At 64.5% G+C, this 56,820-nt stretch carries 51 protein-coding genes and 2 pseudogenes (2 of these 53 cut by a window edge); 34 read left to right on the top strand and 19 right to left on the bottom strand.

Annotated elements, in window-relative coordinates; translation table 11 throughout:
* A protein-coding gene (locus VSR82_RS28750) for a YncE family protein (RefSeq protein ID WP_429455590.1) crosses the window boundary here: on the top strand, positions 1-48 show its 3' end. Its footprint begins 963 nt before the window's first position; the window shows 48 of its 1,011 coding nt (coding positions 964-1,011); its start codon lies off the left edge, out of view; it ends in the stop codon at positions 46-48.
* 20 nt (positions 49-68) lie between these two features.
* Entirely contained in the window at positions 69-1,073 is a 1,005-nt protein-coding gene (locus tag VSR82_RS28745; protein WP_498858271.1) for a sterol desaturase family protein, read from the top strand.
* Positions 1,074-1,149: 76 nt separating this feature from the next.
* On the opposite strand, the gene VSR82_RS28740 is transcribed toward VSR82_RS28745, so the two are convergent.
* The 3 genes from VSR82_RS28740 to VSR82_RS28730 all read right to left on the bottom strand — a co-directional run bounded on the left by VSR82_RS28740 (position 1,150) and on the right by VSR82_RS28730 (position 4,603).
* Complete coding sequence (locus VSR82_RS28740; protein ID WP_429455588.1) at positions 1,150-2,487, bottom strand: ABC transporter ATP-binding protein; 1,338 nt, start codon at positions 2,485-2,487, stop codon at positions 1,150-1,152.
* 4 nt (positions 2,488-2,491) lie between these two features.
* The gene (locus VSR82_RS28735) at positions 2,492-4,249 is read right to left on the bottom strand and encodes an ABC transporter permease (RefSeq protein ID WP_429455587.1); all 1,758 of its coding nucleotides are present in this window, start codon (positions 4,247-4,249) and stop codon (positions 2,492-2,494) included.
* A gap of 213 nt (positions 4,250-4,462) precedes the next feature.
* Positions 4,463-4,603 (bottom strand): hypothetical protein, encoded by a 141-nt coding sequence (locus VSR82_RS28730; protein ID WP_368583737.1) that lies wholly within the window; start codon positions 4,601-4,603, stop codon positions 4,463-4,465.
* Positions 4,604-5,613: 1,010 nt separating this feature from the next.
* On the opposite strand from VSR82_RS28730, the gene VSR82_RS28725 reads away from it, so the two are divergent.
* Positions 5,614-7,110: a carbohydrate porin gene (locus VSR82_RS28725; protein WP_429455586.1), complete on the top strand. Its 1,497-nt coding sequence runs from the start codon at positions 5,614-5,616 to the stop codon at positions 7,108-7,110.
* Positions 7,111-7,253: 143 nt separating this feature from the next.
* On the opposite strand, the gene VSR82_RS28720 is transcribed toward VSR82_RS28725, so the two are convergent.
* Entirely contained in the window at positions 7,254-7,595 is a 342-nt protein-coding gene (locus VSR82_RS28720) for a carboxymuconolactone decarboxylase family protein (protein WP_429455585.1), read from the bottom strand.
* 116 nt (positions 7,596-7,711) lie between these two features.
* Between VSR82_RS28720 and VSR82_RS28715 the strand changes: the two genes are divergently transcribed.
* Complete coding sequence (locus tag VSR82_RS28715) at positions 7,712-8,689, top strand: cupin domain-containing protein (protein WP_498858270.1); 978 nt, start codon at positions 7,712-7,714, stop codon at positions 8,687-8,689.
* A 27-nt stretch (positions 8,690-8,716) separates the two neighbouring features.
* On the opposite strand, the gene VSR82_RS28710 is transcribed toward VSR82_RS28715, so the two are convergent.
* Both VSR82_RS28710 and VSR82_RS28705 read right to left on the bottom strand, forming a co-directional pair.
* Positions 8,717-9,289 (bottom strand): FUSC family protein, encoded by a 573-nt coding sequence (locus VSR82_RS28710; protein WP_410849343.1) that lies wholly within the window; start codon positions 9,287-9,289, stop codon positions 8,717-8,719.
* A 73-nt stretch (positions 9,290-9,362) separates the two neighbouring features.
* On the bottom strand, positions 9,363-10,790 hold the full coding sequence (locus tag VSR82_RS28705) for an aminotransferase-like domain-containing protein (RefSeq protein ID WP_410849342.1): 1,428 nt from the start codon (positions 10,788-10,790) through the stop codon (positions 9,363-9,365).
* Between the two features lie 343 nt (positions 10,791-11,133).
* Between VSR82_RS28705 and VSR82_RS28700 the strand changes: the two genes are divergently transcribed.
* A complete protein-coding gene (locus VSR82_RS28700) occupies positions 11,134-12,366 on the top strand; it encodes an NAD(P)/FAD-dependent oxidoreductase (protein ID WP_429455583.1) in 1,233 nt (410 codons plus the stop codon).
* Between the two features lie 35 nt (positions 12,367-12,401).
* Positions 12,402-13,550 carry a branched-chain amino acid ABC transporter substrate-binding protein gene (locus tag VSR82_RS28695; RefSeq protein WP_429455582.1) on the top strand — a complete coding sequence of 383 codons (1,149 nt, stop codon included), beginning with the start codon at positions 12,402-12,404 and terminating at the stop codon, positions 13,548-13,550.
* Between the two features lie 2 nt (positions 13,551-13,552).
* Here the strand turns inward: VSR82_RS28695 and VSR82_RS28690 are convergent, their stop codons facing one another.
* Positions 13,553-13,903: an EAL domain-containing protein gene (locus tag VSR82_RS28690; RefSeq protein WP_429455581.1), complete on the bottom strand. Its 351-nt coding sequence runs from the start codon at positions 13,901-13,903 to the stop codon at positions 13,553-13,555.
* A gap of 32 nt (positions 13,904-13,935) precedes the next feature.
* Between VSR82_RS28690 and VSR82_RS28685 the strand changes: the two are divergent.
* The 3 genes and pseudogenes from VSR82_RS28685 to VSR82_RS28675 all read left to right on the top strand — a co-directional run.
* Positions 13,936-14,153, top strand: a pseudogene (locus tag VSR82_RS28685) (YadA C-terminal domain-containing protein); the annotation flags it as partial.
* Between the two features lie 317 nt (positions 14,154-14,470).
* A complete protein-coding gene (locus VSR82_RS28680) occupies positions 14,471-15,256 on the top strand; it encodes a response regulator transcription factor (protein WP_429455579.1) in 786 nt (261 codons plus the stop codon).
* A gap of 158 nt (positions 15,257-15,414) precedes the next feature.
* Positions 15,415-18,180: a winged helix-turn-helix domain-containing protein gene (locus VSR82_RS28675; RefSeq protein ID WP_498858269.1), complete on the top strand. Its 2,766-nt coding sequence runs from the start codon at positions 15,415-15,417 to the stop codon at positions 18,178-18,180.
* Between the two features lie 38 nt (positions 18,181-18,218).
* On the opposite strand, the gene VSR82_RS28670 is transcribed toward VSR82_RS28675, so the two are convergent.
* The gene (locus tag VSR82_RS28670) at positions 18,219-18,632 is read right to left on the bottom strand and encodes a DUF3175 domain-containing protein (RefSeq protein ID WP_368583746.1); all 414 of its coding nucleotides are present in this window, start codon (positions 18,630-18,632) and stop codon (positions 18,219-18,221) included.
* A 62-nt stretch (positions 18,633-18,694) separates the two neighbouring features.
* Positions 18,695-19,201 carry a PRC-barrel domain-containing protein gene (locus VSR82_RS28665; RefSeq protein WP_018438199.1) on the bottom strand — a complete coding sequence of 169 codons (507 nt, stop codon included), beginning with the start codon at positions 19,199-19,201 and terminating at the stop codon, positions 18,695-18,697.
* A gap of 325 nt (positions 19,202-19,526) precedes the next feature.
* On the opposite strand from VSR82_RS28665, the gene VSR82_RS28660 reads away from it, so the two are divergent.
* Positions 19,527-19,838: a hypothetical protein gene (locus VSR82_RS28660; RefSeq protein ID WP_368583747.1), complete on the top strand. Its 312-nt coding sequence runs from the start codon at positions 19,527-19,529 to the stop codon at positions 19,836-19,838.
* Positions 19,839-19,923: 85 nt separating this feature from the next.
* A complete protein-coding gene (locus tag VSR82_RS28655; RefSeq protein ID WP_368583748.1) occupies positions 19,924-20,220 on the top strand; it encodes a hypothetical protein in 297 nt (98 codons plus the stop codon).
* A gap of 27 nt (positions 20,221-20,247) precedes the next feature.
* Here the strand turns inward: VSR82_RS28655 and VSR82_RS28650 are convergent, their stop codons facing one another.
* Complete coding sequence (locus VSR82_RS28650) at positions 20,248-21,528, bottom strand: DNA topoisomerase IB (protein ID WP_498858268.1); 1,281 nt, start codon at positions 21,526-21,528, stop codon at positions 20,248-20,250.
* A 121-nt stretch (positions 21,529-21,649) separates the two neighbouring features.
* Between VSR82_RS28650 and VSR82_RS28645 the strand changes: the two genes are divergently transcribed.
* The 6 genes from VSR82_RS28645 to VSR82_RS28620 all read left to right on the top strand — a co-directional run bounded on the left by VSR82_RS28645 (position 21,650) and on the right by VSR82_RS28620 (position 25,378).
* Positions 21,650-21,994, top strand: coding sequence for a chemotaxis protein (locus VSR82_RS28645; protein WP_368583750.1), 345 nt, complete (start codon positions 21,650-21,652; stop codon positions 21,992-21,994).
* Positions 21,995-22,144: 150 nt separating this feature from the next.
* Positions 22,145-22,696 (top strand): type 1 glutamine amidotransferase domain-containing protein, encoded by a 552-nt coding sequence (locus tag VSR82_RS28640; protein ID WP_368583751.1) that lies wholly within the window; start codon positions 22,145-22,147, stop codon positions 22,694-22,696.
* An 81-nt stretch (positions 22,697-22,777) separates the two neighbouring features.
* Positions 22,778-23,350, top strand: coding sequence for a DUF4142 domain-containing protein (locus tag VSR82_RS28635; RefSeq protein ID WP_429455576.1), 573 nt, complete (start codon positions 22,778-22,780; stop codon positions 23,348-23,350).
* Positions 23,347-23,694, top strand: a complete 348-nt coding sequence (locus tag VSR82_RS28630; protein ID WP_429455575.1) for a DUF1488 family protein — start codon at positions 23,347-23,349, stop codon at positions 23,692-23,694. The genes VSR82_RS28635 and VSR82_RS28630 overlap by 4 nt, the downstream gene beginning before the upstream one ends.
* A gap of 101 nt (positions 23,695-23,795) precedes the next feature.
* A complete protein-coding gene (locus VSR82_RS28625; protein WP_429455574.1) occupies positions 23,796-24,377 on the top strand; it encodes a hypothetical protein in 582 nt (193 codons plus the stop codon).
* Between the two features lie 548 nt (positions 24,378-24,925).
* A complete protein-coding gene (locus tag VSR82_RS28620) occupies positions 24,926-25,378 on the top strand; it encodes a PA2169 family four-helix-bundle protein (RefSeq protein WP_176106061.1) in 453 nt (150 codons plus the stop codon).
* Positions 25,379-25,470: 92 nt separating this feature from the next.
* On the opposite strand, the gene VSR82_RS28615 is transcribed toward VSR82_RS28620, so the two are convergent.
* Complete coding sequence (locus VSR82_RS28615; RefSeq protein WP_429455572.1) at positions 25,471-25,809, bottom strand: BON domain-containing protein; 339 nt, start codon at positions 25,807-25,809, stop codon at positions 25,471-25,473.
* Between the two features lie 506 nt (positions 25,810-26,315).
* Here VSR82_RS28615 and VSR82_RS28610 point away from each other — a divergent pair.
* Together VSR82_RS28610 and VSR82_RS28605 are read left to right on the top strand one after the other, a co-directional pair.
* A complete protein-coding gene (locus VSR82_RS28610) occupies positions 26,316-27,800 on the top strand; it encodes an RNA polymerase factor sigma-54 (protein ID WP_429455571.1) in 1,485 nt (494 codons plus the stop codon).
* Positions 27,801-27,970: 170 nt separating this feature from the next.
* Positions 27,971-29,146, top strand: a complete 1,176-nt coding sequence (locus VSR82_RS28605) for a pyridoxal phosphate-dependent aminotransferase (protein WP_498858267.1) — start codon at positions 27,971-27,973, stop codon at positions 29,144-29,146.
* Positions 29,147-29,165: 19 nt separating this feature from the next.
* Here VSR82_RS28605 and VSR82_RS28600 read toward each other — a convergent pair whose 3' ends face one another.
* Complete coding sequence (locus VSR82_RS28600) at positions 29,166-29,963, bottom strand: sulfotransferase family protein (protein ID WP_429455569.1); 798 nt, start codon at positions 29,961-29,963, stop codon at positions 29,166-29,168.
* Positions 29,964-30,156: 193 nt separating this feature from the next.
* On the bottom strand, positions 30,157-31,146 hold the full coding sequence (locus tag VSR82_RS28595) for a ferritin-like domain-containing protein (RefSeq protein ID WP_368583758.1): 990 nt from the start codon (positions 31,144-31,146) through the stop codon (positions 30,157-30,159).
* Between the two features lie 216 nt (positions 31,147-31,362).
* On the opposite strand from VSR82_RS28595, the gene VSR82_RS28590 reads away from it, so the two are divergent.
* Together VSR82_RS28590 and VSR82_RS28585 are read left to right on the top strand one after the other, a co-directional pair.
* Positions 31,363-33,069, top strand: a complete 1,707-nt coding sequence (locus VSR82_RS28590) for a S10 family peptidase (RefSeq protein ID WP_429455568.1) — start codon at positions 31,363-31,365, stop codon at positions 33,067-33,069.
* Between the two features lie 95 nt (positions 33,070-33,164).
* Complete coding sequence (locus tag VSR82_RS28585) at positions 33,165-33,911, top strand: FadR/GntR family transcriptional regulator (RefSeq protein WP_429455567.1); 747 nt, start codon at positions 33,165-33,167, stop codon at positions 33,909-33,911.
* Between the two features lie 44 nt (positions 33,912-33,955).
* On the opposite strand, the gene VSR82_RS28580 is transcribed toward VSR82_RS28585, so the two are convergent.
* Together VSR82_RS28580 and VSR82_RS28575 are read right to left on the bottom strand one after the other, a co-directional pair.
* Positions 33,956-35,095, bottom strand: coding sequence for a Gfo/Idh/MocA family protein (locus VSR82_RS28580; RefSeq protein ID WP_429455566.1), 1,140 nt, complete (start codon positions 35,093-35,095; stop codon positions 33,956-33,958).
* Positions 35,096-35,098: 3 nt separating this feature from the next.
* Positions 35,099-35,866, bottom strand: a complete 768-nt coding sequence (locus VSR82_RS28575) for a sugar phosphate isomerase/epimerase family protein (RefSeq protein ID WP_368583762.1) — start codon at positions 35,864-35,866, stop codon at positions 35,099-35,101.
* Between the two features lie 234 nt (positions 35,867-36,100).
* On the opposite strand from VSR82_RS28575, the gene VSR82_RS28570 reads away from it, so the two are divergent.
* The 6 genes from VSR82_RS28570 to VSR82_RS28545 all read left to right on the top strand — a co-directional run bounded on the left by VSR82_RS28570 (position 36,101) and on the right by VSR82_RS28545 (position 44,107).
* Entirely contained in the window at positions 36,101-37,093 is a 993-nt protein-coding gene (locus VSR82_RS28570; RefSeq protein WP_176123748.1) for a LacI family DNA-binding transcriptional regulator, read from the top strand.
* A gap of 202 nt (positions 37,094-37,295) precedes the next feature.
* Complete coding sequence (locus VSR82_RS28565; RefSeq protein WP_429455565.1) at positions 37,296-38,039, top strand: (Fe-S)-binding protein; 744 nt, start codon at positions 37,296-37,298, stop codon at positions 38,037-38,039.
* Positions 38,036-39,439, top strand: a complete 1,404-nt coding sequence (locus tag VSR82_RS28560) for a lactate utilization protein B (protein ID WP_429455564.1) — start codon at positions 38,036-38,038, stop codon at positions 39,437-39,439. Before VSR82_RS28565 ends, VSR82_RS28560 begins: the two co-directional genes overlap by 4 nt.
* Positions 39,426-40,010 (top strand): LutC/YkgG family protein, encoded by a 585-nt coding sequence (locus VSR82_RS28555; protein ID WP_429455563.1) that lies wholly within the window; start codon positions 39,426-39,428, stop codon positions 40,008-40,010. The genes VSR82_RS28560 and VSR82_RS28555 overlap by 14 nt, the downstream gene beginning before the upstream one ends.
* A 69-nt stretch (positions 40,011-40,079) precedes the next feature.
* Positions 40,080-41,849: a VRR-NUC domain-containing protein gene (locus VSR82_RS28550; RefSeq protein WP_429455562.1), complete on the top strand. Its 1,770-nt coding sequence runs from the start codon at positions 40,080-40,082 to the stop codon at positions 41,847-41,849.
* Positions 41,846-44,107, top strand: coding sequence for an ATP-dependent DNA helicase (locus VSR82_RS28545; protein WP_429455561.1), 2,262 nt, complete (start codon positions 41,846-41,848; stop codon positions 44,105-44,107). Before VSR82_RS28550 ends, VSR82_RS28545 begins: the two co-directional genes overlap by 4 nt.
* A 51-nt stretch (positions 44,108-44,158) precedes the next feature.
* Here the strand turns inward: VSR82_RS28545 and VSR82_RS28540 are convergent, their stop codons facing one another.
* Together VSR82_RS28540 and VSR82_RS28535 are read right to left on the bottom strand one after the other, a co-directional pair.
* Entirely contained in the window at positions 44,159-46,795 is a 2,637-nt protein-coding gene (locus VSR82_RS28540; RefSeq protein WP_429455560.1) for a mechanosensitive ion channel domain-containing protein, read from the bottom strand.
* A 406-nt stretch (positions 46,796-47,201) separates the two neighbouring features.
* Entirely contained in the window at positions 47,202-48,641 is a 1,440-nt protein-coding gene (locus VSR82_RS28535) for a sigma 54-interacting transcriptional regulator (RefSeq protein WP_429455559.1), read from the bottom strand.
* Positions 48,642-49,967: 1,326 nt separating this feature from the next.
* Between VSR82_RS28535 and VSR82_RS28530 the strand changes: the two genes are divergently transcribed.
* From VSR82_RS28530 to VSR82_RS28500, 7 genes and pseudogenes are all read left to right on the top strand, one after another.
* Positions 49,968-50,237: a hypothetical protein gene (locus tag VSR82_RS28530; protein ID WP_410849320.1), complete on the top strand. Its 270-nt coding sequence runs from the start codon at positions 49,968-49,970 to the stop codon at positions 50,235-50,237.
* 183 nt (positions 50,238-50,420) lie between these two features.
* Complete coding sequence (locus tag VSR82_RS28525) at positions 50,421-51,623, top strand: CpaE/TadZ family protein (protein ID WP_498858266.1); 1,203 nt, start codon at positions 50,421-50,423, stop codon at positions 51,621-51,623.
* Between the two features lie 166 nt (positions 51,624-51,789).
* Positions 51,790-53,229: a nicotinate phosphoribosyltransferase gene (locus VSR82_RS28520; protein WP_429455557.1), complete on the top strand. Its 1,440-nt coding sequence runs from the start codon at positions 51,790-51,792 to the stop codon at positions 53,227-53,229.
* Positions 53,230-53,232: 3 nt separating this feature from the next.
* Positions 53,233-53,507 (top strand): annotated as a pseudogene (locus tag VSR82_RS28515) (nitrogen fixation protein NifQ); the annotation flags it as partial.
* 38 nt (positions 53,508-53,545) lie between these two features.
* Entirely contained in the window at positions 53,546-53,965 is a 420-nt protein-coding gene (locus VSR82_RS28510) for a winged helix-turn-helix domain-containing protein (protein ID WP_429455556.1), read from the top strand.
* 663 nt (positions 53,966-54,628) lie between these two features.
* Positions 54,629-55,114: a nuclear transport factor 2 family protein gene (locus VSR82_RS28505; protein ID WP_429455555.1), complete on the top strand. Its 486-nt coding sequence runs from the start codon at positions 54,629-54,631 to the stop codon at positions 55,112-55,114.
* A gap of 90 nt (positions 55,115-55,204) precedes the next feature.
* Positions 55,205-56,065, top strand: coding sequence for a 2OG-Fe(II) oxygenase (locus tag VSR82_RS28500; protein ID WP_429455554.1), 861 nt, complete (start codon positions 55,205-55,207; stop codon positions 56,063-56,065).
* An 8-nt stretch (positions 56,066-56,073) separates the two neighbouring features.
* On the opposite strand, the gene VSR82_RS28495 is transcribed toward VSR82_RS28500, so the two are convergent.
* Both VSR82_RS28495 and VSR82_RS28490 read right to left on the bottom strand, forming a co-directional pair.
* A complete protein-coding gene (locus tag VSR82_RS28495) occupies positions 56,074-56,511 on the bottom strand; it encodes a GNAT family N-acetyltransferase (protein ID WP_429455553.1) in 438 nt (145 codons plus the stop codon).
* Between the two features lie 38 nt (positions 56,512-56,549).
* On the bottom strand, positions 56,550-56,820 hold the 3' end of the coding sequence (locus VSR82_RS28490; RefSeq protein WP_429455552.1) for an MFS transporter. Its footprint extends 1,169 nt past the window's final position; 271 of the gene's 1,440 nt are visible here — the last part of the coding sequence; its start codon lies beyond the right edge, outside the window — the gene reads right to left on this strand; it ends in the stop codon at positions 56,550-56,552.

Raw genomic sequence — 56,820 nt, 5'->3', positions numbered from 1 at the left:
CTGTATTTCGCCAACCGCGCGCCGGTCTACGCACCCAATCCCGACTGAGGCAACCCGAAAGGCTTTACATGTTTCACGAACTCGCCGCTCAACTCGACAACGGCATCTCAGCCCTGCAGACGCTGCTGTACGTCGACGTGGTCCAGCCGATCTTCTACCGCTTCAATCTGATGGGCTACGACGAAGAATCTTACGACGCGCTCTACTGGGTGATCGTCGGCGCGTTGCAGATAGTCGTGTCGTATCTGCTGTTGCGCCCGCTCGAAGCGCTGCGCCCGGTAGAGACTTGGGCGGACCGCAGGGCGCTGCGCGCGGACGTGATCTACACGTGGATCGCCAAGCTCGGCATCATCAATCTTGCATTCTTCTTTCTGCTGCAGCCGTTCTTCAACCATTGGCAGAGCCTGATGGCGATCCACGACGTGCCCAACATCGAGGTCGATGATTTGTGGCCGGGCGTCACCGATCAGCCGCTCGTGTCGTTTCTGATCTACCTGATCGCGCTCGATTTCGCCGGCTACTGGTATCACCGCTGGCAACATCGGTTCGGCGTGTGGTGGGAACTGCATGCGGTTCATCACAGCCAGCGGCAGATGTCGCTGTGGGCCGACGACCGCAATCACTTTTTAGACGACATCTTACAAGCGGCGTTTTTTGCGGCCATTGCGCTATTCATCGGCGTGCAGCCAAACCAGTTCGTCGTGCTCGTCGCGCTCGGCAATTTCATGCAGAGCGTGCAGCACGTGAATGCGCGCCTCGCGTATGGATGGCTGCTCGAACGGCTGATCGTGAGCCCGGCGTTTCATCGGCGGCATCATGCAATTGGCTATGGCCACGAAGGCACCCGCTACGGCTGCAACTTCGGCGTGCTGTTCCCGTGGTGGGACATGCTGTTCGGCACCGCGTCGTGGGCGCGCGCCGTCGAGCCGACCGGCATCCGCGATCAGTTGCCCGCGCCGCATGGCGCCGCGCGCTCGTATGGGGATGGGCTGATCGCGCAGCAGTGGTACGCGTTCGGCCGCATCGCCGCGCGGCTGCGTGGCCGGCACGGTGCGGGCGAGATCAATCCGTGAAGGTCGGTGCGAACCGAAAAATGGCCGCGGAGCACCTCCGTCAGGTTATCCGCGGCCATTTCGTTTCGGTCCCCGCTCAGGTCTCGACGTCCGCGAGACTGAAGGTTTCCGTCTTGTCGTTGTACGAGAAGATTTCCGCGTAACGGCCCCAGTCGATCACCGCATCGAGGGTTTCCTGCGCCGCGCTGTCGGACAGCAGGTCCTCGAGTTCCTGCTCGAAGCGCACGCGCGGCGCGCGATGTCCGGGCCGTTCGTTGAGCACCTTCCTGATTCGCGCGGCGAGCGGCACGCATTGCAACAGATGATCGGCGAACATGATCTTGCGCTCCTGCGTGCTGCCCTCGGCGAATCGGTGCGCGGGCGGCGTGAGAAACACGTCGCCCTCGCTGACTTCGGCAAAGCCGAGGTACTGCAGCATCTCCGCGATCGGGAACAGGTCGTCGACTTCCAGCTGCAGCGTGCGCGCAATCTCGGGCATGTCGGCGCGGCCGTTATAGGGCGCTGCCGCAAGGGTTTCGATCAGACCAGCCATCAGGTTCGTCGACACGTTCGGCAACCAGCTGCCGGGTTCGAGTTCGCGCCTGGCCGCGGCTCCAGTGGGGCGCGCGGTCATCTTCGCGTAGATTTCGTCGACGAGCGCGCGAAAATCCGGGTCGAGCCGGTTGCGCGGATGCGCGAACGGCACCATGGTCTCGCCCACCACGCGCCCGGGGTTCGACGACAGTACGAGAATGCGATCGCACATGAACACGGCTTCCTCGATGTTGTGCGTGACGATCAGCACCGACCTGATCGGCATGCGGTCCTGGTTCCACAGGTCGAGCAGGTCGGTACGCAGCGTTTCGGCGGTCAGCACGTCGAGCGCGGAGAACGGCTCGTCCATCAGCAGGATGGTCGGATCGACGACGAGCGCGCGTGCGAAGCCGACGCGCTGGCGCATGCCGCCCGACAGTTCGCGCGGATACGCGTTTTCGAAGCCGTCGAGACCGATCAGATCGATCGCCGCGAGCGCGCGCGTGCGCCGCTCCTCGACGCCGACGCCGAGCGCCTCCAGCCCCGCTTCGACGTTCTGCAGCACGGTCAGCCACGGAAACAACGCGAAGGTCTGGAACACCATCGCGACGCCCTCGGCTGGACCGTCGAGCGGCTTGCCCAGATAGGTCACATTGCCGCTCGTCGGCCGGATCAAACCGGCGATGATGCGCAGCAGCGTCGACTTGCCCGAGCCCGAGCGGCCGAGCAGTCCGACGATCTCGCCCTCGCGCAGCGTCAGATTCACGTCGTCGAGCACCAGCAGCTCGCTCTGATTTTTATGGAAGCCGCGGCTCACGTGCTCGATGTTCAGCACTTGCGCGCCCAGGCGCGGCGACGACTGTGGCAGGTCGGCGGGAATGGCTTGAATGACGTTTTGCATGGGTTCACTCCTGGTCGAGTCGGAGCCTTGATTCGGCGAAGGCATACAGGGGGCGCCACAGCGCGCGGTTGAACAGCGTGACGAATAGCGCCATCACGGCGACGCCAAGGATGATTTTCGGAAAGTCGCCGGCGGCGGTCGTCTCGGCGATATAGGCGCCGAGGCCGTGTGCGACCACATTGGTATCGCCCCACTGGACGAACTCGGACACGATGCTCGCGTTCCACGCGCCGCCCGATGCGGTGATCGCGCCGGTCACGTAGTAAGGGAACACGCCCGGCAGCATCACCTGGCGCCACCATTGCCAGCCGCGGATGCGGAAATTGGTGGCCGCCTCGCGGTAGTCGTTCGGATAGGCGGTCGCGCCCGCGATCACGTTGAACAGGATGTACCACTGCGTGCCGAGCACGATCAGCGGCGACAGCCAGATATCCGGATTCAGATGAAAGCGCACGATCACGATCACGAATACCGGGAACAGCAGATTCGCGGGAAACGCGGCGAGAAATTGCGCGAGCGGCTGGACCTTCTCGGCGAGCGCCGGACGCAGGCCGATCAACACGCCGATCGGCACCCAGATCAGCGACGAGATCGCGATCAGCACGGCGACGCGCAGCAGCGTGATGAGCCCGAGCAGGAACACGTGACCGACCTCGTCGAGCGTCACGCCGGTACGCACATAGGCGACGACGCGATAGATCACATAGACCGTCAGCACGAATACGAGCAAGGCCCACACGATGTCTGCGACGCGTGTCGACGTGTCGCTGCGCGCTCGGCTGGCACGCCGGACGCTCGCGAAAGGCACACGCAAAGGGATGCGCGCGGTGCTCGCGAGCATCACGCCCGCCGGCGTCAGCAACTGGTGAATCAGACGTGTGCGCCGCATCATGTCGAGCAGCCAGGACTGCGGCGCGTTGCCCGAACTCGTGGTCTCCATGCGGAACTTGTCGGCCCACGCGACGAGCGGACGGAACAGCAGCTGGTCATAGGCGAGGATCACGACCGTCATCGCGAGGATGACCCAGCCGATCGCGTGCAGGTTCTTGTCGCTGATCGCCTGCGCGAGGTAGGCGCCGATGCCCGGCAGCGTAATCGTGTTGTTGCCGACCGTAATCGCTTCGGAAGCCACCACGAAGAACCAGCCGCCCGACATCGACATCATCATGTTCCAGATCAGGCCCGGCATCGAGAACGGCACTTCGAGCTTCCAGAAGCGCTGCCACGAGGTCAGGTGAAAGCCGCGCGACACTTCATCGAGGTCGCGCGGCACCGTGCGCAGCGACTGGTAGAAGCTGAACGTCATGTTCCACGCCTGGCTCGTGAAGATCGCGAAGATCGCGGCGAGCTCGGCGCCGAGCACACGGCCCGGGAACATCGCGAGGAAGAAGGTCACCGTAAACGAGATGTAGCCGAGCACCGGCACCGACTGCAGGATGTCGAGAATCGGCACCAGCACGAGGCCGGCGCGGCGGCTCCTGGCGGCCAGCGTGCCGTAGACCAGCGTGAAGATCAGCGAGGCGACCATCGCCGCGAGCATGCGCAGCGTGGTGCGCATCGCGTACTCGGGCAGGTTGGCCGGATCGAGCGAGATCGCCTGGGTCTTTAGCGTCGACATCGGCGCGAGCGTCTCGTGAAAGCCGATCGACGCCATCGCGATCAGGCAGATGATCAGCGGAAAGGCAACGAAGTCCCAGCCGTTTGGAAGCAGCCGCCGGGCGGATGCATTGGCGGTGCGGTTCAGATTGAAACCGAACTCCATCAATCACCTCCGTGGCCGTGAGTATTTGTGAGCAGCGAAGTCGTGACGCCGTACAGGGTGGTGGCCTGCGCATCGATTCGCGACGGATCGTTGAGTTGGAACATGACGAATTGCAAGTTGATAAAAGGACTGTTCAGCAAACAACGGTCACGACGAGGCAACGCCACAATCTTTCGATGATGGCGTTGATTCGTGACACCAGCTTGGCAGAACTTAAGAGAACAGCGAGCCGATGCGGCGCCAGAGCGTGGCGAGCCGATTCGATCGGACTGGAGCGAGCGATAGAAGCGACTCGTAGTGAGCACGCGACTCGTTGCGATAAGGCAGATGCGGCAAAAGCAGAGCGAAATTCATGACGTTTCTCCGCGCGTCGTGTGCGACGCGGCAAGCGGAAAGCGGGCAGACGGTCCAACGTCGCACGCTTGGCGCGGCGTCAGGGTGCTAGCTGCTTTCCTTCTGTAAGGCTGAAGGCAAGGGGCATAAACAACAACAACTGTCACCGTCGGGCATGTCGGCTCCTCGTCGGGTTGAACTGCGCGCAGGCGCGCAGCGTGGTTCTGCCGGACTCGCCCGAACCCGTGAGCAGGCGCGGGTATGGGCGAGCGTCGGCCGCAAACCAGAAGGCTTGCGAGGGCGTGCCAATGCGGACGAGCGAAGGCCGCGTCCACATGGCGCTAATGATCGAGGTGCACGAAGGAGCTTTGCTACGGCGCGCACCGTTCTGCCTGCTGGCGGAACGGCGGCGCGAGGACGAGGGCGCGGACGTTCTGCCGGTCAGGCAGTGAAACTGTTCGAAGATTGACTACTGCAGGTGTCCAAGGCATCAGCCTCATTCGGGAAGACGGGCGAATTCTAGACGCGGTAAAAACCCGGAGTCAACCTGGTTCTGTAAGCAGAGCCAACATTTTTCAACGAAGGCTTGCTCGACGAGTTTGAGAATCATTGCGCGAGCCCCCAAGAACCCGATGTCGTCTTTGCGCGATTTTTACTTGCGCTTTTGCGGAGCATGTCAATACAATCCGCCCCAACGTATCGAAGGAGTCGTCCATGGACCCTTGTCCAGAAAGTGGAAGTCCGATGCCGGCCAGCGCCGGCAGCACCACCGCGAGATAGTCGCCGCAGGTTCACTCCTTCGCCGCTAACTCGCCCCAAGTCGGGTTAGCGCGCTTCAATTCCAAGCGGCCTTGCTGCCGGTTTTCTGTAGCACGCCTGCTCTTTTTTGATCGTCGTCTGCGAGCCTGCCTGCTCAGGCGGTTGCGCTTTCGCATTTGCGCTTGCTGTTTGCCGGATCTTTCGCACACCTCGGTGCGCATGTGCGAATCACGACGGAGCGATCCGCCCATAACTCCAATCCCCAATAACCGATGAAAAATATCGACAAGCGCAGACTACTGGGCTCCGGCGGTTCCATCGCGGTGACTGCGGTCCTTTCTCTCGGCCTCGTTCCTTGCGGGTTCGCGCAGACACCCGGCGAAGCCACGCCTGCGCAAACAGCACCATCGACTGCACCGGCCGCACCGGTTCCCGGCGCCGCGGACAACGCGGCGCCCGCCGATCAGACCGTCGCAGCGCCGAGCGGATTGTGGGAGCGCTCGAACCTCTTCGGCGAAATGGGCGGCCTGCGTCCCTGGCTCGGCAACTACGGTGTGACGTTCAATCTGCAGGAGACCAGCGAGTACATGGGCAACCTGTCGGGCGGCACGAATCGCGGCGGTGCCTATCAAGGCTTGACCGGGTTCGGACTCGTCGTCGATACGGAAAAGGCCTTCGGATTGCCGGGCGGCACCTTCAATGTCTCCGGTCTGCAGATTCACGGCACGAGCCTGACCGCCAGAAATCTGCAAACACTGCAAACCGCGAGCGGGATCGAAGCCGACGCCGCCACCCGTCTGTGGGAACTGTGGTATCAGCAGTCGCTCGGCAACGTCGATGTGAAGATCGGCCAGCAGAGTCTCGACCAGGAGTTCATGGTCAGCCAGTACGCAGCCACCTTCATGAACGCAACGTTCGGCTGGCCGGTGCTGCCGGCCGTCGATCTGCCCGCGGGCGGGCCGGCCTATCCGCTGTCGTCGCTCGGTGTGAGGGCGCGCGCATCGTTCGCGAACGGCGTCACAGTGTTGGGCGGCGTATTCGACGGCAATCCGGCGCCAGGCGTCGGCGATCCGCAAAAGCTCAACGCGAGCGGCACGAACTTCAATCTCGGCAACGGCGCGCTCGTGATCGGCGAATTGCAGTACGCGATCAACCAGCCGTCGGCGAATTCTTCCGATCCGAGGCCGGCTGGCCTGCCCGGCACCTACAAGCTCGGATTCTGGTACAACAGCAACCACTTCGCGGATCAGGGTTTCGACACCGGCGGCCTGTCGCTGGCGAATCCGGCGAGCAACGGCGTGCCGACGAGTCATCGCGGCAACTACAGCTTCTACGCAGTCGCCGATCAGATGGTGTGGCGCGCGGGCCCCGACAGTCCGCAGTCGGTCGGCGTGTTCGCTCGCATCATGGGTGCGCCGGGCGATCGCAATCTGGTCGATCTCGGCGTCAACGCGGGCGTCACGCTAAAGGCGCCGTTCAAGGGCCGCGACAACGATGTGGTCGGGCTCGCGCTCGGCTATGCAAAGATCGGCTCGCACGCGCAGAATCTGGCGAGCGCGCAGGCGTTGTACACGCCGGGCTATCCGTCGCGCAGCGCGGAGACGGTGCTCGAAGCCACCTATCAATACCAGGTCGCGCCGTGGTGGATGCTGCAAGCGGACTTCCAGTACTTCTGGCGGCCGGGCGGCGGGATTCCGGACCCGGACGATTCGTCCCAGCGCATCAGGAACGAAGCGGTTCTCGGCTTGCGCACGACGATCCAGTTCTGACGAAAGGTCGCGAGCAGGCTGATACGCGCTTCATCAATTGCTTCAACAAAGGCCGCGCGCCGCATCGCCGAACATGATCGGCCGATGCGGCGTGTTACGCCACACGATGATTTAGCGAGCGCCCCGGCTCATCATCGACTCGCTTACGCCTGCGTATGCGCGGCGACCGCGTCCAGCGTGCGCGCCGAGTACACCAGCGTCGCGCCCGCGTTGACCGCCATCGCGACGCCGAGCGCTTCGGCGATTTCCTCGCGGGTCGCGCCGTGCTTCAGCGCCTCGGCCGTATGGACCGTGATACAGCCGTCACAGCGCAGGCTCACCGCAACCGCGAGCGCAATCAGCTCGCGCGTTTTCGCGCCGAGCAGATCGGTCTTCTGACCGGCGCTCGACATCGCCTGATACGCCTTCACGCTCTCCGGCGCGAATTTCGACATTTCGCCGATACGGCCGAACAGTTCCTTGCGGTAATCGATCCAGTTCAACATGGCAGTGCTCCTTGGTCTGTTGCGCGACGGCGGTTGCCGTCGTCGTGGAAACAGTATTGCGCCGCGCCGCGATATCCTGAATACTCATTCCACTCAACTTTTAGCGCGCTCGTCTCATGGACACGCTCAGTCGCCTGATCGACCTTGCCCGCCCGCAAGCGAGCCTCGATCTTCGCTGCCTGCTATCGGGCGCATTCGATATCGATCACGCGCCGCTGGAGGGGGGTGTCGCGCCGTTTCATCTGGTGCTCGACGGCAGTTGCGTGATCGAGACCGCGGCCGGCGCGCAACTCGAACTGAAGACTGGCGATTTCATGATGTTTCCGCGTGGCGCCGCGCATCGCGTGCGCGACGTGAAGCGCTCGGCGGGCGGCCTGCCGCTGACGCTCGGGCACGACGGCATGCTGCCGGTGCGGCGCAACGATGGTGAGGAAGCCGCCACATCCGCGCAGACGCCCAACCACACTGCGACTCATGACGGCGTCGATCTGCTGTGCGGCCGCTTCGTCTATGCGCCCGGTTCGTCGGCGTTGCTGCTCAATGCGCTGCCCGATCCGCTGCACGTGTCGCTCGGGGACGCGCAAACGCTCGATGCGTTGCAAACTGTGATCACCTTGATGCGCAGTGAAGCGGCGCGGCGTCAGCCTGGCGCGCTGACCATCGTCACGGCCTTGAGCCACGCGCTGTTCGCGATGGCACTGCGCGTGCACGGCGAGCGCAATGCGAACAGCGCCGGCATGCTCACGTTGCTGACGGACGCACGACTTGGCGCATCGGTGCAAGCGATGCTCGACGCGCCCGAACGCGCGTGGACCATCTCTGAACTCGGCGAGCGCGCCGCGATGTCGCGCGCGACCTACGCGCGCCGCTTCAACGAGCGCGCGGGGGTGACCGTGATGGATTTTCTTACGCAGATCCGCATGGCGATCGCCAGCGACCTGCTGTTGCGCACGCAACGCAGCGCGGCGGACATCGGCGAGGCGGTCGGCTATCAGTCGGAGGCGGCGTTCGGCAAGGCGTTCGCGCAAAGCGTCGGCGTGACGCCGGGACGCTACCGGCGCCGCACGCAAACGGACGATGCTCCGGACGACTGACCAAAGAATCGACGCGCGCGTGTGATTCTATTTGGGCGTTTCGCCCTTTCTGAACGCACGTCTTTCGAGCGACGCCATCAGCCGCGCGACTACGAGCGCGCAGACCGTCCCGAGCGTCACTTCGGCAAGCCGCAGAAAGGCCTTGTCCCACGCGGGACCGATGCCTGGCACCAGCAGCATGATCGTAGCCGTGATGCCGCCGAGGCGCGCCGCGCTGCCGACGTTGACGACCCAGCAGATCAGGATCGCGGCCGCGACGGTCGCCGCGTACGCGGCAAAATGGCCGCCGCCCAAGAGCGTGCCGATCAGCCCGCAGATGCCGCCGACCATCGCGCCGATGAACTGGTCGCGCGACAGCTTGCGAGTGTCGATATAGCTGTGCTGGCTCACCGCGATCGCGGTGATCGCGGCCCAGAACGCCTGCTCGGTGTGCAGCGCGCGGCCGATGCCGAACGCCAGACTCGCGCCCGCCACCGCCTGCACGGCCATGAAGCCACCCTCGATCAAGCGGTCGCCGAGCGGCAGCGTCTTCAGGAACGCGAACAGCGCATCAGCGGCGGGCGTGCGCGAGGAGGGGCTTGAATCGTCGGACGGAGTCATCGGATGAAGGCGGCTCGGCAGGGGCAGGGTCGTGCCGTATTCTAGCGGCTCCGCCCGATGCTTCCACCGCAGTCTAGATCGTGCCGAACAGCGCGCGCGGCCGGTCGCGCAGCGTGTGCGCGAGAATTTGCAGGCCGCGCGTCAACTGCTCGCGCGACTCGGCGCAAGCGAGATTGATGCGCACGCCGTGTTCGACCGTCGAGCGATCCACCGCGAACGCGGAGGCCGGCATCGTGTTGACGCCGCGCGCGAGCGCGTTGGCCGCGAAATCGTCCGAGCGCCACGGCGGCGGCACGCGCAACCACACGAACATGCATGCGGGATCGCTCTTCAGATGCTCGGCGGGCAGTAATTCGCGCGCGATCTCCTGGCGCGCGCGCAACTCGGTGCGTTGCGCGTCGAGGATCGTCTGCGCGGTGCCGTCCTCGATCCAGCGCGTGGCGATCAGCGTCGACAGCGGCGCGGGCATCCACGCGGTCGTGCGCACCGCTTCCGCGGCCAGCGCCGCGCCATGCGGCGGCGTGTGCAGATAGCCTATGCGCAGGCCCGGTGCGAGGATCTTCGACGTCGACGTGATGTGGAAGGTCAACTCGGGGCACAGGCTCGCAATCGTCGGCAGGCGCGCTTGCAGCAGCGGGCCGTACACGTCGTCTTCAATGATCACGATGTGATGCCGGCGCGCGATGTCGGCGAGCGCCGCGCGGCGCGCGAGGCTCATCGTCACGACGGTCGGGTTCTGCAGATTCGGCACCGTGAAGATCGCCTTCACGCGCCGATGCCGGCACGCGTCTTCGAGACGGTCGGGCAGCAGCCCTTCGTCGTCGCTCGGAATGCCGACGAGTTCGAACTGAAACACCGGCGCCAGGGCTTTCAGGCCGTAGTAGGTCAGCTGATCCGACAGGATCACGCCTTCATGTCCCATCAGGCTGCTCAGCACCGCATACAGGCCATGCTGCGCGCCGCTCGTCACGACCACGCTGTCGGCGCCGGGTGTGAAGCCGGGCGCGGCGAGCCATTGCGCGCCCGCGGCCCGCGCCCATTCGGGGCCCTGCGGCGGCTGATATTCCTGAGTCTGCGGATAGCGGGGATCGTGCGCGATCTGTGCCATCGTCCGCGCGAGCTGGGTGAGGAATTCACCGGTGGCAGGCCGGTTCACGGTCAGGTCGAGCACGGCGTTCGCGTCGGCGTGGCCGCTTGCCGATGTGTTGTCACCGCGGGCATGCACGGCAGGCATGGCGCCGCCGGTGACGATCGAGCCGCGCCGCTTGCTCGCGACGATCAGCCCTCGCGCCTGCAACTCCTTGTACGCGCGCGACACGGTGGAGACATTCAGGCCCAGCTCCAACGCGAGTTCGCGCTGCGGCGGCAGACGGCTGCCCGGCGGGTAGAGGCCGCTGCGGACTTTTTCCTCGAGGCTGCGCGACACTTCGAGATAAGTCGGCTGACGGCCCTTTGTCTGGAGAACGTCCTCACCGTTTGTGTGGTCAATGGCGCTTTTCATCCAGCGTGAATCTCCATACAAAAACTCGTCCGAGCGTGCGGGACAAGCCAATACTAAACCCCTTCGGAGTCGGATCGGCAACCGGAAGTACCTCGAACTGCACGATGCCAGCCCGTCTCGCTCGGGGAAAGTACCTAAGTCCACACAAAGCCAAATTAGTTGCACACAAAAAAACTTTGTGTGAGTATTAAATCATGATTTGTGTGGCGCTGTGTCCAAAGACGACGCGCAACTGTAGTACAGGAGGGACGGTCGTGACAGAGCAGCAGAGCACGCTCCTGCCGGTCGGTGCATCCGGCGCAAGTTCGGGTCGGGCGGCCAGTGCGGCCGGCCGGCGAGCGCGATGAGCGAAGTCGCCGTGCTGGGCGCGGGCTTCATCGGCGTGTCGAGCGCCTACTGGCTGATGCGCGACGGTCACCACGTCACGCTGTTCGACGCACTGGGTCCGGGCGAGGCCACGTCATATGGCAATGCGGGCACGTTCGCCAACTATGGCTGCATTCCGGTGAACAACCCGGCGGTGTTCCGCAATCTGCCGCGTTTCCTGTTTTCGCCGACGAGTCCGCTGCGGATTCGCTGGCGCTATCTGCCGCAACTCGCGCCCTGGCTCGCGCGCTTTCTATGGGCGTCGATGCCGCGGCGCTACGAGCACAGCGCTCAAGCGCTCGCAAGCCTGCTGTCGCGCGCGTTCGACGGTTACCGCGAGATGCTCGAAAGCGACGACCTGTCGCGCTTCGTGCGGCCGCGCGAATGCCTGTACCTGTATTCGAATGCGGCGTCGTTCGACGCGGCCCAGCCGTCGCTCGCGTTGCGCCGCTCGCTCGGCGTGTGCTTCGAAAACTTCGACCGCGCCGGCATCGCCGCACTCGAACCGAATCTCGCGCCGATCTTTGCGCACGGCACGTTGTTCAACGGCAGCTGGTTCCTCGGCGACCCGCGCGGCTTTCTGCAGGCGCTGCACGCGGCGTTGCTCGCTCGCGGTCTCAGGCATGAGCGCGTCGCGGTTCGCGCGCTGGTGCCGGGCACCGCCAGCGTGCGCATCGTCGACGAAGCGGGTCGCGCATACGATGCCGCGCAAGCGGTCGTCTGTGCCGGCGCATTTTCCGGCCGCTTTGCGCGCCAATGCGGCGACCGCGTACCGCTCGATACCGAGCGCGGCTATCACGTGCGCTTCCCCGGCACTTCGTCGCTGATTTCACGGCCGTGCGGCTGGGCCGAGCGCGGCTTCTACATGGTGCCGATGGACGGCGGCATCCGCGCGGCGGGCACCGTCGAACTGGGCGGCTATGGACCGCAGCGCAATGCCGCGCTGCTCGATCTGATCACGCGCTCCGCGCGGCTCGCGCTGCCGCAATTGACGCAGCCTGATAGCGACTGGCTCGGTTTCCGGCCGAGCCTGCCCGACGGCCTGCCGGTCGTCGGAGCGTCGAGCGCGTCGCCGCGCGTCGTCTACGCGTTCGGTCATCAGCATCTGGGCGTCACGCTGGGCGGCGTGACGGGCAGCGTCGTCGCCGATCTGGTGGCGGGACGCGTGCCGCCGCTCGATCTCGCGCCTTATAGCCCGCGTCGTTTTTAATCACCGCAACTGCTGCACGGAAGAGGACGGACATCATGAAACGCAGAAACCTGGTTGTCGCACTCGCCCTTGGGATGTTGTGCGCGCATGCGCCGTCGTATGGCGCCGAGCCGCAAATCGTCAAGATCGGCTTCGTCGGACCGCTGACCGGACCGGTCGCGCGGGTCGGCAAGGATCTGCAGAACGGCGCGCAGCTCGCGGTGGACGAAGCAAACGCGAAGCATCCGATGATCGGCGGCAAACCCGTCAAATACGTGCTCGACGTGCAGGACGATCAGGCCGATCCGCGCATCGCGATCCAGGTCGCGCAGAAGCTCGTCGACGACGGCGTGGTCGGCGTGATCGGCCATTACAACTCGGGCTGCAGCATTCCGGCCTCGGCCGTCTATCACACGGCGAACGTCGCGATGATCACGCCGGGCTCGACGAATCCGGCGCTCACCGCGCAGGGTTTCGCGAACGTGTTTCGCACGATGGGGCACGACGGCGTCGGCGGTGTGATTGCGGGCGAGTTCGCGGTGCAGCAGTTGAAGGCGAAGCGCATCGGCATCATCGACGATCGCACCGCGTTCGGCCAGGGCCTCGCCGATGCCTTCGAGAAGGGCGCGAAGCAGGCGAACGGCAATGTCGTCGATCGCGAATTCACGAACGACAAGGCGGTCGATCTGCGCGCGATCCTGACTTCGTTGAAGCAGAAAAACGTCGACCTGATCTTTTTCGGCGGACTCGACGAGCAGGGCGCGATGCTGGTCAAACAGATGCGCTCGCTCGGCATGCCCGCGCAACTGTTTGGCGCGGGGGCGCTGAAGAGCAACGCGTTCCTGCAGATTGCGGGCAACGCGGGCGAGGGCACGCGCGATCTCGAGCCCGGTCCTGCGCTCGACAAGCTGCCGTCCGCGCAGGAGTTCGGCAAGCGCTACAAGGCGCGTTTCAATCAGGACGTCGAGCTGTATGCGCCGTTCGCCTACGACGCCGCGCTGGCGATGATTCAGGCGATTCAGAACGCGGACTCGCTCGATCGCGCGAAGATCGTCGCGGCTTTCCCGAAAGTGAACATAACGGGGGTGACGGGGAAAATCGCGTTCGATCCGCATGGAGATCTGATCAAGCCGCCTTATACGCTGTTCGAGGTGCAGCAGGGGCAGTGGAAGAGTCAGCGGACCGTGGGCGGGAGCGGAGTGTAAGGCTAATCCCGGCCGGGCCGGTGGTGGCGACGGTGCATTTGTGGCGTGCCGCCGCGGGCCTCGGCCGCGATCATTTCGCCGTCAAAACCTCGGGGCTGGAACGCGCATCTGGTCAAAGAACGAGGCCAAGCCGCGCAACCAGCTTGTCTATCTGTTCGGCTGCGATCGACGGCCGTTCCGACACCCTCTACGACGACCCGCTTCCCAAGTCGTCTTCCAAGCTCGATCAGCGATTCGACCACGACTCTCGAATTCGCATCGTCCCGAACATCGCGCATGAACCTGCGGTCCAGCTTCAACGTGTCGATGCCGGGATGGTGAAGAATGCCGAGAGACCAGCACCCCGCGCCCAAGTCGTCGATCGCGACGCTTACACCGCATTCTCGCCGGCATCGCCGGCGCGACCGCGTTGACGATGATCCCTGACGTCGACCCCGGCAGGACCCTCGCGGTCGGAATCGGCTCGGGCAACTACAAGGGCTACACAGCCCGGTTGCGATCGGCTTCCCTGCGCGCGTGACCGACAACCTGAAGGTCAAGGGCGGCGTCAGTACGAGCGCTTCGGGCAGTGTGGTGGGCGCCGGTGTCGGATATCAGTGGTGACACGGACCGTTCGAACATAGTCGGGGGGCCGACCACGCTAGATGACCCCCCCTTCGAAAACGCCATCCCCCCTCCGCGAAGGGGGGGATTTGAAAAGCGACTGGCTCTATCGTTCTTCTCGAAATTCACAAGGCCTACGGGACCGGCTCAACTGGCCGCTCGCGCTTACCCGGTGCCGTATGCGATTTGTAGGTTGGCTTTTTCGTCCTGTTTGAACTGGTTGCTCGTGTGAGTGGAATTCCCGATACAAATGTCTTTCGCCGCGTTTGTGGGGGGCCGGTCTTCCAGTCGGCAGCGAGAAGGAAAAAAGGTGATAGATGAATATCCTGTTGGTGGAAGACGATCCCGTACAAGCTGATTCGGTCGAAAGGGAAATCGGACAGTCCGGACATCGAATCAGCAAGGTCGAACGGGGCAAGGACGCAATCAGTTTTCTGCAGACCAACGAGGTCGATCTGGTTGTGCTCGACTGGGAATTACCGGGCATGAGCGGCTTCGAGGTGCTGTACTGGATACGCCGTCATCTGGGCCGCGAACCCGCGGTGCTGTTCGTGACCAGCCGGCTTCTGGAAGTCGACATCGTGCAGGCGCTGGACGCCGGCGCGGATGACTACGTCGTCAAGCCGTTCCGGGCCAAAGAGCTGGGGGCAAGGGTCGGCGCACTATTGCGTCGCACACGGCGCAGCATAAAAGTGGAAAGCGCCATCGCGGTTGGGCCATATATCTTCGACGTCACGCAGCGCAGCGTTTTTCTGCACGGCGAATCGATTCTGTTGACGGAAAAGGAATTCGACGTGGCCGCCTATTTCTTCGCGAACGTCGGCCGGGTCGTTTCCAAACGGCTTCTGGCAAAGCTTGCGTGGGGCCGCGAACTGGACAGTACCTCGCGCACGATCGACACGCACATCTACCGGCTTCGACGCAAGCTGGCGCTGCGGCCGGACAACGGCGTGCGATTGACGACCGTCTATACGCACGGTTACCGGCTCGACGAGGTCGATGCCGGCAGTGCGGTTGCGCAGGCCCCGGAGGTCTGCGAACCGGACGATCCCGTCGCGGAGATCGACACGCCCGCGCAGCGCGCGCGAAGCAATCTGCGCTAGCGATTCGACCGGACCCTGTGCGACCCGAAGCGGATACCGGTCCTCGCGGCTCGTTGCGCGGTTCTGCAGTGAGTCGTCACACGGTTCGGCGTATCTTCAAGACAAATTCACAATGACCCCTCCATGCCTCTCACGGATAGCCGGTGAGAGGACCACTCATGAATACACCCGCTGATAGTTTCGAGCGTGAATGGATCGTGTCGCTGATCCAGACCAAGATGATGCCGCCGCGTCTTCCCGCGGGTTGCGTGCAACGGCCGGCCTTGCTCCGGCGACTCGATGAACGACGTCCGCGTCACATTACGGTCGTGACCGCGCCCGCGGGTTTCGGCAAAACGACTTTGCTTGCCGCGTGGAGCGAAGCGCAAGCGAGAAAGAAGCGTCCCGTTGCGTGGCTCAGTCTCGATGCAGAAGACGACGATCCGCAGCAACTCGGCGCCTATCTGGTGGCGACGCTTTGTCGGGCGTCGAAGGAGATCGCGTGGCAGGCGCAGCAACTCCTCGATAACGATGCGCACACGCCGGTCAGAACGCTCATTTCAGTGCTGCTCAATGGCATCGCCGCATACGGCCGCGGGGTTTTCCTCGTGCTCGACGACGTCGACCGCCTCAGCGCGAAACCCGTTCTCGCGATCGTGTCGCGCCTGCTGCGCTACGCGCCCGACAACCTGCACGTGCTGCTCGGCGCGCGCGGCGAACCGGCGTTGTCGCTGAGCGCGCTGCGCTCGCCCGACAAACTTTCACGTGTGACCGTCGACGATCTGCGCTTTTCGCTCGACGATGCTCAAGCGTTTTTCCAGCACACCGGTAATGCGCTGCTCAACCGCAACAGCGTCGAACTGTTGAACAGCGCGACCGAGGGATGGGTTGCCGGCTTACAACTGGCTTCGCTCGGACTGAACCGGGTCGATGACGTGGCCGCGCTCGCCAGTCATCTCGCCGGTTCCCGGTTCGGCATCGATCGCTATCTGAACGATACGGTGTTTGGTCATTTGCCGCCGCATATGCTGACGTTTCTGCTGTACACGTCGATTCTCGAACGGCTTACCGCGACGCTCTGCGACGACGTCATGGGGGGAGAAGGCGACAGCGGAGAGAAGCTCGACTGGCTCGAGCGTCATAACGTGTTCATCCGGCCGCTCGATGAAACGCAAAGCTGGTATCGCTATCACGCGCTGCTGAGCGATGCGCTGCGCCGCCGTCTGATGCGTCAGACGCCACGACAGGTTCCGTTACTGCATCGCCGGGCCAGCCTCTGGTTCGCACGGGCGCGCCTGTGGCCCGAAGCGGTGCGACATGCGCTGGCCGCGGGCGACATCGGGCAGGCGGCGCAGTGGGCCGAAAACTGTGCGATGGAGATGCTTCAACGCGGCGACCCGTTCATGCTGCCGGGCTGGATTCGCAAACTTCCGCCGGACGTGATCGTGGGTCGACTGCGCTTGCGTCTGGCGAAAGCGTGGGCACTCGCGATGTCGCTCGAAACCGCGCGCGCGTCGAAGGAGATCAGCGAGATTGCCGACGAGTTCGAGCGTATGGCCCGTGATGATCGGACGGTAGCCGACGAGATCGCGTGGGCGGAGATCAACGCGATCCGCGCGGTGATCGCTTGTGTGAACGACGACAGCGAGCATGCGCTGGAACTCGGGCGTGCCGTCGAGGCATCGACGGCGCCTGCGGAACCTTGGGTTCGCCAATACGGGCAAAGCGCGGAGATTTTCGGCTTGATGTATAGAGGGCAGTTCGCCTATATCTCGCGCGTGTGGAGAGCGCGGGTCGATCAGGTTGGGCTCAGCCGGAAGCCGAACAGCGCGGATATGCTGCGCGACGCGGTGTACGGCGTCGCCGCGCTGATACACGGCGATCTTCCCGATGCGAGGCGCGTGATGGAGATCGCAATGCGCTACTCCGAAGACAAGCTGGGGGAGTGGTCGGCGGCCGCGGCCGCGGTTTCCGGTTGCCTTGCGTCGATTTACTACGAGTGCAACGAGCTGTCCAAGGCGCGGAAGTTGATCGACGGTCGCATGACCATCGCGCTGGAGAGCTCGCCGCTCGCCGCGTTGATGCGCTATATGCTCACCTCGTCGCGCCTGCTGTGGCGCGATGGCAAAAAGGGGCCGGCGCTGGCCGTACTCGAGGACGGTCGACAGCTCGCGATTACCCGTCGATGGTTGCGTCTGAAGCTCGCGTGCGATGCGGAATCCGTTCGGCAGCTGCTTGCCGACGGTAGGGTGATCGAGGCGCGACAGGTCGCCGACGAACTGAGCGCGAGCGTACCGATGATATGCGAAGGGCGACGGGGCTCGGCGATGGAAACGTGGTCAAGCTACTGTGTGCTGCAAGCCCGTGTTCTGCTCGCCGAAAATGCCGCCGCGGACGCCGTCGGTTTTCTTTCGCGCTTACTCGACAATCTGGTTGCACTGGGCTGGCGCTATGCCGAGGCCGTGGTTTCGTTGCTGCTTGCTCTCGCGCACGAGCAGAACGGTGCTTCGGACCAGGCGTTCGCGGCGCTGGGAAACGCGCTGCGGATCGGCGGCGCGATGGGCATGATCAATAGCTTCGTGGACGAGGGAGCGCCGATGCGTGCATTGCTGGACCGGTTTCGCCGCACGCCATCGGAAATCGCGAGCGGGCACGCGACGTATATCGGCACGGTGCTGTCGGCTTTCGACGAAGCGGATGACACGCCATCATCTTCTCCGGGCTATGCCGGCAACAAGGTCACGCCGGGCACACTGAGCGCGCGCGAACTCGAAATACTGGGCTACGTCGCTCGCGGGCTGTCCAACAAGGAAATCGGGCGTTCGCTGAACCTGGCGCCCGAGACGGTCAAATGGCATATGAAGAATGTGTTCGAGAAACTGAACGTCAATTCGCGATTCGAGGCCGTGCAGAGTGCCTTCGGCATTCAGCCGGGCACCGACTGAAGCGTCTGGCCGCGTAATGCCGCCGCGATCCCGGCAGTTCAGCGCGGCTCGCGTCCAAACGCTTCGCGCAGCTTGCGCTTGGCTTGTTGCAAGGTATCGCGCCGCTCCTTCGGCAGGTTTCGACCCGCTCGATTAATGTAGAAATTGAGCATCGACATCGCCGATTGAAACGGCGTGCCCTTGCGTCGACGGCTCGCCGTCGACGAGTGCTTCAACGATCGCGCGATGGACTCCGCGCTGCCGGTTTTGAAAATATCCTTCTCGATGTCCATCGCGTCGCTCGTTTCCATCACGTGATGCGACCATTTCTTTGCGCCGGATGCGCCGCTCGACTTCGCGGTTTTGGCGCGATGCGCGGCCTGCGCCTGCGCATGGCGCTGGCGCGGCGGCCGTCCCGACTTGCCACGCGACACAGGGCGTTTCGATCTGCTGCTGCTCTTTCGGGTCGCCATTGTGTTCTCTCCTGAAGCGGAACGCCGCACTGGCCACGCATCGGAAGTGGTCGATTCGGCGATCAGAGCTTCACGCCACCGGACTCGGGTGCATCCGACGAACCCGGGGGAATGTCGCCGACACCCACGTCGTTGCGGTTCGTATAGACGTCGCCACCCCAGTACGGTTCGCTGCCGTAGTACTGATGCACGGTGGTGGCCCACGTCTGGTCCGCCATCGATGGCCAGTGATCCTTATCGAATCCCGGTGCGTTTTTCACGCGCTCGGCCACCATGTTCAACACGAAGCATTTCTCCTGCGTATCGAGCGTCAGCGCGCTCCACGGAATCGCCAGCAGCTTGTCGCCGATGCCGAGAAAACCGCCGCTCGACAGCACCGCATACGCGATGCGGCCTGAACGCACGTCGAGCATGATGTCCTTGATCTTGCCGATGTGCTCGCCGTCGCTGCTGATGACCTTGTTGCCGTCAAGCGTGGCCGCGGCCATTACGTCCGGGCCTGGGCCTTCCGCGGTCGCGGCGCCTTTACCGACGATGTTCGCGCCTTGCGTCTGGGTCTGCATCACCATGATGGGCTCCTTTGATGGGGGGAATGTACCGAGGCATTTAGCAACGGCCGTTCCATCGAGCCGTGCGGCGCAGTTACTCCGCCGTTGCTCCGCAATTTGCTCGATACCACCCGGCGCCGCATCTCCCGACGAGGCGCCGCGCGCGTAAAGGATGCGAGCCCGTTTGCAATTATTGCGTCCATGCCGACGCAAGCGCTGCCCAGCGAAGCGCGATGAGCGCATACGACGCATGCATCGCGCGGCATAGGCCTTGCTCGACTTTCAGTGATTGCGGCAGGAACTGAAGGATCACAACCGTCCTTTTTACTTGATGGAGAGAAGCCAGATGAGCAAGTATCCGAAGGCATGGCTGGTAGCGGCATGTGTGGCCGCGTCGGGCGCCCTGGCGTCGGGCGCCGCGTTCGCGCAGACGGGCGGCGGCAACGGCAATGGCGGCGCCGGCGGCGGCAATGCGCATGGCGCGGCGACCGCTGCGCCGACGGCGGGCAACGAGCCCGCATCGAATGCAATGGGCAGCACCGGGGGCTCGACTTCGTCGATGAAACACCATCACAAGAAGTCGAACGCAAAGAAGCCGATGAACGACACGACGAACATGCCCGGCGCCGATGCCAGCAGCGATACAAAGGGACAGTAACGCTGGATCGATGCGGAAGCGGCAATGAACCGTTGCGGTCGTTGTGACGCCGGACGATGCCGCTTCGCATCGGGGGGAGAATATCGTGATCAGGAAGATTCATTATCAGGCGAACATCTGCGGCGGGGACTTCGCGCACGTTCGCGAGTGCTTCAGCAACTGGAAATCCGAGACGCTCGTGTATCGTCGGCAACAGCCGATGTTCGAAGGCAAGCAGGAAGTGCGGCCGTTGTCGGAGCGTGTGTTCGAGAACGGTGAAGTCGCGCATAACACGCTCGCGCGGGTTTGTTCGCCAGGCGATGAGTATGCGCTGGCGGCCGAAATACGCGACGGCGAGCGCGATGTCTGGCTCGTGATGGCGGCATTCGAGGAAGAGGCTTGAGCCTTCGCCGATTCATCGCCGAGCCCGTCACTGGGCCGCCGGTTTCGATTCAGATGGCAATTCCAGCCCGGTGTGCAAAGGGGCCGCGCCGCTTTCGCGTTTCGCGTCGGGGGTTTTCTTGCGCGCCACGCGCGATTTTTTCAGCAGACTCGTCAGCGAACCGTTGATGCTGTCGTCGGCCGACGACTCCCGCGCCTTGCGTCCTTTGGCACCGGTTGCGCGCGCGAGTTTCGCCGCGCGCTTTTCCGCCTGCGCGAGCAGCACCGCGAAGGCCACTTCATCCACCTTGAGTCCGCGGCGCGCTTGCCCTGACGCGAGGCTGCGCAACTCGTCGGCCTCGAACGCGCTGATGATCGCCGGGTGGATATAACAGCGCCGGCAGACAGCGGGCGTATTGCGCAGCAGCGTCGCCACCTCTTTGACGGTGGCGACGATATGGCCGCGCGCTTCGGCTGCGCTGCTGCACATCAATCGGCGCAATGCCGCCAGCGCGTATACGCTGCCGGCCCAGGTGCGGTAGTCCTTCGCGGTGAAGTCCGCGCCGCTCACGCGGCGCAGGTAGTCGTTGATATCGCTCGAGCCGACGCTGTGGCGCGTGCCGTCTTCGTCGAGATACTGGAACAGGTCGTGGCCGGGCAGCTCCGCGCAACGCCGCACGATGCGCTTGACGGTTGGATTGTCCACAGTCACGTCGTGCTCGATGCCGCTCTTACCGCGAAACTGGAAGCGCAATTGACCCGCCTTTATCTTCACGTGCCTCTTGCGCAACGTCGTCAATCCGAATGAATGATTTTCGCGCGCGTATTCGGCGCTGCCGACGCGAATCAGCGTCGTGTCCAGCAGGTGCACGATGGCCGCGACGACCTTGTCGAGCGGCATGCCGGTCAGCTTCAGGTCACGCGCGACACGCGCACGGATTTTCGGCAATGCCCGGCCGAACTCGGCCATCCGTTCGTACTTGTCGGCGTCGCGCGTTTCGCGCCAGCGCGGATGGTAGCGGTACTGCTTACGGCCACGCGCGTCGCGGCCGGTCGCTTGAAGGTGACCTCGCGGATCGGGGCAGATCCACACGTTTTCGTAGGCGGGGGGAATCGCGAGCGAGTTGATGCGTTGGATCTCGTCCTCATCGACGATGCGCTTGCCGTTCACGTCGAAATAGATAAAGCCGTTCCGCTCCCGCTTGCGGGTGTAGCCGGGCTTGGTGTCGTCGGCGTGGCGCAGGCCCGGTGGCATCGGCTGCGGTGCGGTGTTGCCGTTCGCGGTCGCCGGGTTGCGTGATGCTGTCGTTGAATGAGTCGCGGTAGCCATGGTCGCAAGTAGAAGTTTCAAGCGGCTGAAGCAAGGGGGATGCCATTGACACAGCACCGGGGCGCTCGAGCGGAACGGTCCTTGCGAAATGGTTGGCGTAATCAACTGAAAGGGGGCTTTCATGAGCAGCACACTCAATCCCGATGAAGAACCGCAGCGGACTGTCAAGCCAACCTCCGACACGACGGGCGCGCTGGGTCCCAGCGACTCGTCCGACAGCGGCAGCGACGTCGCGGGTGCGAAGCGTCACGATTTCGACGTCGATACGGAGCTCGACAATCACGCGCTCGAAACCGGCGACGCGGAACTCGCCAGCGATACCGATCGAGCAGGTACCGGCGAGCGTGCGTCGGCCGACGGCGATTCGACGTTGGAAGCGGATCGCGATATCGACACCGACCACATCGTCGATCCACGGGTGCCTCCGGGCGCGGAGGGATCAGGTGAAGAGGGAACCGACGCCTGACCAGCTTGCGTTTCGCACACTACACGGCTTGCGCCAGTCGGCGCAGCCGGGCACGTGTTTTGCGTGACAACGCTTTAGTAAAGGCGCCGCGCTATGCACATGCATAACGAGCAAGCGCATGACCGCGGCGCCACAGCAAGGAGAAGACGCATGACTGATGCACTGAATGGCTACAAGGTAGCGGTACTCGCCGTAGACGGTTTCGAACAGGCGGAACTCGTGGAGCCGAAACGCGCGCTCACCGAGGCGGGCGCGACGGTCCACGTGATTTCGGAGAAGCCGGGCAAGATCCAGGGCTTCAGGCACGTCGACAAGGGCGACACCGTCGATGTCGATGCGACGTTCGACAAAGCCCGTCCCGAGGACTACGACGCGCTGGTGTTGCCGGGCGGCGTCGTGAACGGCGACGCGTTGCGACTGGTGCCGCAGGCGCAGGCCTTCGTCAAAGCGGTCGACAGCGCGAAGAAGCCGATCGCGGTGATCTGCCACGGCACGTGGCTGCCGGTATCGGCGGGCATCATCAAGGGGCGCACGGTGACGAGCTGGCCTAGCCTGCAGGACGATATTCGTAACGCGGGCGGCACGTGGGTCGATCAGGAAGTGGTCGAGGACGGCAATCTGATTTCGAGCCGCAAACCCGCCGACCTGCCCGCATTCAACAGGACGCTGATCGGGCAACTGACGAAGCGCAAGGCGGCTTGATCGAAGGCGGCGCGCTGGCTTCGACGCCAGCGCATTGCCGATTCGACACTGCGCATCGCCGATTCGACAGGGAGAAAGTGCATGAAATTCCGGTATTCCCTACAAGTGCTGAGTGCCGCGCTAGCCGCGTTGGGCGCGAGCGCGGCAACGATCGACACGGCCAGCGCGCAGGCGAGCGATGCGCCCGCGAGTGCTGCGCCGGCCGGTAAAACGACGCTGTCGCCCGCGGATCAGCAGTTCGTCCTCGAAGCGTCGAAGTCGGACGCCACCGAAATCGCCGCCAGCAAGATCGCGCTGAAGAACTCGAACGATCCGCAGGTCAGGAAGTTCGCGCAACAGATGATGACCGACCACACGAAGCTGTCGCACACAATGGCCGCGCTGGTCGCGAAGAAGGGCTTCAAGCCGACCCCATCCGCGGATTCCGCGCTGGTCGGCAAACTGCAGACGTTGAAGGGCTCCGAGTTCGATGCGGCCTACGTCGAGCAGGTCGGCGTGGAAGCGCATCAGCGTGCGGTGGACCTGTTCCAGCAGCAAAGCGAAAGCGGCACCGACGCGCAACTGAAGGCCGCGGCCACGCAAGCGCTGCCGACCATCAAGCATCACCTCGAGATGGCGCAGCAACTGGCCGGCAAATTGAAGGGCGCGTCATGAACGCGATCCTGCCACGGCCTGCTTATGAGGACTCTCTGATGCAGATCACTTTCCCCGACGACGACCCGGTCTTCGACGGCGCCAATCTGACAGTGCGCTTTCTCGCGCGTGTAGATGGCGAGCCGGTGGTCTGCGCGATCACCGCCGAGGCGCTGGAAGATCATTTCGGCGCTGAATCCGCGCTCGAACCGGCGGTCATGGCCGCTTTCGACAGAGGCCGACAGCGCATCCGCTCGGTGTGCGCGGAAGCGCTCGACCAGAACAACGGAGAAAGCGTGGTGTTGCATAGCGGACTGTTCAGAGTGGAAGGCATGGAACCGGATCGCGGCAGCGCGGCGTCGTAGGGCTGCCGCGTGTCGCACCGACTGGGCGCGCTGCTCGTCACGCGCGCCACCCCCGGCGACGGTATGGTCCGCGAACGCTAATCAACGATAAAGGAGGCGTAATGTCACTCATCGTCGCAGCACGCTTCACGACGTTTCCGGCAGCGGAAGGCGCGGCGCAAAAGCTTTTCGAGGCGGGTTTCGTCGAAGAGGACGTCACGCTGTTTTTCGTCAATCCGCGCGGCCAGCACGCACGTTTCCCGATCGGAGGCGACACGGATACCGACCCCGGGGCGCGAGAGGCGCCTAAAGGCGGAGGCATGGGCGTGACGATCGGTGCGGTCATCGGCGCGGTGATCGGCGTCGCGATTTTCGCGGCGTTTTCTGCACCGCTGCTGGTGTCGCCGATCGCGGCGGGCGTCGGTGCGTATGTCGGCTCGCTGATCGGCGCGATGTCGCGCACCAAGGAGCATGGCAAATCGGACTATCGCGTGCCGTATCACGAGGAGGCCCGCAAATCGGGCGTGCTCGTCGCCGTGCACGTGTCGCCCGACAATCAGCTCGATGCCGCACGCGTGCTGCGTGAAGCGGGCGGCGTGTCGATCGAGAAGGCGACCGGCCGCTGGCAGCAGGGACACTGGGCCGATTTCGATCCGCTGAAGACGCCCGAACCGATCAAGGAATTCGCGGAGAAGCGCGAGTGATGTAAGCGATGCGGTATGCCAACGGAAAACGGCCCGATGACGATGATCGGGCCGTTTTCGGTTTACCGCGCGATGTCGACGTCTCGCTACACCCATGGTTGCCGCGTGTCGTGCGGCGGCTGAAATCGTTCGAGCTGCCTTTCGCTATTCGTCGGCCAGCATGAGGCCGGCGTGATGCCGTCATGCGAGCGACCGCACGTCGATATCGTTGCATGCGGCTCAGGCGCCGCCGCGTCCGGCGACGCAATGTGCGCGCGAATCTGCATCACGGTAGCCGAAGTGACGATTGCGACCGCCGCCAGGAATTTGATGCTGCCGGATTTTTTCATCGCGATTCCCCTGTCTTTATAGATTGCCGAATCGATTGGATTAGCAACGGCTGTGCCACTCCGGCGAAGATCGAGACGCGGCGCCAAGCGTGCATGCCGGGCACGTGTGATGCGTGCCATTCAATGCAGCCCGCCGCGCGTCGAACCGATTCATCGCGACGCGCATAAAAAGCTCCGCGCGGCGGATTCCGCGATGAACGAAACCCTTGGAGGTATTGAATGGCTACCAACGTTGTTTCCGTATTGAATGACCTGGTCGAAACGTCGAAGGATGGCGAAAAGGGCTTTATGAAGGCAGCCGAGGATGCGCACGACGAAGAGCTGAAGATGCTGTTTCGCTCGACAGCAGACGAGTGCTCGCGCGGCGCGCGTGAGTTGCAGGATGTCGTTCAGACCCTCGGCGGCAAGCCGGAAACCGGCGGCAGCATGACCGGTGCCCTGCATCGCGGCTGGGTCGACGTCAGATCGGCGGTTTCGGATCGCAGCGACCATGCGATTCTCGCCGAGTGCGAAAAGGGCGAGGACGTCGCGAAGAAGCGCTATCACGATGCGCTCGAAAAGGATTTGCCGGCCGATGTACGTGCGATCGTCGAGCGGCAATACCAGGGCGTACTGCAGAATCATGATCGCGTGCGCGATCTGCGCGACCGGTATGCGGCGATGAAGCGTTGATCGACGCGTCGATGCAATAGAAAGAGCCGGCTCCGCAGCCGGCTCTTTTTCGTTCCGCTCAGTCGAATCGGCGTGAACCGATCATGCGGATATCAGTCGGCGGCCACCTTCAGATGGTTCTTCACGCTCTCGACACCCTTCACGTTCTGCACGACATCCTCGGCGGCGGTCTTGTCTTCGGCCGATGGCACCGAACCCGTGAGCCACACGACGCCCTTGCGGGTCTTCACGTGGATATGCGTCGATTTGACGTTCTTCGCGGCAAGCAGATCGGCCTTGACCTTGGTCGTAATGGTGCCGTCGTCGATATGCTGGCCGACGCTTTCCGACGCCGCGGGCGGAGCCGAAGTGCTGGTCTGGGCGTTCGCGTTCAGCGCGAACGCGACGACAGCGATACTGCCTGCGGTCTTCAGAAGCTGGATCGTCTTCATGGTTTTCTCCTTCAGGTGGTGATGAAAATGGCGGTCTTGTTGCCGGTGGCCGATCGCGGCGTAAGCCGCTGATGACACACGTGGGTCGTGGCCGCTACGGTACCGTCAGGGGCCCGTTTCTCGACACCGGGCGCCGTCCTCGCCTCCGCATGACTGGCGTGTTTGCAAAAGGCGGCGTCCGTCCACACAACGCTGCCCCGCATGCATCGTGCCCGGCCGCTGCGATCCCGGTGATGCCGCTCGCGAAAGCCGCATCCATCGGGGTTTTTCGACTGACGAATAGGCCCGCGGCGCGACCGTGCGCGAGGCCGCCCGAGGTGTGAAGAAAGGGACCGGAAATTGCCTGCCGTTTGTAAAAACCGGCTCTCGCGGTCCGGTCAATTCACCCGCCTGAATAAACAAAGCGTAATCAAAACAGCGTCTTGCGCGACCTGGTACGGACGTTGCATTGAAGAGTGCACTCGGCTCATTGAGTCTTTGACTACCAACGAACGGGATCTACTCCAATGCCTTCAATCGAACTACGCACAAGGCAGTCGCTTGCACTGACGCCTCGTCTTCAGCAGTCGGTGCGTCTCCTGCAATTGTCGGCTCTCGAGTTCCAGCAGGAATTGCGCACGGCGCTCGACACCAATCCGTTCCTCGAATACGACTCATCCGAAGCAGAGGACGTCGCGCTCGCCGGCACGACGCCAGCTGATGGCGAAGACGCCACCGTGCCCGCCGCCGATACGCTAGCCGCCGCCGAACCGGACGGACTGGCGGCGGAAAACTCCGCTAGCGATACGCTCGAAAGCGCGGGCCAGGACGACATGCCCGCCGATTTTTCCGGCGACTACGGTTCGCGCAGTTCGGCGCGCCAGAACGGCGACGCGGACGGCAGCGACCCGGCCGAATGGGCTCGCTCGCAACCCACGCTGCGCGAGCAGTTGCACGACGCGTTGCGCCTCTACCGGCTCGACGACCGCGATCGCGCGGTGGCGCGTTTCATCATCGAGGCACTCGACGAAGACGGGTATATGCGGCAGTCGCTCGCCGACCTGGCCGACAGCGTCGATCTCGAGCCCACGCTGACCGAGGAAGAACTGCTGGTGGCGTTGCGCCTCGTGCAATCGCTCGATCGTCCGGGGCTCGGCGCGCGATCGCTATCGGAATGCCTGACGCTGCAGATCAATGCGCTGCCCGCCAGTACACCGGGGCGCGACGTCGCGCGGCAAATCGCCGAGCATCATCTGGAACGTCTCGCGCGCCGCGAACAGGCAGAGTTGCAAAAGCAGATCGGCTGCAGCGCCGAGGAACTGCGCGTGGCCTGCGCGCTGGTGCGCAAGCTCGATCCGAAGCCGGGCAATTGCTACGGCCGCGCCGAGGATAACTATGTGGTCCCCGACGTGATCGTGCGTCAGGCGCGCAACAAGTGGGTCGTGTCGATCAATCCGGCAGTGCAGCCGCGCGCGCGAATCCATCGCATGTATGCACAGCTATTCGCGCAGTCGGCCGGCGCGAGCCGCTCGCCGCTCGCACAGCAGCTGCAGGAAGCGCGCTGGCTGATCCGCAACGCGCAGCAGCGCTTCGATACGATCCAGCGGGTGGCCGAATGCATCGTCGCGCATCAGAAGGCCTTCTTCCAGTACGGCGAGATCGCGCTGAAGCCGATGGTGCTGCGCGACGTCGCTGACGAGCTGGGCCTGCACGAATCGACGATCTCGCGGGCGACGGGCAACAAATATATGGCGACGCCGCGCGGCATCTTCGAATTCAAGCATTTCTTCCCGCGCGAGCTGGGCACCGAAAGCGGCGGCACCTGTTCGGCCGCCGCGGTGCGCGCGCTCCTCAAGGAGATGATCGCCGCGGAGAACACGCGCGATCCGCTGTCGGACGTGACGCTCGCGAAGATGCTCGCGGATCAGGGCGTGCTGGTCGCGCGGCGCACGGTGGCGAAATACCGGCATCTGATGAAGGTGCCGCCGGCGGAACTGCGCCGGCAGCTTTAACGCACCGAAGTTTTAACGGGGGTTTGAAGCAAAGCAAGGCAGTCGTTCAAACAGCAGTACATTGCGCACAGGGTCATGCGAGGTTGTCCGCTCGCATGACCCTTTTTCGTATCTGGACGTTTCGCCGGCGTGCCTTTACATTGGCGGGTCGAATGGAACGGGTGAGCGCAATGAAGTATTCGAATCTGGTCGAGCGGCTGCAAGGGCGCCGCACGTCGGCGTGGGAAATTCATCGGGTCGCGCAGCAGGCGGCTGCGAGGGGCGAAGACGTGATCGTGCTGAGCGTAGGAGACCCCGAGTTCTCGACGCCCGCGCCGATCGTCGAGCGCGCGATCGATGCGCTGCGCGCCGGCGATACGCACTATACGGCGATGGCCGGTCGCGAGCCGCTGCGCGCCGCGATCGCCGCCGAGCACGCGCGTACCTCTGGCCGTGACGTGAGCGCGGCCAACGTAGTGCTGACCGCCGGCGCGCAAAACGGCGTGTTCGCGGTGTCGCTGTGCCTGCTCGAAGCCGGCGACGAAGTGATCGTTCCCGAGCCGATGTATCTGACCTACGAGGCCTGCGTGCGCGCGGCGGGCGCGACGCTGGTCGCGGTGCCGGTCGATCCGGCGCGCGCGTTTCACGTCGATTGCGACGCGCTCGCAGCGGCGATCACGCCGCGCACGAAGGCGATCTTCTTCGCGACGCCGTGCAATCCGACCGGCGTCGTGATGCAGCGCGCGGATCTCGAGCGCATCGCGCGGCTCGCGTGCGAGCACGACCTGTGGGTGCTGTCCGACGAGGTCTATGCGGAACTGACGTTCGAACGCGACCATGTGAGCATTGCGTCGCTGCCCGGCATGGCGGAGCGCACGGTCACGATCGGCAGCCTGTCGAAGTCGCACGCGATGGCGGGATGGCGCGTCGGCTGGGCAATCGGGCCCGCGACGCTGATCGAGCACATGGCGCGGCTCGCGCTCGCGATGCTGTACGGCCTGCCGGGCTTCATCCAGCAGGCCGCGTTGACGGCATTGGAGAACAGGGCGGAGTTCGTCGCCGATATTCGCGAGATCTACCGGCGGCGGCGCGACGTCGTGTTCGAGCGCTTGCATCGCGTGCCGCGCTTGCGATGCCTGTTGCCCGAAGCCGGCATGTTCGTGATGGTCGACGTCAGCGGAACCGGGCTCGATACGACCGAGTTCACCTGGCAGCTGTTTCGCGCGCAAGGCGTGGCCGTGCTCGACGCGAGTGCGTTCGGGGAAACGGCGAACGGCTTCGTCAGGTTGGGGCTGGTGGTAGGCGAGGATCGATTGATCGAGGCGTGCGACAGGATCGCGCGGTTCGTGGAAGGGGTGCGGGGCTGAGCGGGCACCTCAGGCAACCTCAGGCCGCCGCATAACCCAGCCGTCGCGCCTGGCTACCCGCGAGAGCGAGCAGCGCGTCGTCGCTCGCGGCCGTATCGGGAATCAGATATAGATCGCCGATATCGGTCACCGGATCGCTGAACGGCGTCGGCGAACGGCGTTGCGAGATCAGGAAGTCGCTGATCGGCGATGCATCCGCGAGGCCGAGAAACTGCCCGATGCTGGCCGCCGTCTCACGCGGTTCTTCGATAACCTTCCGGTACGACACGGTCAGCGCGTGAGCCGCTGGTATCTCTTCGAAGAATGCGTTGATCTCGCCGACGTATTGCCCCCACACGCGGATGCCGTCTTCGATCGATCCGGTCCAATGCTTGTGCACGAGCGAATTGGCCACGTGGCGAGGATCGCGGTGGATATGAATGAAGCGCGCCTGCGGCAGCAGTTCGCGTATCAGACGCAAGCAGGAACCGGAGCGCGGCACGCGCTCGATCGAACCCGTTCGGCCCGACAGGATCGTAGGGTCGGCGTACGACGGATGCTTATCGCCCCAGATCGGCGCGCCGAACTTCAACTCTTCGCGATAGAAGCGCTCGACCCACCCGCCCAGCGTACGACGGCCGAATCCGAGCAGGCGGTCGCGTGAAGTCTCGCCGAGCAGGTCGGCGCGATGGCAGCCGACTTCGAGGAAGTCCTTCAGCAATGCAAAGACCCGGCATTCGTTGGTCAGCTGGATCAGAGGATGCGCGTTGAGCACGGAACAAAGAAAGGTCGTGCCGGACCGGGGCGAGCCGACGATGAACAGCGGGAAGGACTCCATTGCGCGCTCCTTGTCGTTTGCCTGGGTTCCCAGCTTACGCAAGCAGCATGGCGCCAGCCTGACGCGGGCATGACTGCCGCGCCATTCGCTTCGATGGCGCGTGACTTCGACCGTCAAGCGGCGATTCGCAGTTCTCGAACGTGGGGCGCGCGCCGGCTGAACGCTGGCGCGCTCGGCGCGGCTTACTCGCGGTTTACTTTTTCTTGCGCACGAACTTCAAGCCGAAGCGCACCAGCCGCGGCATCGTTTCGGGCCGCAACAGCCGTGGGTCATACCCCGCGAAGCGACGTTCGTTTTCCTGAAGACACAGTTGCATCAACTCGGGCACGCTGATATCGACATCCGTTACCGACTGCGCGCCGTTGACCGTGAAGTTGTTGTCGTGCTCGTGGACGTTGCCATCGGCATCCATCGCACGCGCGAGTCCGATACGCTCCCAGATCAGAAACGCCCACACGCCCGCCACCTTGAGCTCGAAGCGGATGCGCTGCCACCACGAAAGCTGCGCGCGATGCCAGGCGACCCAGTTCGCGAACAGCAGAATATGGCGGCACTCTTCCTGCATCACCGGCTCGAACGTCTCGGTCAGTTCCGGCGGAAACAGACCCGAGCGCCGCGCCACCTCGAACAGGCCGAACGCGAAGAAGCTGTCGATACATTCGCTATAGCCGGTCACGAGGTAAGCCCGTTCCGTGTCTTTCGGATAGACGTACGGCGGCTCGCTCGCGAGTTCAATGCCGTATGCATGCACCATGCGCGACAGCACTTCCTTATGGCGGTTTTCTTCCCACGCATTCAGCGCGAGCGCGTCGCGCAGGTCCGGGGTGTCGAGCGTCGCCGCGTAGGCGGCCATGCGCAGGCGCGCTCTGCCTTCGGTTTGCACGGCGATGTCCCAGATCGGCAGCTCGACGATGCGCTTGAGCGTCGCGGCTTCGAGCGGCGGCCATGCGAGCACGGACGGGCGATACGGATTGAAGGTTTCGCGAAACATGCGGCACATTTCGTGCCGGTGCACGTCGGAGCCGGGCGTCAGCGGGCCGTTGACGGCGCTCGTCCAGTGCCGCATCGCGTGCTCGGCGGCGTCGAGGGTCGAGGGGTCCGGCTGCTCCTGCGGCAGGTGCGGCGCGCGAAAGCCGGGGATCAGCGCGGCAGCGTCGAATGTGTCCAGTACCAGTTGATCCATTGGGTATTCTCGGCGAGGCGACGAAGGCGTTGTCGATTCTGCCATGACTGCGCAGGTGTGCGCCATGTGGAGGAAAAAGCGCTATGAAATGTTGGAGCGTGCCGTGACACCGGCGGTTGACGCCGCGCAAACTTGCGTCAAGAATCGAACGCCGGGTTTGCCCCGGAATCAGGCTAGACGGATTCCAGCGCATTTCGACTCGTCGCGGACGACTTCATGATTCTTCGCTTCTCTTCCTCATTGCGCCGCTTGCTGACAGCGGGATTGCTGGCCGCCGCGCTGACGGTGACGTTTTCGGTCGCCGCTGTAGTGTCGTTCGGCGAACCGTGCATGGCAGCCGAACAGGCCAATGCGAGGGCAGGCACGGACGCCGCCGCATCGGCGCCGCCCGCGCAGCAGGTCGGCGAATCGAACGAGCCGCACAAGCGGACTGCCGCATCGAATGCACCGGATTCGGGCGACGCGACGGCGAAGCCTCGCAACGACAGGACGTCGGCGCCCGCGGTTCCGGTGCCGCCCGAGACTACCAGCGTGACCACGCATTCGCTTCGCTTGAACGGTCGCAAGCTCGACTACACGGCGAGCGCCGGCAATCTGTTGCTGCACGATAAGTCCGGCGCGCCCACCGCGAGCGTGTTCTATGTCGCGTACACGGTGCCGACCAAAGCGCCGGCGACGCGTCCGATCACCTTTCTGTTCAACGGCGGTCCCGGCGCTGGCAGCGTATTCCTGATGATGGGCTCGGTCGGCCCGAAACGCGTGCGCACCGCGAGCCCCGCGAGCACGCCGCCCGCGCCGTACACGCTCGAAGACAACCCCGACAGCCTGCTCGATGTCTCGGACCTCGTGTTCATCGACGCGGTCGGCGCGGGCCTGTCGAGACCGGTCGGGCATGGCACGGGCAAGGACTTCTGGGGCGTCGATCAGGACGTCAGTGCGTTTGCGCAATTCATCGACCGTTATCTGACGGTGAATCAGCGCTGGAATTCGCCGAAGTACCTGTTCGGCGAATCTTATGGCACCGCGCGCGCCGCGATGCTCGCTTATCATCTGGGGCAGAACAATATCGCGCTGAACGGCGTGATCCTGCTGTCGTCGGTGCTCAATTCCGCGGCGTTCACGCCCGGCACCGATTTCAAGAGCGTGAGTTATCTGCCGAGTTTCGCGGCGATCGCGTGGTATCACGACAAGGTCACGCCGAAGCCCGCGAGCTTACCGGCCTTTCTCGACGAAGTGCGCGCGTTCGCACGCGGACCGTATGCGCAGGCGCTCGATCAGGGTGATGCGCTGCCCGACGATCAGCGCGACGCGATCGCCGCGCGCGTCGCGTACTTCACCGGTCTCGACGTGGGCTTCGTGAAGCGCAACCGTCTGCGTCTTTATCCGACGCGTTTTCGAAACGAGTTGCTGCGCAACGAGTCGCGCAGCGTAGGGCGCTACGATGCGCGTGTCGAAGGCCGGAATTACGACGATGCAGCGGAAGATCCCGATTTCGATGCGTCGGTGAGCAGCGTGTCGAATGCGTTCAATGCGGCGCTCCATCAGCATCTGTCGGAAGACCTGCACTACACGCCGACCGACCGTTATCTGGTGTTCAGCGACGACGCGTTGAAGCAGTGGGACTGGAAACATCGCGAATGGTGGGGCGAACGGCTGGAACTGCCGTACGCGGGCGGCGATCTGGCCGAAGCGATGCGGCAGAATCCGCAGTTGCGGGTGCTATCGCTGAACGGCTACTTCGATCTCGCCACGCCGTTCTACGCGACCGAATACGCGCTCGCGCATCTCGGCCTCGACCGGTCGCTGCGCGAGAACGTGCGCATCGCCTACTATCCGACCGGCCACATGGTGTACCTCGACGATGCCGCGATGCACGCGATGAAGCGTGATCTCGTGAGCTTTTATACGGCACAGCCGCGTTGAGATCGGCGCATCGGCGCACGATATCGAACGGTATAATTCCACGCACCGTGCAGTAGCCGCGCGCTTCGTCAACCGCGCTTCACCGTTTGCCGCTTATGCCATTCACCCCGATTCCGTCCTTCGCGCGCAAGCGCATTTCCGACGTGGTGTCCGACCAGATCAAGCAACTGATCTCGGAGGGCTCGCTGATGCCCGGTGACCGGCTGCCGGCCGAGCGCGATCTCGCGGCGCAACTCGGCGTGTCGCGGCCGTCGCTGCGCGAGGCGCTGATCAGGCTGGAGGCGGACGGGTACATCGAAACGTCGGGGCGCGGCGGTTTCACGGTGGTCGACGTGACCGCGCCGATCATCTCGAAGCCGCTTGCCGAACTGCTGCTGCAGAATCCGCGTACCAGTGCCGACATTCTGGAGTTGCGCCAGGGGCTCGAAGCGATTTCGACGGTCTATGCCGCGCAGCGCGCAACCGCCGCCGACCTGAAGAAAATCCGCGCGGCGTTCGAGGCGTTGAAGGCTGCGTCGTTGTCGCGGGATCGCGCGAATCTCGCCGAACTCGATGCCGCGTTTCATCTCGCGATCGCCGACTCCACGCACAACGTCGCGCTGGCGCATGTGATGCACGGCATTCACACGCTGATTCGCGAGGGCATGCGCCAGTATCATCGCTTGATCGATTACGACGATGCGATGGAAAAGCAGTTGATGAGCCAGCACCAGGCGATTTACGACGCGGTCGTCGCACGCGATGCGCCCAAAGCACGCAAGGCAGCCGAGCGGCATCTGGCCTTCGTGCGCGAGATTTACAACGACGATGCGACGAAGCCGTCGGCTGCGGTGATTTCCTGAGTTGCCCGGCCACGCGAAACTTCGGGCGACCGGGGCTAGGCGAGTCAGTCGCCGAGAAACACCTCTTCGCCTCGCCCCAATGGCACGACGACGGGCCGTTGCACGGGGGTCTCGATATCGATGTGCCGCCCCTCGCGCGAAGAGCGTTCGAAGGCATCCAGCACCTCCAGCACGTGTAAAGCCAGTTCGCCGCTCGCGCGATGCGGCCGATCCCGACGCAACGCCAGCGCCATGTCCAGCACGCCCACGGCGCGGTAGTTGGCCACGCGCGCGCCACTCCTCAACGTGAAGTTGTCGACGCCAAAGGCATGATGCTGTGTGTCGAGCGGCTTGAAGCCACTATCACGTTCAGCCACGCGCGGACTTCCGCCAAAGAAATTCGGGTCGACGCCCAGCAGGGTGCCTTCGGTGCCATAGATCTCGATGGGCGCACGCTGATGGGCCCACACGTCCCACGAGGCGCTCATCGACACGTTGGCTCCGCTTGCAAAATGCAGGATGCCGTTGACCGTCGTGGGCACCTCGACTTCGATGATCTGACCGCGGAGCGGTTCACTCGAGATGATGCGCTGTGGAAAACCGATGGTCGTGCACCCGCTCACGCGTGCTACCGGTCCCAGCAGGTTGACCAGTTGGGTCACGTAATACGGGCCCAAGTCGTGAATGGGACCGCCGCCCGGCTTGAAAAAAAACTCTGGATTGGGGTGCCAGGATTCCATGCCGCGGGACAACACCGCCACGGCCCCGCCTATGGCGCGCCCAATGCGGCCGGCATCGAGCGCCGCGCGGCAGGCCTGATGGGCCGCGCCGAAGAAAGTGTCCGGTGCGCAGCCCACGCGTAACCCTGACGCCTCGGCTCGCGCCAGCATCGCGCGTGCGGACGCGAAATCGGTAGCCAAAGGCTTTTCGAGGTAGACGTGCTTGCCGGCCTCGAGAATCTGCAGGCTCACCGGCACATGCGCGTGCGGCACCGTCAGGTTGATGACGATTTCGATGTCGGGGTCGGCCAGCAGCGCGTCCACCGACATCGCGGCCACACCGTGCTGCGCGGCCTTGGCCTGGGCGGCCTCCGGACGCAGGTCGGCGCAAGCCTTGACGCGGGCGAACTCCGAATTCGCCGCGCCGGTAAAATACGCATCGCTGATGTTGCCGCAACCGATGATGCCGATGAGGACAGGTTTCATGGATCAGGCTCCGAGCTGGTGCAGATAGGCAAAGGCATTGCGGGCGAAGCGTTCGCCGTCGCTGGGATTGTCGTGCTCGGCGGCGAGGAAACGCGCACCCGCTTCGCGGCAGGCCGCGGACAGCGTGGGCCAGTCCATCACGCCGTGACCCACGTCGGCCCAGCCGTCTTCGTCGAGTTTTTCACCCGCCGGCGCGAGGTCTTTCGCATGAGCCGAGACCACGCGGCCCGTATAACGACGCAGCCATGGCAGCGGATCGGCGCCGCCGCGCACGAGCCAGGCAACATCCACCTGCCAGCCGAGCGGGCTGGCCCCGGCGGACTCGAACAACAGTTCCAGCGCCGTTGTGCCGTTCTCTTTCGCTCTGAGTTCCCAATCATGGTTGTGGTAAGCGAGACCGATGCCCTGATCGGCGAGCCGATGAGCGAACTCGCCCAACTCGCTGCCGAGCGCCCGCCAATATGCGGCGTCGCTGTCGCGCTCGGCTGGCGGCACTGCGGGCATGACCAACTGCGTGAAACCGATGGTCTCGCACGCCGCGACAACTTCTTGCAAACGCTCACGCAGCATGGCCATGCTGAGGTGGCTGGACGAGGCGCTCAGGCCGCGCGCCTGAAGCTTGTTCCGGGTGTCGGCCGCATCTTCCAGCAAGGACCCGATCAGCTCGACGTGGCGAAATCCGGCTTGGGCTGCAATGTCGAACTGCCGGTCGAGATCGCCCGCATTACGCAGGCTGTAAATCTGGATGGAAATGGGCAAGGCTTGATTCATGGTCGTCAGTCCAAGGAGTCAAGGGGATGCGGTGCGGATGGGAGCAGCGATTGCTGTGAAGCGGTGCAGGTCAGAGGGTAAGCGCTTTCCCGTTTCTCCGGAACATGGGCTTTACCCTATGCAGGCTGGGAGACCCACATCTCCGCCAATCCGCGTCTTAATCTCTGAGCGTTTTCGTTTCTGAATAACGCGCGTTGGGAAAAAATTTTCCCGGCGGTGCTACAATCATTGCCTATGCGAAGCAAACCCTCTATCGAAGCCGTTGCCCGCGAGGCTGGCGTATCTATTGCCACGGTCTCGCGTGTGCTCAACGGGACGAAGCCCGTGTCGGCGGCCACGCGTGAGCGGGTCGAGGCGGCAGTGAGCGCACTGGACTACCGCGTCAATCCGTTCGGCCGCAGCCTGAGCACCGGGCAGAGCCGCATTCTGCTGATGCTGATGCCGGATTTCGCCAACCCTTATTACGCCGAGATCGTGCGCGGGGCCGCCGCGGTCAGTCGCCAGGCCGGTTACACGCTGCTTCCGGCGGACCTGGAAGCCTGGACGGGCACGGCGGACGCGTCGCTGCCGACGCTGCTCGGCAGTCTGAGCGACGGCGTCATCAACCTCGTGCCGATGTCCGACCAGGCAGCCCGGCGCGAGGCGGCGAATGGCAAGCCGTGGGTCAATTGCTCGGAGTTCATGCCAGGTAGTGATGTGCCTTATGTCAGCATCGATCACCGCCAGGCCGCTACGGACGCCGTGCAGTACCTGATCAACAAGGGCCACCGGCGCATCGGCTTCATCACCAGTGATGAGCGCTTCCTGTATGCGCGTCAGCGCCGCGAGGGCTATGACGCAGCGCTACTGCGCGCGGGGCTCGCGCCTGCGCCCGAGCTTGTCTGTGTGACTGGCGACAATAGCTACGCCGCCGGCAGCCAGGCGGCGGCAAGTCTGCTGGCGGTGGTGGACCCGCCGAGCGCGGTGTTCGCCGTGTCGGACACGTTGGCGATCGGCGCGATCAAGTGCTTTAGCAAGGCCGGCCGGCGGGTGCCGCACGACGTCGCGGTAATGGGCTTCGACGATGTGCCCATCGCCGACATCTTCGAGCCGGGGCTGACGACCGTGGCCCAGCCGATGGTCGAACTGGGCGCCGCGGCCGCAGAAATGCTGCTGGCGCTGCTGGACGGTCGACGCCCTGCGCCGCGTATCTTGCAGCACCGGCTGGTGCTGCGGGAGTCGGTTTGAGCGGTTGTGGTGGAGAACAAACGCGGCGGCTCGCTTCCGCTGGCGGAGGGTCGCGCTTACTCGGGGGGTAGTGATCGGGCCGCTCGAATTGACACCGTCAACCGACTTTCTTATAGTCTTGGTCAGACCAACATGACCAAGACCGGCCAAACGGGCCGCACCGGTCAACCGGCATCATCCCGCCGCATTTCCTGAAGGCCCTATGAAAGTCGCGCTGTTTATCCCGTGCTTTATCGACGCGTTCTATCCCGAGGTCGGTATCGCGACGCTCGAACTGCTCGAACGTTTCGGCATCGAGGTCGACTATCCGCAACAGCAGACCTGCTGCGGCCAGCCGATGGCCAATAGCGGCGCGCATACGGACGCCGCCGCCACCGAGCGACTCTTCGCGCGCAACTTCGCCGGTTACGACTACATCGTCGGGCCGTCCGCGAGTTGCATTCATCACGTGCGCGAACATCTGACCGCGCTCGAGCAGACCGATGAAGTGAAGAAGGTGCGCGCAAGCGCTTACGAGTTGGTCGAGTTTCTGCACGACGTGATCGGCGCGCGCGAATTTCCGTGGGCCGAGTTTCCGCATCGCGTTGGTCTGCACACCAGTTGCAGCGCGCTGCGTCATCTGAAGCAGGCGTCGGCGTCGGAAATTGCCGGCACGCCGTTTTCAAAGCCGCGTGCACTGCTCGAAGGCGTGAAAGGCATCGAGTTCGTGAAGCCGGCGAGGCCCGACGAATGCTGCGGTTTTGGCGGCACGTTCTCGGTCACCGAAGAAGCGGTGTCGGTGCGCATGGGGCAGGACAAGGTGCGCGACCATCTGAATGCGGGCGCCGAGTACATCGTTTCGGGCGATATGTCCTGCCTGATGCACCAACAGGGTTGCGCCGAACGCATGAAGGCCGACGCGCGCTTCATTCATATCGCGCAGGTTCTCAATGGAGCACGCGCATGAGCGGCGACCATCACTGCGTCGATCACGCCAAAGCCGCGGGTTCTTTTATCGGCAAAACCGAGCATGTCGCGTTTCACGACAAGCGTCTGTGGGACCTGCGCGAGAAGCGCGACGCGCAGGCGCACGGCATTGCCGAATGGGAAACGTTGCGCTCGCTGGCGTCGGGCATCAAGGAACACACGCTGTCGCATCTGGCCGACTATCTGGAGCAGTTCGCGGCGGCCGCCGAGGCCAATGGCGTGGTCGTGCATTGGGCGGCGAACGCGGAAGAGCACAACGCGATCGTCCACCAGCTGATGTCCGAGCGCGGCATGACGACGCTCGTGAAGAGCAAGTCGATGCTGACCGACGAATGCCGGATGCGCGAGTACCTCGAACCGCGCGGCATTACGGTGATGGAGACGGACCTCGGCGAGCGCATCCAGCAACTCGATCATCAGGACCCGAGTCATATGGTCGTGCCGGCCGTCCACAAGCTGCGCGCGGACGTGGCCGAGTTGTTCGGCCGTACCATCGGCACCGATCCGAAGAATAGCGACATCCATTATCTGGCCGAAAGCCAGCGAATGAATACGCGGCCTTATTTCGTGCGCGAGAAAACGGCTGGCATGACCGGCTGCAATTTCGCGGTGGCGGAAACGGGCACGGTCGTCGTCTGCACGAACGAAGGCAATGCCGATCTTTCGGCGAACGTGCCGCCGTTGCATATCGCATCGATCGGAATCGAGAAGCTGATACCGAAGGTGTCGGACCTCGGCGTGTTCGTGCGCATGCTGTCGCGCAGTGCGTTGGGTTCGCCGATCACGCAGTACACATCGCATTTTCGTGCGCCGCGGCCGGCCACCGAGATGCATTTCATTCTCGTCGATCATGGCCGTTCCGAACGGCTCGCGATGGAGGACTTCTGGTACTCGCTCAAATGCATACGCTGCGGCGCGTGCATGAATACGTGTCCGGTGTATCGACGCAGCGGCGGCCTGTCGTATGGCGGCACCTATTCGGGGCCGATCGGCGCGATCATCAATCCGACTTTCGATCTGAAACGCTATAGCGCATTGCCGTTCGCATCGACACTCAACGGCAGTTGCACGAACGTGTGTCCGGTGAAGATCAACATTCACGAGCAGATCTATAAATGGCGCGCGGTGATCGCCGAGCAGCACGAAGTGCCGTTCGTGAAGCAGGAAGTGCTGAAGATGGCGGGGCGTCTGCTATCGAGTCCGACCTTGTATCGCGCGACGGTGGCGTCGATGGGCAGCGCGTTGCGGCGGCTGCCGAATTTCGTGCTGTACAACCCTCTGAATATCTGGGGCCGGCAGCGCGAATTGCCGGAAGCGCCGAAGATGACTTTTCATGCCTGGTACAAGAAGAATCGCGGAGGCGGCAATGACAACGCGTGAGGCTTTTCTTGCCAAAGTACGCGCCGCGCAACCGACCGCGCGGCCGCGTCCCGACGTGCCGCTGTTCGATGCGGTTGGCGGCGATCTGCGGGCGCGTTTCGCAGCGGCGTTGCAAACGATGGGCGGTACTTGCGTCGAAGCAGCGAGCGCGAACGACGTCAGCGGTCTGATTCGCGAGCGCTTTGGCGCGGCTGCATCGATCGCATCGGCGAGCGCCGAAGTGCCTGGCACGCGCGTGATCCGCGCCGATACGGACCCCGCGTCGCTGCAGGATGTCGACGTCGGTGTGGTGCGCGCGCGCTTTGGCGTCGCCGAAACCGGCTCGGTGTGGTTCAGCGAGCGCGAATATGTGGTCAATGCCTTAGGCTACATCGTCCAGCATCTGGTCGTGTTGCTCGATCCGGCGCAATTGCTCGATGGACTGCAAGACGTCTATCGTCGCGACGATTTCCGCAGCGCTCGCTACGCGGCGCTGGTTACCGGCCCCTCGGCCACCGCCGATATCGAGGGCGTACTGATTCGCGGCGCGCAGGGCGTGCGTTCGTTGACGGTCGTGTGGCTCGCGGGCTGATGCACGGCGGTTGCCGCGCCGGACTTTGCTATCATCACTGTATAAACATACAGGTCCTGCACAAAGTCCGTGGCAACCGATGCTCGCTCAGAGATCCGCTCTGACGCCCCTTACTACCTGCTGAATTTCGAGCGCGCGCTGGCGTGGCTCGCCGCGCGTTACGACGACCTGCTCGACGACGAAGAGCACGCTTTTCTGAGCACTTTCGCGACATTGCCGCAGGCCTCGCGTGCGTTGCTGGTGCGCATGCTGATGCGCAAGGGCATGCTGTTTCGCGCGAGCCGCCTTGTTTATGAGGAAATCGGCTGCCCGTTGCAGGCGGCGATGCCGATGACGGTGCATCGCTGGATCGACATCGAACCGGCTCTGTCACTCGACGATCTGTTTGCCCTCAGTACACGTGCGCAATTGCTGGAGATGTTCGCGGACGCGATCGCGCGAATTCCCGGCGCAAAGGCATTGCGCAAACCGGATCTGCTCGAAACGCTGCGCGCGTTTTACGAAACTGAAAGCGGCGACGCGCAAGCATGCCCATCACGTCCGCTTGCCGCGTGGCACGGCGCTACAACGGACCGGGTGCTGCACGTCGCTATCGCGCCGTTGTGCGATCGCTTGCGGCTAATGTTCTTCGGCAATCTATATCAGGACTGGTCGGAGTTCGTGCTCGCCGATCTTGGCGTGTTCCAGTACGAGAAGGTCGCGTTCGGACCGTCGTCGCGGGCGTTCCAGCAACGCGCGGACATCGACGTCTATCTCGCGCTGCACGCGTGCCGCGAAGCGCTCGAATGGCTGCCGGTCGACACCGGCGCCGCCACGCTTGAAGAACTGATCACGACCGTCCGCTCGATCGATACCGCGAATCCGTGGCTTGAAACGCGTCGCGCGAAACTGCTGTTCCGGATCGGCCAGGATTGCGAGCGGCGCGAGCAGTGGGACACCGCACTCGAGGTGTACGGCGCATGCGCGTGGCCGGGTGCGCGTCATCGACGCATGCGCGTGTTCGAGCGCAGCGAGCGTTACGGCGAAGCGCTCGCACTGGCCTTGCAGGCCGATGCCGCGCCCGAGAGCGAAGAGGAGGCGCAGCGTGTCGCCCGGATGTTGCCGCGCTTGCGGCGCAAATGCGGCGTGCCCGTGCCGCGCGCGGCGGCGGCACGGCCTGTAGAGCGCGGCACGCTGGTGCTGCTGAAGCCTGACACGCCGGTGCCCGTCGAATACGTGGTGCGCGATCATCTGAGCAGCGACGCCGCGCCGGTGCACTATGTCGAGAACGCGCTGATCAACTCGCTGTTCGGCCTGCTGTGCTGGGAACCGGTGTTCGCGGCGCTGCCCGGCGCGTTTTTTCATCCATTCCAGCGCGAACCGGCCGATCTGCACGCGCCCGATTTTCACGCGCGCCGCGCCACCCAGTTCGCGGCGTGCTTCGCGCAACTCGATAGCGGCGTCTATCGCGAGACGATTTTGCGGCATCTGCATCAGAAGACCGGTATGCAGTCGCCGTTCGTATTCTGGGGACTGTTGACGCCCGAACTCGTCGCGCTCGCGCTCGACTGTCTGCCCGCCGCGCATCTGAAGCTATGGTTCGAGCGGCTGCTGCGCGACATTCGCGGCAATCGTTCCGGCTTGCCCGACCTGATCCGGTTCTGGCCGGCCGAGCGTCGCTATGAATTGATCGAGGTGAAAGGCCCCGGCGATCGTCTGCAGGACAACCAGATCCGCTGGCTCGCGTACTGCGTGCAGCACGGCATGCCGGTGCGCGTCGTCGACGTGCGCTGGGCCGGGCAAGAGGCACAGGGCGAAGCGGACGTCGCGACGCGAGCCGCGGCGGAGCGCGTCGTATGAGCTATGTGGTGGCTGTCCGCGCGATGTGCGAATTCACCGCGCGGCGCGGCGATCTCGACCTGCGCTTCACGCCCGCGCCGACTTCGCTCGAAGGCATTGCCGGTCATCAGATGGTCGCCGGCCGTCGCGCGAGCGGCTACGAAACCGAACTCACGCTGACGGGCACGCATCGCAGTCTGACCGTGCGTGGCCGCGCGGACGGCTACGATCCAATCGCGAACCGGCTCGAAGAAGTGAAGACCTATCGCGGCGATCTCGCGCGCATGCCTGCCAATCATCGGGTGCTGCACTGGGCGCAGGCGCTCGTCTATGGGCATCTGCTGTGCCGGGCGCGCGGGCTCGGCGAGCTGACGGTCGCGCTGGTGTACTTCGATATCGGCAGTCAGAAGGAAACCGTGCTGACGCAGCAGCACAGCGCGCGCGAACTCGAAATCTTCTTCGTCGACCAGTGCGAACGATTTCTCGATTGGGCCGTGCAGGAAGACGCGCATCGCGCTGCGCGCAATGCGGCGCTCGTCAAGGTGCAGTTTCCGTATGGGCAGTTTCGCCGTGGGCAGCGCGAGCTCGCGGTGGCCGTGTATCGTGCGGCGCGCGACGGCAAGCCGTTGATGGCGCAGGCGCCGACCGGCATCGGCAAAACGCTGGCGACGATTTTTCCGTTGCTGAGAGCCTGCGGCGAAGACCGGCTCGATCGCGTGTTCTTTCTGACCGCGAAGACGCCGGGCCGTGCGCTTGCGCTCGATGCGATCGACTCGCTGCACCAGAGCGCGCCGCTGCCGCTCAGAACGCTCGAACTCGTCGCGCGCGACAAAGCCTGCGAGCATCCGGACAAAGCCTGCAACGGCGAGTCATGTCCGCTCGCGCGCGGCTTTTACGATCGTCTCGATGCGGCGCGCGCCGCCGCGCTGGCGACGCCGCGGCTCGATCGCGCGGCGGTGCGCGAGGCCGCGCTCGCGCACGACGTCTGTCCGTATTATCTGGCGCAGGAGCTCGCGCGCTGGGCCGATGTGATCGTCGGCGACTACAACTACTACTACGACGCGAGCGCGATGCTGCATGCGCTCACGCAGATCAACCAGTGGCGCGTCGGCGTGCTGGTCGATGAAGCGCATAACCTGCTCGAACGCGCGCGGCGCATGTATACCGCGTCGCTCGATCAAGGCGCGTTCCGGCTCGCGCGCAACAGCGCGCCGGCAGCGCTGAAGAAGCCGCTCGAACGCTTGCAGCGCGAGTGGAATGCGCTCAAGCGCGCGCAGACGGCGAGCTACCAGCTGTATGCGGAGATACCCGGCAAATTGTTGTCCGCCGCGCAGAATCTGATTGGCGCAGTGACCGATCAGCTCGCCGACGCGCCGTTGTCGATCGACGAACACGCGCTGCGCTTTTTCTTCGATGCGATGCACTTCGTCGCGCTCGCCGAGCAGTTCGGCGAGCACTCGATGTTCGATGTGACATTGAGCGCCGACCGTTACGCGCCGCGCGACAAAACCAGTGCGACGCTATGCGTGCGCAACGTGATTCCCGCGCCGTTTCTCGCACCGCGCTATGCGGCCGCACGTACCACGGTGATGTTCTCCGGCACGCTGAATCCGCAGCATTTCTATCGGGACACGCTTGGGCTCGCCGACGACACGCAATGGCTCGACGTCGAAGGTCCGTTTCGCGCGGAGCAGTTGCAGGTGCACGTGGCCGCTCATGTATCGACGCGCTGGCGTGACCGCGAGCGATCGCTCGCGCCGATCGTCGAGCTGATCGCGAAGCAGTACGACACGCAGCCCGGCAATTATCTCGGGTTCCTGAGCAGTTTCGATTATCTGCAACGCGTAGTCGCGCTGCTGCGCGAGCGGCATCCCGGTTTGCCGGTGTGGACGCAGGAGCCCGGCATGGACGAAGCCGCGCGCGATGCGTTTCTCGCGCGCTTCAGGACGATGAATCAGGGAATCGGCTTCGCGGTGCTCGGCGGCGCGTTTTCGGAAGGTGTCGATCTCACCGGACAGCAACTGATCGGCGCGTTCGTCGCGACGCTCGGTCTGCCGCAGGTCAACGACGTCAACGAGCAGATGCGCCGCGCGCTCGATGCGCGCTTCGGCAATGGCTACGACTACACGTACCTGTACCCGGGATTGCAGAAAGTCGTGCAGGCGGCGGGGCGCGTGATCCGCACCGAACAGGATCGCGGCGTCGTGCATCTGATCGACGACCGCTTTCGCAGGCCGGAAGTGCGGCGCCTGCTGCCGCGCTGGTGGCAGGTTCGCTAGCGCTGCGCCGCGCTAGCGAACCGTTACGCGCTCGAGGCGCGACGCGTCACGTCATGCGTGCGGCGAGGTCGAGCCAGGGTTGGCGGGTGTACCGGGTCCACCGGCCGGGCTCGGATCGACTGGGATCTGATCGTCGAGCGGCGCGTCGCCCTTGTGCGGAGTGTGGTCGCCGCCATCAGGCTGTCCAACGTGGTGGATGCGCGGCACGCCCGCATCGACCTTGGCCTTGCTCGCCGGGTCCCACGTGAGCAGATGACGCTGCGGATTCGCGATCTCGATGCCGAGCTCGCTGAAGCGTTCGAGGATGCGCCGGTTGAACTCGCGTTGCACGCCCCAGCGCGACGTATCGCGGCATTGCATCTGGCCGGCCAGCGTGATCGCCGAACCGTCGACCGCATCGACACCCCAGAACGAGAAGTCCGCGAGGATGCCGTCCTTGAACTTGTCATCCGCGCGCAGCGATGCGCCGATTTCCTTCAGCGTGTCGATCGCGCGCTCGACGTCCTGGCCGAACACGATATTCACGCGCACCGCCGCGTTGCCGATGCCGCGATTCGTGTTGTTCACGGTCGACACCGAACTGAACGGCACCGTAAACAGCGAGCCGTCGCTGCCGCGCAGGCGCACGGTGCGAATCGACAGATATTCGACGGTGCCCGACACGCCCGCAAGCGTGACCCAGTCGCCGACCTGCATCGCGTTTTCCATCAGCAGGAAGATGCCGGTGATGAAATCCTGCACCAGCTTCTGCGAGCCGAAGCCGAGCGCGACGCCGAAGATGCTCGCGCCCGCGAGCAGCGGCCCGATGTTTACACCGAGTTCGCTCAGCCCCGTCAGCACGACGACGAGCGCGATCACGCAGAACAGCGCGCTACGCAGCATCGGCATCAGCGTGCGCAGGCGCGCGGCGCGCACCAGATCGCCGCTGCTCGTCCAGTTGTCGAGGCGGCGTTCGGCCGACACGTTGACCACCTCCCACACCACCAGCGCGATGATCGCGGCCACGGCAATCGTCGCGAGCGCCGAGGCGAGGCGGTGGCCGATCGTGCCGCTGCGGAACAGATCGACGACGTCGACGCCCCACGCCTGCAAGAGCACGAACGCGGTGACGACGCCGATGACCCAGCTGATCACGCGCCGCAGCGCCGGATAGTAACGGTACGCGTGCTGATGCACGAGCGAGCGCGACGCTTCGTCCTGCACGTGGAAGATGCGCGCGAGCGCACCGAAGATCACGATCGACACGACCCGCGCGCCGATCAGTATCGCGAGCGTCATGCCGCCGATATTCACGAGCGCGTGATAGCCGTTCCGTACGTCGAAGGCCCACACGAACCACAGGCCCATCACGATGACCACGGCAACCCAGGCCCACGCGTCCGCGAGCGCGTTGCCCAACATCTGCAACGACTCGTGCGCGGTGAAGCGATCGCGGATCCGGCTGGCGACCGGCTTTGCACAGCGCAGCACGAGGATCGAGATCATCACGTGACCGACCAGCGCGACCACTTTCAGCAGCGCGAGATGCGCGGCGTCGTTCATGCCGAGCGCCTGCGCGACTTCGGCTAGCGCGACGCCGGCGCCCACCACGCTGACGATCCGCACGATCCAGCCGAGGATGAACGCGGCCCACGCATCGCCCATGCGCAGCAGCCGCAGACGCGGCGCGCTCGGCTGCAGAAAGAACGCGCCGACGATCACGACGCAGCGGCACACCACATAGACGTCGATCAGCGAATCGAGCGCGCGGTCCTGCGGCGTGCCGTTGTCGGTGATGATCGAAATCACCGCGCTTGCGGCGGCGACGAATACCACCAGCGGGATCAGGCGAACCAGCGTAATGAGCAACGCGCGCGGCAGACGTTGCAGCAGCGTCCAGTGGTGCGTCGCGTTGCGCTTGCCTTCGGCTTCGATCGCGCGGCCTTTCTCGGATGGCGTCGCGTACGGCGCGGCGGGGCCCGTGGCGACCGCTTGCGCCTCTGCCTCGAGCACCGGCGGCACCGACGACATCGCGGGCAGCGGCGGCGTGTTCGTCGGCGTATGACCGGCCGGCGCGGCGCCGGCGGCACGCGTGGACGGCGGCGCGCTGTCGTTGTCATCCTGCTGCGCGGCTTCGCGGCGCGCAGCGATCGCCCGGTAGATGCGCCGCAGCAGCCGGCGCGTCAGCCATTCGAGCAACAGTGCGGGAATCAGCGCGGCGAGCAGCGACGACAGCACCTTGAACAGCACCACGCGCGCGTGCGGGTTGGCGAACTGCCAGTTCCACCAGGCGCGCACCGACGCGACATCGAGCAGCGCGGCGACCGAGCCGCGCAGCGAGGTCGCGAGATAGCTCGCGTAATGCGCGCCCTGACGCGCGATCTGCGACGCGAGGCCATTGCTTTTGAACGCGGCCGGCACGAGCGACGCTGCGCCGCTGGCGGCGGCCGGTGCCGACGCCGCTGCCGGCGCGGAAGCGGGCGGCGCGCTCAATGCGCCAGCCGCGGCGATCGCCTGCAGCGTATCGGCGACCTGCGCGCGGCGCTTGGGGTCGTTCAGGACGGAGAGCGCGTCGCGGGCCTGCTGAGGTGTCAGCGTGACGGCGGCGGAAGCGGACGTGGGATGGGCGGGCTCAGGCGCGGCGGCAAACACGGGCGCCGCGCCGGCGACCAGAAAAATGAAAAAACAGATACGGAGAAATTTTTGCATGGGGTGTAGAGCGGGATGAAGCCAGGGCGGACGATTGTGCTGGAACGTAGGGCGGTTTCAGCGGGGCGACCCCGGACGGACACGGGCTCGGGCGCCGAAGTTCCTGCGGCGGAGGCCCGCCGGACGGGCGAAAGGGCCGCGAGGGCGGCGCTCGCCGGATGGGGCGTTGAGCCGATAGCATAGCCGATGATCGCCGGCAGGCCTGGCGAAGTCAGCAGAAAGCCTGCCCGGAAGGCCCCGTGGGCGGGGCGGCGCAACGGGCGAGGGGCCGCTTGCCGGGTGGCAATGCTGGCGGTGGCGCGAGGACGCGCTGGATGATTGCGCTAGCTGTAAGCAGAGCGCTTGTGAGTTTTCATTGATCAATCGCCGTCAGCATGCGCTGCTAAGCGTTCACTACAAAAAACGCTTAAATCCGCGCACATGCCACCGACGAGGACTGGCGCTCGGCTTCGTCGCCGGCATCGGGACCGCTGCTCGCGCCGCGCCCGGCTGGCTCCTGATGCAGCCGGTTCGCGTGCATCAGCCGGTACAGCGTCGCGCGCGAAATGCCGAGTTCGGCGGCCGCATCGGACAGCTTGTAGCCGTGTCGCAGCAGCGCGTTCTCGATTGCATCCTTTTCGGCCTTGCTGCGGATTTCCGCGAGCGTGACCGCGGGGCCGTTGTCGGCCTCGGGCAGGCCGAGGTCGCTCGCCGTGATGAAGCGGCCGTCGCTCATCACGACCGCGCGGCGCACGCAGTTGATCAGCTCGCGCACGTTGCCGGGCCAAGGATAGTTCGACATGGCGACGATCGCGTCGCTCGACAGCCCGCGCAGCTTGCGCGCACCGTCCTGCTTGTACATGCTGAGCGCGTAATTGGCGAGCAGCTTGATGTCGCCGCCGCGCTCGCGCAGCGGCGGTTCGATGAGGCGCAGCACACACAGCCGGTGATAGAGGTCGGAGCGGAAACGGCCATCTTCGACGGCGCGCTCCAGGTCGACGTGGGTGGCCGAGATCACGCGCACGTCGACGCTGATCGGACCGTTGCCGCCAAGCCGCTCGATCGTGCCTTCCTGCAGGAAGCGCAGCAGCACCGCCTGGCATTCGTGCGGCATGTCGCCGATTTCGTCGAGAAACAGCGTGCCTTCATGTGCGCTCTCGATGCGGCCGATCTTGCGTTGCAGCGCGCCGGTAAATGCGCCGCGCTCGTGGCCGAACAGTTCGGCCTGCAACAGGCTCGGCGGAATCGCCGCGCAATTGATCGCGACGAACGTGCGGCCCGCGCGCGGCGAGCGATCATGAATAGCGCGAGCGGTCAGCTCCTTGCCGGTGCCGGATTCGCCTGCGATGAACACGGGTGCGTCGGTCACGCCGCACTTGTCGATGCGCCGGTAGAGCTGCTGCATCGGCTCGCATTGACCGACCATGCCGTGACGGCCGACCGACGGCTCGGGCGCGACGCGCGGCTGACGCAGGTTCGACAGCCCATGCGCATGGCCGAGCGCGAACACGAGCCGCTCGTTGAGCCACGGCTGCGTGACGAAGTCGAAGCAGTAATCGAGGATGAAACGGCTGACCAGTTCGTTGTCGGCCTGGCCCGGCACGATCTGCGCGACCCAGTTGGTCTCGACGCGGCGCATGCACAGCGCGAACGCGGATAGCTGCTGGGACGTGCAATCTTCGGGCAGCTGAACGAGACCGACCTTGATGTTGCCGCGTTCGATCATGCGTTCGGCCACAGCCGTGCTTTTTGCGTGCACGGCTTGCCATCCCGACGCGGCCAGAAACTCGACGAGTTTCTGGTCGGGCGCGTTCGCCACGTACAGAACCGTGCGTTCCATCTCGGCCGGCGTGCAAGTCGTAGTCATGATTCCCCCCGTTCGATCCTCAGGACTGCTGTGCGGCGTTGTGAGATTCAGGCGGCCAGTTACTGCAGTCCGGCTGCGACGCATTCACGGCAGCAGCGATCACGAACAAGGGACACTGCAAGCGCGGCGCGAACCGGAACGCGCTGCATGGCGGACCGATTCATGCAATGGCGGCGACCTTGTCGTTCATTGCTGAAACTGCCCGGCGACTTTATCCCCGAATCGTGAAAACCACTTGAACCGTGGCTTGCCTCGTTGACCTGATACAAGCGCTCTGATTGGCGCATGGCCTAACGATAAGCGAAAGCGCCTGAAAGCGCCAGATAAAGAAACATGGATAAGCAATGCGTGTTGGTTTTCCGATTAACACGGATCACTAATGAATAAACGGTCAAGGCCGGATATGCGAGGAATCGCACATTGCATAGCAATTGCTCTGGTATTAAGGAGTGGCTATAACTGACGAGGCGTAAGCAGTCGTGTTTCACAGTTGCGACAGATTGGACAGCACGAGTCGACTGCGCTTTGCCGTGCCCGGCAGGACGCTTCTCCGGCCCTGCGGAACGGCGAAGCCACGTGTGGCCGGCCCCGCGGCCACCCTGCAGGCTGGCGAGACACAGCGGGGGGCGCGCTTTGCCGCCAGCGCGCGGCGAATTGGCGTGTCAGAAACGAATCAATGCCCGCTGCGCAAAAAAATCGGGCGGGCTCGCGGCGCGTCGAAAGCAAACCGATTTCCCCGCAGCGTGAAGCTTTGACGGGCGCCTTACCGATTGTTAAGCGGGTTGGCATAAGCGTTGCAATAAGGTCTGCACAGAAAAATGTTTGCAGCCAGGTCGACGGTACGGGGAAAACCGGATTAAAAAAGACCGGCGGTAAAAAGCTCACTCGCAGGCATGGTCGGGGAAGCCATCAAGTGTCTGCGGGAGCGCGGCGGGGCCTTATTAAATACGTGAGAAAAACGGTTGAGTGGCGGACCGGTGTGACGGCCATTCAAAACCGGACCACAAAAAGGGCATCGACTTCGCCGTTTTTCCTTTTCGACTTTTTGTCCTGACGACGCGAAAAGGATGGCGATAACGACAGGCAACGCGCTGGCAACGTTCGCGAGCGACGCGCCGCAAAGGGAAGGGGCAGCGCCGGATCAGGACCGGCCGGCGCGATGAAGCGGGGAGAGAGGCCATCGTCTCCACAGAGAGACGAATGTACGAGGTGAACCAGGGGCCGTGTCCGTGAGTTGGCACGGGCACGGCGACCTGGCCCGACGGCCGGGGCGCTGCAACGAAGCGGCGTCACCTGGCGCAAATCCGATCGACATCGGGGGCTGTCATGAAACCACAACTGATTCGAAGGCCGGCCGCTTCGGAGGGAACGGGGCGCACTTACCGGCGGTACGTCGCGGCGTCGCGCGCGCGCTTTTTCGCGCAGGCGGCGGGGGCGTCCGTTGATCTGCTGACGCTCGTCGTCGCCGAGGCGCTCGAGCGCCGCGCGCAGGCGGAGATCCGCCGGGGTGTGCTGCGCGACGCGCTGTACGAGAGGCCGGTGCGCGCTGAACGCAGCGCGGCGCATCGGCGCGACGACGATGAAAACGACGTTTGACGCCTGCTGCTCGATACCGGCTCGCGACGGCCGTACGGGAATTCGATAACACCGTTTGCCGGCTCATGGTTTTCACGGAGGAGCGCCGCGGTAAGGAGTTCGCGCCGAAGCCTGCGTCGTCAATCGTGAACAGACGACTTGAATAAAAACCGCGCATGACGCGCCAAGCGCCGCAGAGCTGCCATGATCGACATCTTCCTGATTGCCGCGAGCATTGAAAACGCGCAGCGCATCGTCATGCGGCTCGAACAGAGCGGCGTGCGTTATCGGCTGCACACCGCGTACGGTTCGGCCCGGCAACTGCCAATCCACGCGCGCATGCTCCGCACAGCCGACCTGCTGATCGTCGACGACGCCCATCTGAACGTCCGCGGACTTCGCGGCGTCGAGGAAGCGCTTGCCTGCGCGCCGACGCTCCATTGCATGCTGGTGACGCCGGCGCCGTCCAGCGCGCTGATCGGCGCGGCGCTGCGCATCGGCGTGCGGCAGGTGCTGTCGTGGCCGCTCGACGCGCAGGCCGTCGCCGATGCGCTCGCGCAGATCGAAGCGCGGCGTCGCGCGCCTCAGCGGCGTCGCGCGCGCGTGGTCACGCTGGCGTCGAGCAAGGGCGGCAGCGGCACCACGCTGATCGCGGTCAACCTCGCGTGCGCGCTCGCCGCGCAGCGTGAGCGGCGCGTGCTGCTGATCGACCTGAGCCAGCAATTCGCCGACGCGAGCCTGCTGATGGCAAATCGCCCGCCGCCGATGACGCTCGCCGATCTGTGCTCGCGCGATGAGCAACTCGACGCGGCGCTGTTCGACGCGTGCGCGATGCACGTGCGTCCGAACCTCGACCTGCTCGCCGGCGCCGGCGATCCGCTGAAGGCCGCCGAACTGCTGCCCGGCCAACTCGAGCGGATTCTGACGCTGGTGCGCCCGCGCTACGACGCGGTGCTGATCGACGTCGGCCCGAGCCTGAATCCGTTGACGATCCGCGCGCTCGCGCACAGCGACGCGATCTGCATGGTGGTGCGGCAGAACCCGCTGTACCTGCATGGCGCGCGCCGCATGCTCGATATCTTTCGCGAGCTGGGGCATCCGGCCAGCAAGGTGCGAGTCGTCGTCAATCAATACGACAAGGACGCGCAGATCAATCTGCCGATGCTCGAACGCACGCTCGGCGCGAGGGTCGCGCATCAACTGCCGCGCGACGATCAGCACGTCGACGACGCGCTGAGCCTCGGTGTGCCGCTCGTCGCGTGCGCGCGCGACAGCGGGCTTGCGCAAGGCATCGTCCTGCTCGCGAACATGCTGTGGCCGGCCGGTGCCGAGCGCCGCAAAAGCATGCTCGGCCGGCTGCTCGCGACGTGGCCGAATCTGCCGCCGCAATTGAAGCCGGGCATCTAGTCCGACGACGAGCGCTATCGCGCATACCGTAGTAAGGTGAGATACAGGGTCCTCCCCCGGCCTTTTTGAACAGGTAGAGCGGCGGCGTCAGAGTTTCGAAAGCCGCGAGCAGGCTCGCGCCGTCCGGTCATTCCAGCGAGAAAATCACGTGAGCGCAGCACCGTCCATGCAAAACGCGCAGGGTTTCAGCGACCTCGCGTCGATCCTGTCCAATCCGATTCTGAATACGGATTCGTACAAGGCATCGCACTTTCTGCAATATCCGCCCGATGCGACGGCAATGTTCTCGTATATCGAATCGCGCGGCGGACGTTACGAGCGCACGCTGTTTTTCGGCTTGCAGATGCTGCTGAAGGAATACCTGTGCCGGCCCGTCACCGGCGCGATGATCGACCAGGCGCGCGCGTTCTTCAGCGTGCACGGCGAGCCGTTCAACGAAGCGGGCTGGCGCTACGTCGTGCAGCAATACGGCGGCCATCTGCCGGTGCGGATTCGCGCGGTGCCCGAAGGCTCGGTCGTGCCGACGCACAACGTGCTGGTCACCGTCGAATGCGACGATCCCCACGTATTCTGGCTCGGGTCGTATCTGGAGACGATGCTGATGCGCGTGTGGTATCCGATCACGGTCGCGACGCAAAGCTGGCATCTGCGCCAGACGATCCGCGCAGCTCTGCTGAAAAGCAGCGACGATCTTTCGCAGTTGCCGTTCAAGCTGCACGATTTCGGTGCGCGTGGCGTGTCGAGCGCGGAGTCGGCGGCGATCGGCGGCGCGGCGCACCTCGTCAGCTTCATGGGCTCGGATACGGTGCTCGGGGTGGTTGCGGCGAATCACTACTACCACGACAGCATGGCCGCGTTCTCGGTGCCCGCGGCCGAGCACAGCACGATCACGGCGTGGGGCCGCGAGCGCGAAGTCGACGCGTATCGCAACATGATTGACCGCTTCGGCAAGCCGGGCGCGATCGTTTCGGTGGTGTCCGACTCTTACGACCTGTTCGCCGCGCTGAACGCATGGGGCGGCGAGCTGAAGCAGGCCGTGCTCGATTCCGGCGGCACGCTGGTGATTCGCCCGGACTCCGGCGATCCGTGCACGATCGTGCTGTACACGCTGCGCTCGCTCGAGGCGTCGTTCGGCTCGCAGACGAACAGCAAAGGGCGGCGCGTGCTCAACCACGTACGCGTGATCCAGGGTGACGAGGTGAACCCCGATTCGATCCCCGCGATTCTCGCCGCGATGGACGAGGCCGGCTTCGCCGCCGACAACATCGTGTTCGGCATGGGCGGCGCGCTGTTGCAGAAGATCAACCGCGATACGCAGCGCTTCGCGATGAAGTGCTCCGCGATCCGGCTCGGCGACACGTGGCACGATGTGTCGAAGGACCCGGTCACCGATCACGCCAAGCGCTCGAAGAAAGGCCGGCTCACTTTGCTGCGCCATCGCGCCAGCGGCGAGTACCGGACGGTCACGTTGCCGACCGTGTGGGACGAGCGCACGGTGGCGGGCGAGTGGGACGAAGTGCTCGAGACGGTGTTCGATACGGGCCGCTTGCTGGTCGATACGTCGTTGGCCGAGATTCGAGGCCGCGCGTATGCGGACGAAGTTTGATCAGCCATGCCTGACGATCCGTTGATGAACGACTGCATCGCCCATGCGTGTTTGCGTCCGGATCATCTATGGCGCGACCTTGGTCTCGCAGGCCGCGATGACGTGACGTGGATGTTCACGCGCTACTTCCCGACGCTGGTCGAGCGCAACATCGATAACCTGCGCTGGAAGAAATTCCTCGCATCGCAATGCGCGCTCCCGTTGGGTCTGGAGCCGGGACCCGCGCCGGGTTGCCCGGGCTGCAGGACTACGGGTACTGCTTTCCACGGCAGCCTTGAAGCGCGCCACTGAGGGGTCGGCGCGAAACCGTTCGTGTATGCTTGCGCGCACGGCCGACACCGCAAAAGCCGCTAAAAGCAGAGCCGCTCCGGCGACGAAGTCCACCAGGGCGCGTCCCGAAGTGCGCTTCAGAATGCGCATCCGTAGCGGCGATGCGGTTGCACTCGGGCCAGGCAAGGTCGATCTGCTCGAGGCGGTGCGCGACTATGGATCGATCTCGGCGGCGGGGCGGAGTCTCGATATGTCGTATCGGCGCGCGTGGCTGTTGATCGACAAGCTGAATCGCTCGCTGAAGTCGCCGGCCACGCAATCGGAGCAGGGCGGTCAGAGCGGCGGCGGCTGCACGCTGACGCCGGTCGGCGAAACCATCATCCGGCTGTATCGTGACGTCGAGGAAGAGGCGCGGCGAAGCTGCGCGAAGCAGATCGCCGAACTGGCGAAACTGATCCGCTCGTGAAGGCCACGATCGCGTCGGCGCTATCGGTGCGCTCAGCCGTGCCGCAAACAGAACACCGAAGGCGGCGGATGGCGAAGCTGCGCGACGTGCTCGGGATGCAGCCGCGCGATCAACTCGACGAAACTCGCGACGCTCGCAGATCCGCTTCAGCGTATTCATCGAACCGTGATCGATGCAATCGACTGGAAACACGACGATATCCGCGCCCGGTAGCGCGGCGACCAGCAGCCCCTTGCGATCCTCGACACCGCCGTCGTGCGCGATCCTTGAGCGCGGCATCGGAGCCGGGCCGGCCACCCACGGATACTGCTGATCGCGCTCGGCAATCTGCTGACCGCGCTCGCGGCCGGCGGCGCGCGCTACGTGTGGGTTCTTCGCCGCGGGTTTTGCGGCGGCGCTGGGAGTGGCGGCGCTCGTCGCGGCGTCGGTGGCGGCGGTGGTGTGGGGGCTCGCCGGGCGGGCGGAGGTGGCGCGTTTCCAGGCGGCGGTATCGGAAGGGGAAAGCCGTCGTCGGCTCGCGCCGGTCCCCCATTCGCGCCGTTTTCCTATATCGTGTGCGCCAGGTCCGCCGCCTACCGCGCGCGGGCTGTCTTTTCGGAGCGCGGCGCGCCTCTGCGCGCGCATGACACGTGATGCGCTCCCGCAATACACCACACGACATCAATGAGCCATCCGAACACCGAGCTGATCGAACGCTTCTACACCGCCTTCCAGCAACGCGACGCCGAGACCATGGTCGCCTGTTATGCCGACGACGCCGTCTTCAGCGACCCCGCCTTCGGCGAACTGGTCGACGACGAAGTGCGCGACATGTGGCGCATGCTCGTCAAGCACGCGCAGGACTTCACGCTGACCTTCAGCGACATCGAGGCCGACGACCGTACCGGCCGCGCGCAGTGGGTGGCGCGCTACCGTTTCGTCCAGACCGGGCGCGACGTCGTCAACCGGATCGAAGCGCGTTTCGTGTTCCGCGACGGGCTCATCGTCGAGCATCGCGACCGCTTCGATCTGTGGCTGTGGATGCGCCAGGCGATGGGCATGCGCGGCACGCTGCTCGGCTGGTCGCCGTTCGTGCAGCGGATGCTCAGGCAGCAGGCGCGCCGGGGGCTGCTGCACTATCGCGGGCAATTGAATCGCGAGCGCGGCTAGCCGCGTGCGTGCGGCGCGCGCATCGCGCTTGCTATGATCGAAGCACGCGCGCGCCCGCACTCCTTGCCGGGCCGCCGCACAGGAAACGCTATGCGAGTCGTCGATGCCGCCTGGCAAGAATGGCTGAGCAGCAATGTCGCGCGCGGCTGCACGCCGGGCTCGATGATCGACGCGATGGTGCAGGCCGGCTTTGCCGACGGCGAGGCCCGCGTCGCGGTCCACCATGCGTTCGACCGGCGCGCGTGCCGCCCCGCGGCGCCCGCCACACTCGCCGATCCCGCCACCAATCCTTATCGCTACGACGCTGCGCCGGTTGCACGCGGCAACCTGATCCGCGCCGCTGACCGCGAGGTACGCGTGTTACTCCGCTGCGAGCGCCCGCAGCTGGTCGTGTTCGCCGACGTGCTGTCGGCCGTGGAATGCGCGGAGCTGATCGAACGCTCGCGGCATCGGTTGAAACGCTCGACGACGGTCAATCCACTCACCGGCCACGAAGACGTGATCCGCAGCCGGACCAGCGAAGGCGTGTGGTATCGGCGCGGCGAGGACCGGTTGATCGCGCGAATCGAACAACGCATCGCGAGCCTGACGAACTGGCCGCTCGAAAACGGGGAAGGCCTGCAGGTGCTTCATTACGGCACGAGCGGCGAGTACAGCCCGCATTTCGACTTCTTCGCGCCCGATCAGCCCGGCAGCGCGGTGCACACCGCGCAGGGCGGCCAACGCGTCGCGACACTGATTATCTATCTGAACGACGTCGCCGACGGCGGAGAGACGGTGTTCCCCTCAGCAGGCCTGTCGGTCGCGGCGCGGGCGGGCGGCGCGGTGTATTTCCGCTACATGAATGGTGAGCGTCAGCTCGACCCGTCGACGCTGCACGGCGGCGCGCCGGTGCTGGCCGGCGACAAATGGATCATGACGAAGTGGATGCGCGAGCGCGCGTATGGCTGACGCGGCGCCTATTCGGCCGCTTTATAAACATCCGGCCGATGCAGCTCCATATACCGCTCGGGGTTCGCGAGCGACGTGAACCCATGCGGCGCATAGACGTGATGCGCGTCGGTCGTGACTAGCACGACTCTGCGCAGACTGGCGAGCGACGGGCTCGCAAAGATATGTTTCATCAACGCCGACGCATAGCCGTGGCCGCGATGCGCCGGCAGCACGAACACGTCGCACAGGTAAGCGAAGGTCGCCTCGTCGGTGATCAGACGTCCGAACGCGATCTGCTCGCCGTCGACAAATCCGCCGAAGCACAGCGAACCGGCGACGGCCCGCTCGAAGGTCGCGCGCGGCATGCCCTTGGCCCACGGCGTTTCCTGCGACAGGAACGCGTAGACCATGTCGAGGTCGAGATCGGCGATGCGGCTGGATATCTTCAGTTCGCTGGCTTGCATGGGGTGTCTCCTGTTTCGCGTAGCGGCAGCGTGTGCCCTTAGCCCTTCGCGGTAGTCTCGCCACCGCGCGAACCCCCGCCAATGCTCTGGCCGGCATTGCGCGCGAGCCCCATATAACCGATCACCGACAGCAGCGTCAGCACGCCGGCGAACAGGAACGCGAGGCGGAAATCGTCGAGCGTGAACACGTGGCCGGTCGTCTCGCCGTTGAACAGCGCCGCGACGCGCAGCGACACCGCGCCGAACGCGATGCCCAGACCGATCGTCATTTGCATGGCCGCGCTCCATAGCGTGCTCGCCGCACTCATC

The sequence above is a fragment of the Burkholderia sp. JPY481 genome (assembly GCF_038900515.1).
GTDB classification, from domain to species: Bacteria; Pseudomonadota; Gammaproteobacteria; order Burkholderiales; family Burkholderiaceae; genus Paraburkholderia; species Paraburkholderia youngii.
Note: the sequence above shows the minus strand (reverse complement) of the source record. Positions and strands in the feature narration are given on the sequence as shown.

Bases quoted from the DNA above. Each gene is read 5' to 3' on its own strand.
- VSR82_RS28745 (WP_498858271.1), top strand. From the start codon at position 69: ATGTTTCACGAACTCGCCGCTCAACTCGACAACGGCATCTCAGCCCTG.
- VSR82_RS28740 (WP_429455588.1), bottom strand. From the start codon at position 2,487: ATGCAAAACGTCATTCAAGCCATTCCCGCCGACCTGCCACAGTCGTCG.
- VSR82_RS28735 (WP_429455587.1), bottom strand. From the start codon at position 4,249: ATGGAGTTCGGTTTCAATCTGAACCGCACCGCCAATGCATCCGCCCGG.
- VSR82_RS28730 (WP_368583737.1), bottom strand. From the start codon at position 4,603: ATGAATTTCGCTCTGCTTTTGCCGCATCTGCCTTATCGCAACGAGTCG.
- VSR82_RS28725 (WP_429455586.1), top strand. From the start codon at position 5,614: ATGAAAAATATCGACAAGCGCAGACTACTGGGCTCCGGCGGTTCCATC.
- VSR82_RS28720 (WP_429455585.1), bottom strand. From the start codon at position 7,595: ATGTTGAACTGGATCGATTACCGCAAGGAACTGTTCGGCCGTATCGGC.
- VSR82_RS28715 (WP_498858270.1), top strand. From the start codon at position 7,712: ATGGACACGCTCAGTCGCCTGATCGACCTTGCCCGCCCGCAAGCGAGC.
- VSR82_RS28710 (WP_410849343.1), bottom strand. From the start codon at position 9,289: ATGACTCCGTCCGACGATTCAAGCCCCTCCTCGCGCACGCCCGCCGCT.
- VSR82_RS28705 (WP_410849342.1), bottom strand. From the start codon at position 10,790: ATGAAAAGCGCCATTGACCACACAAACGGTGAGGACGTTCTCCAGACA.
- VSR82_RS28700 (WP_429455583.1), top strand. From the start codon at position 11,134: ATGAGCGAAGTCGCCGTGCTGGGCGCGGGCTTCATCGGCGTGTCGAGC.
- VSR82_RS28695 (WP_429455582.1), top strand. From the start codon at position 12,402: ATGAAACGCAGAAACCTGGTTGTCGCACTCGCCCTTGGGATGTTGTGC.
- VSR82_RS28680 (WP_429455579.1), top strand. From the start codon at position 14,471: ATGAATATCCTGTTGGTGGAAGACGATCCCGTACAAGCTGATTCGGTC.
- VSR82_RS28675 (WP_498858269.1), top strand. From the start codon at position 15,415: ATGAATACACCCGCTGATAGTTTCGAGCGTGAATGGATCGTGTCGCTG.
- VSR82_RS28670 (WP_368583746.1), bottom strand. From the start codon at position 18,632: ATGGCGACCCGAAAGAGCAGCAGCAGATCGAAACGCCCTGTGTCGCGT.
- VSR82_RS28665 (WP_018438199.1), bottom strand. From the start codon at position 19,201: ATGGTGATGCAGACCCAGACGCAAGGCGCGAACATCGTCGGTAAAGGC.
- VSR82_RS28660 (WP_368583747.1), top strand. From the start codon at position 19,527: ATGAGCAAGTATCCGAAGGCATGGCTGGTAGCGGCATGTGTGGCCGCG.
- VSR82_RS28650 (WP_498858268.1), bottom strand. From the start codon at position 21,528: ATGGCTACCGCGACTCATTCAACGACAGCATCACGCAACCCGGCGACC.
- VSR82_RS28645 (WP_368583750.1), top strand. From the start codon at position 21,650: ATGAGCAGCACACTCAATCCCGATGAAGAACCGCAGCGGACTGTCAAG.
- VSR82_RS28640 (WP_368583751.1), top strand. From the start codon at position 22,145: ATGACTGATGCACTGAATGGCTACAAGGTAGCGGTACTCGCCGTAGAC.
- VSR82_RS28635 (WP_429455576.1), top strand. From the start codon at position 22,778: ATGAAATTCCGGTATTCCCTACAAGTGCTGAGTGCCGCGCTAGCCGCG.
- VSR82_RS28630 (WP_429455575.1), top strand. From the start codon at position 23,347: ATGAACGCGATCCTGCCACGGCCTGCTTATGAGGACTCTCTGATGCAG.
- VSR82_RS28625 (WP_429455574.1), top strand. From the start codon at position 23,796: ATGTCACTCATCGTCGCAGCACGCTTCACGACGTTTCCGGCAGCGGAA.
- VSR82_RS28620 (WP_176106061.1), top strand. From the start codon at position 24,926: ATGGCTACCAACGTTGTTTCCGTATTGAATGACCTGGTCGAAACGTCG.
- VSR82_RS28615 (WP_429455572.1), bottom strand. From the start codon at position 25,809: ATGAAGACGATCCAGCTTCTGAAGACCGCAGGCAGTATCGCTGTCGTC.
- VSR82_RS28610 (WP_429455571.1), top strand. From the start codon at position 26,316: ATGCCTTCAATCGAACTACGCACAAGGCAGTCGCTTGCACTGACGCCT.
- VSR82_RS28605 (WP_498858267.1), top strand. From the start codon at position 27,971: ATGAAGTATTCGAATCTGGTCGAGCGGCTGCAAGGGCGCCGCACGTCG.
- VSR82_RS28600 (WP_429455569.1), bottom strand. From the start codon at position 29,963: ATGGAGTCCTTCCCGCTGTTCATCGTCGGCTCGCCCCGGTCCGGCACG.
- VSR82_RS28595 (WP_368583758.1), bottom strand. From the start codon at position 31,146: ATGGATCAACTGGTACTGGACACATTCGACGCTGCCGCGCTGATCCCC.
- VSR82_RS28590 (WP_429455568.1), top strand. From the start codon at position 31,363: ATGATTCTTCGCTTCTCTTCCTCATTGCGCCGCTTGCTGACAGCGGGA.
- VSR82_RS28585 (WP_429455567.1), top strand. From the start codon at position 33,165: ATGCCATTCACCCCGATTCCGTCCTTCGCGCGCAAGCGCATTTCCGAC.
- VSR82_RS28580 (WP_429455566.1), bottom strand. From the start codon at position 35,095: ATGAAACCTGTCCTCATCGGCATCATCGGTTGCGGCAACATCAGCGAT.
- VSR82_RS28575 (WP_368583762.1), bottom strand. From the start codon at position 35,866: ATGAATCAAGCCTTGCCCATTTCCATCCAGATTTACAGCCTGCGTAAT.
- VSR82_RS28570 (WP_176123748.1), top strand. From the start codon at position 36,101: ATGCGAAGCAAACCCTCTATCGAAGCCGTTGCCCGCGAGGCTGGCGTA.
- VSR82_RS28565 (WP_429455565.1), top strand. From the start codon at position 37,296: ATGAAAGTCGCGCTGTTTATCCCGTGCTTTATCGACGCGTTCTATCCC.
- VSR82_RS28560 (WP_429455564.1), top strand. From the start codon at position 38,036: ATGAGCGGCGACCATCACTGCGTCGATCACGCCAAAGCCGCGGGTTCT.
- VSR82_RS28555 (WP_429455563.1), top strand. From the start codon at position 39,426: ATGACAACGCGTGAGGCTTTTCTTGCCAAAGTACGCGCCGCGCAACCG.
- VSR82_RS28545 (WP_429455561.1), top strand. From the start codon at position 41,846: ATGAGCTATGTGGTGGCTGTCCGCGCGATGTGCGAATTCACCGCGCGG.
- VSR82_RS28540 (WP_429455560.1), bottom strand. From the start codon at position 46,795: ATGCAAAAATTTCTCCGTATCTGTTTTTTCATTTTTCTGGTCGCCGGC.
- VSR82_RS28535 (WP_429455559.1), bottom strand. From the start codon at position 48,641: ATGACTACGACTTGCACGCCGGCCGAGATGGAACGCACGGTTCTGTAC.
- VSR82_RS28530 (WP_410849320.1), top strand. From the start codon at position 49,968: ATGAAACCACAACTGATTCGAAGGCCGGCCGCTTCGGAGGGAACGGGG.
- VSR82_RS28525 (WP_498858266.1), top strand. From the start codon at position 50,421: ATGATCGACATCTTCCTGATTGCCGCGAGCATTGAAAACGCGCAGCGC.
- VSR82_RS28520 (WP_429455557.1), top strand. From the start codon at position 51,790: ATGCAAAACGCGCAGGGTTTCAGCGACCTCGCGTCGATCCTGTCCAAT.
- VSR82_RS28510 (WP_429455556.1), top strand. From the start codon at position 53,546: ATGCTTGCGCGCACGGCCGACACCGCAAAAGCCGCTAAAAGCAGAGCC.
- VSR82_RS28505 (WP_429455555.1), top strand. From the start codon at position 54,629: ATGAGCCATCCGAACACCGAGCTGATCGAACGCTTCTACACCGCCTTC.
- VSR82_RS28500 (WP_429455554.1), top strand. From the start codon at position 55,205: ATGCGAGTCGTCGATGCCGCCTGGCAAGAATGGCTGAGCAGCAATGTC.
- VSR82_RS28495 (WP_429455553.1), bottom strand. From the start codon at position 56,511: ATGCAAGCCAGCGAACTGAAGATATCCAGCCGCATCGCCGATCTCGAC.